The following is a 47444-nucleotide window of genomic DNA, read 5'->3' on the forward strand; positions in this document are numbered from 1 at the left end:
GGCGCGCCGAACCGAAGCAACCCCTCGCGCTGATCCTCGTGCCCACCCGGGAGCTGGCGCAACAGGTCACCCAGGCGCTGGCACCGTACGCCGAGGCACTGCGGCTGCGGATGGCCGCGGTCGTCGGCGGCATGTCGATCGGCCGGCAGGTCGCCGCGCTGCGCGAGGGAGCCGAGGTGGTCGTCGCCACCCCCGGACGCCTGCACGACCTGATCGAGCGCAAGGCCTGCCGCCTGGAACGGGTCAGGATCACCGTGCTGGACGAGGCCGACCAGATGTGCGACCTGGGATTCCTGCCGCAGGTTGTCGACGTGCTCGACCGGGTACATCCCGACGGTCAGCGGATGCTGTTCTCGGCCACTCTCGATCGTGACGTCGATCAGCTGGTCCACCGTTACCTGCACGACCCCGTGGTCCACTCGGTCGACCCGTCCGCGGGAACGGTCACGACGATGGAGCATCACGTTCTGGTCGTCCACGGCCCTGACCGCTACGCCGTCACCACGGAGATCGCCGCCCGCGACGGCCGCGTACTGCTGTTCCTGGACACGAAACACGCCGTCGACCAGCTCACCCGGCATCTGCGGGCCAGCGGGGTGCACGCCGGGGCCCTGCACAGCGGCAAGTCCCAGCCGCAGCGCACACGGACCCTGGCGCAGTTCAAGAACGGCCAGATCAGCGTTCTGGTGGCCACCAACGTCGCGGCCCGTGGCCTGCATGTCGACGACCTCGATCTCGTGGTCAACGTCGACCCGCCCACCGACCCCAAGGACTATGTGCACCGGGCGGGCCGCACCGCCCGCGCCGGTGAGTCCGGCAGCGTGGTCACGCTCGTGCTGTCGGGCCAGCGCCGCGAGACGAGCCGCATCATGGCCGAGGCCGGCATCGAGCCGACCGTCACCAAGGTGCGCTCGGGCGAGGCGGAACTGAGCCGGATCACCGGAGCGAAGGCCCCCTCCGGCGTCCCGCTCGACGGCGGGCCCGCCGTCGAGCGGCCCAAGAACACCAACGCCCCCTTCCGCGGCCTCGGCACCAGCAAGGACCCCTCCCGCGGAGCCGGCGGCAAGTCCCGGAAGGCCGGCGAGGCCCGCAAGCTCGCCGAGGCCCGCAAGGCCGCCCTCGTGCGTCGCAACGGCTGAGAACCACTGCCCCGGCACCAGCCGAAACGCAGCAGGATGATGTTGCCGGCGCCCCGCACCGCGCCCGGCATGACAAGCTGTGCTTGCTCACCCCCCCGAACCCAGGAGGTCACCATGACCGCAGAACCCGTATCCCCGGAAGGTTCGGAGCCGGCCGCCCCCGAGACATCCCCTCTGGCGCCGGACAGCGACGGCACCTACGACCTCAAGCGCAAGTTCCGCGAAGCCCTGGCCCGCAAGCGCGGTGCGCAGGCGGACGCGGCCGATGTCGCCGCCAACTCCGATGCGTCGAAGGTGCGCGCGGCGCACGGCCCGGCTGCGAGCCAGCGCTCGTTCAGGCGCAAGAGCGGCGGCTGAGCCGATCAGTCCGGAGGCCCGCCGCCTGACCGGCACCCTGCGCGCTGCCCACTCGAGCGCCCGGTGCCGTGGCCCGCAACGCACGCATGCCCATGTGCGCGTTGCGGGAGCGGCGTAGCCGGGCTCGGCGCCCGGATCAGTGGTTGAACCTCAGACGCGGGGCCGCGTTGTGCGCCAGCGTGTGGGCCTGTTCGGGCCACCAGGTACCCGCGGGCGGGTCGACGACGCCGTACTCGGGGTCGATCGTCCCGCCGGTGTTGCGCGTGCAACTGCCGTCGGACTCACCGGGGATCTTGATCCACAGGTACGCGTCGACGAGGGGGACTCCGGTGTCGGCGGTGGGGCGCGGGCCGAGACCACGGCCGGGCGCGTTGCACCAGATCTCCGGATCCCCGCTGTACTTGCCCGGTTCCGGGGTCCAGGCGCCCAGCCCGTTACGGCTGGTGTCGATCACGAAATGCCGCAGATCGCCGGCCGGCGGGGTCCCCACGTTCCGGTCGTACCAGGCGTCGGTCCACCGCCAGGTGCTGGGGTCGGTGGAGGAGACCGCGTTGCCGGGGGCGCCGTCGTTGGGCGCGGCGGACGAGTAGTACTGGTCGGCGCACCGCTCGGCGTGGCCGCGCGCCTCCGTGGGTCCCGAGGTGGCGAACCACATGCACTGGGCGATCCAGGCGCCGTACCTGGCGTTGTGGTCGGTGGGATGGGTGTTGGACACGTTCAGCGCGAAACCGTCGCTGTACCCGACCCCGGCGTCCAGCAGCCGCTGCGCGATGTCGCCGACGGGGCGCCACTGGACGTTGCCCGCGTCGAGATAGACCGCGGTGCGCGGCCGGGCCTTCAGGGTTCTGACGGCGTAGGCCAGGTCGGCGATCCGGGCGGCTGTGAGTTCGCCGGTCGGATCCGCGGTGGGCCCGCAGTCTTTGGGGAGAAGGGCCGCGCCGTCCGGTTCGACCACGACGACCGACTTGCTGTCGCCCAGGCCGGCGGCGAACGCGTCGATCCACTGCCGGTAGGCGGCGGAGGAAGCGGCTCCGCCACTGGAGTACTGCGTGCAGTCCCGGCCCGGAACGTTGTAGGCGACCAGGACGGGCGTCCGGTCGACGGCCCGGGCCCGATGGACGAGCCTGCTCACTTGGGTGCGCACCTCGTCCGGCGTGCCCTTGGTGAACCACTCGGCCTGTGGCCAGCTCGCGAGCCTGGCCATGTTCGTGGCGTTCTCGATGTCGCCGTTCCCGAAGTCCACGAGCGCCTGCTGTGCCGCCTTGCTGTGCGGGTCCACGTAGAACTTCGTGGCCGGAGTGATCACGTCCTGTGTGGGGGTGGCCTGCGCCTGTGTCGCGGTGAGAGCGGCGCAGGCGGTGAGGCCCGCGACGACGGCGGCCGCACGGCGCCGTAGGCTGCGTGGATTCATGAGTGCTTCCTGGTCGATGGGATGGTCGAGGGGAGCGGTGGGATGGTTGAGGGAGCGCCGCCACCCCTTGAGGGCTGCCGATCGCCCGGGCAGGCGGCGGAAGGCCCGGATCAGTAGCCGTAGATCATCTTGTAGGCGACCTCGGGGAGGAACTGTCCGGCCGTGGAGCCGGCTCCGACCCCGCAGTTGCCGTCCGACTCGCCCGGAGTCTTGATCCACAGCAGCATCTCGGCGCCCGAGCCCGTCCGGGTGGGGGTGCCGATGCGGCGGCCCGCGGGGTTGCACCACTGTCCGTCGGAGCCGTTCCCGTTGCGGCTGGTGTCGACGACGAACGGCTTGGTGTAGCCGTAGCGGGCGCTGAGTTCGCTGTTGACGGCGTTGCCGTATGCGGTGTTCTCGGCGGTGCTGAAGTAGTTGGAGACGTTGAGCGAGAAGCCGTGGGCCTGACGGAGGCCGGCTTCGTGGAGGCGCCGGGCCATGGTCGCCGCGTCGACCCAGTGCGGGTTGCCGGCGTCCAGGTAGACCCAGGTGTTGGGGGCCTGGCGGTTGAACTCGGTGACGGCGCCGGTGATCATGCCCTCGCGTTCGTCGATCTGCGCCTGCGTCATGCAGCCGTAGTCCGCGAGGGAGTCCGGCTCGAGGACGACGACGGCCGGGCGGCCCGCGATCCCGCCGGCGAACTGGGCGATCCAACTGGCGTAGGCGGACGGCGAGGACGCTCCGCCCGCGGAGTGCCCGCCGCAGTAGTCGCGGTGGTAGATGTTGTAGGCGACGAGGACGGGCAGCTTGTCCCGGGTGTCCGCCGCCCCCACGTACGCACCCGTGGCGGTGCCGATGGTGCCGCTCCAGGAGCCGAACCAGCGGGCCATCGGGGTGTTGGCGATGGAGGCGTTGATCGCGGCGGCCCGGCCGTCGGCGGCGTTGGCGGCCACCCACCTCTTCGCGCTGGAGTCGGGGTCCACGTAGAAGCCGCTGGTCATGGTGGTCGGGTCGGCCGCGTGGGCGGACGGGGCGACGGCGAGCGCCAGCGGCAGAGCGCAGAGCGCTGCCACCAGTGCGCGGAGTCTCGGGCGCATGACGGTACCTCGGTTTCCGGCAGGGGTACGGGATGCTGGGAGCGCTCCCACTGGAAGCGGTCCCAATCGTGTGGCGAGCCGCTTCAACTGTCAATACTCGGCGCGGCAGTTGACTTTCGGCGGGGATCAAGAGGTAGCAGTGCACAAAACTGGAAGCGCTCCCAGTCCTACTTGTCACCGAGGGGGCTCCCTACCTGTGGGAAGCTCATGATTCATGACAGAAGATGCGCCGCGTCGGCAGCCGACGCTCGACGAGGTCGCCGAACGCGCCGGTGTCTCCCGCTCGGTGGCCTCCCGCGCCCTCAACAACGCTCCGCATGTCAGCCGCGCCAAGCGTGAGGCGGTCGAACGGGCGGTCCGGCACCTCGGTTACGTACCCAATCCGACGGCCCGAGCCCTGGCTACCCGTCAGACGGGAGCGGCCGCCCTGGTCGTCTCCGGAGAGGACCCGTCGATCTTCGCCGATCCCTTCTTCGCCCGGGTGATCGTGGGAGCGTCGGCCGCCCTGGAGGAGGCCGACCTGCATCTGATGCTCTGTCTGGCAGCCACCGAGCGGGCTCGCAAGCGGGTCGCGGAACTCCTTCGGTCCAAGGGCGTGGACGGCGCCATGCTGATGGCGCTGCGCGAGGACGATCCGCTGGCCCGGATGATCGACGACGCGCAGGTACCCGTCGTGTTCGGTGGACGCCCGGTGGGTTCGGCACCCCGGTGGTACGTGGACGTCGACAACGTCGGTGGGGCGCGCGAGGCGACCGAGTACCTGCTCTCGCTCGGCCGTAGGCGCGTGGCCGCGATCTGCGGTCGGCTGGACACCGGGGCCGGGCGCGCCCGGTACCGCGGCTACCGGGACGCCATGCTGGGCGCCGGTCTCGATCCGTTTCCACCGCGGGAAGGGGACTTCACCGAGGCCGGCGGAGCCGCCGCCATGGCCGGCCTGCTGGCGGAACACCCCGGAGTGGACGGGGTGTTCGCTGCCAACGACAACATGGCGGCGGGAGCGATGCGCACCTTGCGGGAGGCCGGCCGACGGATCCCCGCCGACGTCGCCGTGGTCGGCTTCGACGACCTGGCCGTCGCGCGGATCGCCGATCCGCCGCTCACCACCGTCCACCAGCCCATAGAGGATTTGGGGCGGGAGATGGCACGCATGCTCGTCGCACTCGTCAACGGGCAGGACCCCACCCCGCTGATCCTCCCCACCCGCCTGGTCAGCCGCGCCAGCGCCTGACGGCCGCGACCCGGACCCGGCTGTCTGCGCGAAGGCCGGCGCAGGTCCGTTCAGTTCCCGTGCATCCTGAAAAGGCTCTCCGAACAGGCACCTGGTCGGTGACGTCACAACAACCTGGTTCACGCGGAAGCCCAGGCGAGTGCCCTCTTCAAGAGTGCAGGTCAGGGTCCCGATCACCGCGTCCGGGTCAGCAAATGGTCAGCATCAGGCCGGACGGTGTCCGGCTTGCTGACCTACACCCGCGACAGGGACTGCGGACGACGTCCACCGAGTGCAGGAGCAGATCCACTCCGACACGCTCAAGCCGGCGAACTGGAAGCACCGCACGGCAGGGGAGTTCCGCGAGGTCCCTCTGCCCGTCTCGGTGCGGGAAGCGATGGAGCGCTACGAGGAGAAGCACGGCACCACGCACGAGGGCTATCTCCTGAGCGGTCCGAGCGGCTACTGCGCGGAACCGATGGACCGCCGCCGTGTGCGGAGACTCTTGCGGATCTCCCTGCCAAGGACGGGGTCGGCATGTACAGCTTCCGGCACTACTTCGCCTCCCACGCGCTCTGGAAGGGCATCCCGATCTACGACATGGCCGAATGGGTCGTATTGCACTATCGGCCCTGCTTCCCGGGCAGCACCAAGGCCGCCCGCATGCTCGACGCCGGTCCGGGGGAAGCGGCTTGATGCGACCTCGGCGGACAGCAGTTCCTCGTCTGCCGGTAGCACCCGCGCGCCACGGCATCCGAGCTGCACGGATGAGGCGGGCGGAAGCGGCCGGCGGCTTTGCGGCCCGTGGATGGCCCGGATCTCGGCAGTCGGCACCTGAGCGGCGGCGACCGCTGCATCGGCGCTCCTGCGCTCGGTGAGATCTGCCGTGGGTAGGGTGACTGGTGTGGACATGCTGCACCTGCGCTACTTCGTCGCCGTGGCCGAGGAACTCAACTTCTCGCAGGCGGCGCGCAGACTGCACATGGCGGCTTCTCCGCTCAGCCAGCGCATCAAGGACCTCGAACGCGAACTCGGCCATGACCTCTTCGAGCGCACCACCCACCGCGTCGATCTGACCCCGGCAGGTGCCGCACTGCTGCCGATGGCGCGCGACGTCCTGGAGCGCGTCAACTCGATCCCGTGGCGGCTGAGCGAGGCGGTGCGTCCGCGGCTGGACAGACTGTTCATAGGGATGCCGGCCGGAGTGCACCCGCTGCTGCGGGAGCGAGTCCGGCTGCTCGAGGGCGAGTGCCGTGAGGTGTGCGAACTCAAGCGCTGGCCCGGCACGTCGGCGGACCTGGCGGACGCGGTGCGCGACGGCAGGCTGGCAATGGCGCTGGCCCGGCTGCCGGTCTCCGACCCGGCTTTGGAGATCATCGAGGTGATGCGCGAGGTGCTGGGTGCAGCGGTGCCGGCCGACCGGTTCGCGGGGCGGGCGTCCGTAACGCTGGAGGAGCTGGCCGACCTGTCGTATGTGGCCACACCGAACGACGCCACACCGGCCTATTTCGAGGAAATCGATGCCCGCCTCAATTCGGTCGGTGTAAAAAAGAGGATCCGCATAAAAATGGCGGACTATTCCGGAAGTTCGGAACTGATCTCCTCCGGCATCGCGTTTTCGATGACCATGCTCTCGCCGGAGAGCCCCATGCACCTGTACCGCTTGGAAAACGTGGCCGTGCTGCCGGTCGAGGGCTTCCAACCCACTTTGGTCACCGGCCTGTTGTTCCATGCCGATAGGGTGAACACCGGCGGGGACCTGAGTGAGGTCGCTGTCCTGGCCCGCCGGATCTTCCATGAAGTCATCACCGTCTGACCGATTTCCGTAGACCATTTTTGGTGGACTGTGGAATCGGTGTGACCGCAGCGGTCATGCCCTTGTTCGCCAGTTGATCATTCCCTTCCGGTTCGTTCATGCATAACGTCGTCGGTGGAAACATTCGGCATGAAATTACTGTGTGAACGGGAGTAATGATGGACATCACGGCCGCCGACACCACAGGTCCGCTGGACGGCGTGCGGGTGATCGATCTGTCCACGGTGGTGATGGGGCCCTACGCGGCGCAGATCCTGGGCGACCTCGGTGCCGACGTCATCAAGATCGAGTCCCCGTCCGACACGGTTCGGGTGGGTCCGTACCGGACCACGCCCGGCATGACGCCGCTCAACCTCAACGTCAACCGCAACAAGCGCAGCGTGACGCTGAATCTCAAGGACGACGCCGACCGCGCGCGGGCACTCGAACTGATCGACAGCGCCGATGTGCTGGTCACCAACATGCGCCCGGGCGCGCTCGCCCGCCTCGGCCTCGGCCACGCCGACGTCGCCGCCCGCAACCCCCGCCTGATCTACGCCCACGCCCAGGGGTTCCGCAGCGACTCCGACCGGGCCGGCAACGCGGCCTACGACGAGACCGTACAGGCCGCCTCCGGCCTGGTGGACGTGACCAACCGGGCGCTGGGCACACCGGCGTACCTGCCGACGATCATCGGCGACAAGGTATGCGCGCTGACTATCGTCTACTCGGTGCTCGCCGCGCTGGTCCACCGTGACCGCACCGGCGCCGGCCAGTACGTCGAGATCCCGATGACCGACACGCTCATCGCGTTCAACCTCGTCGAGCACCTGGCGGGCCATGTCTTCGAACCGTCGGAGGGTCCGACCGGGTTCCCACTGTCGATGAAGAGGGGCCACCGCGCGGTGCCCACCAAGGACGGCCTCGCCTGCGTCATGCCGTACAACCCGCAGAACTTCCGGGACTTCTTCCTCGCCGCCGACCGTGCCGATCTCGCCGCGGACCGGCGTGTCAACGGCGAGTCCATCGCCGATGACGACGTCGACGCCCTGATGGAGCTGGTGGAGGAGTGCTCGCCGAGCCTGACCACTGCGGAGTGGGAGCGGGTCTGCGCCGAGCACAGCATCCCGATGGCCCCCGTGCTCGAACTCGACCGGGCCGCCGACGACCCCTACGTGCGCGGCGGCCGGCTGCTCGACGTGGTGGACCACCCCAGCGAGGGCGCCATCCGCTCGGTCGGCATCCCGGTGCGGTTCTCCGCCACTCCGGGTTCGGTCCGCCGTCTCGCCCCGCTGCCCGGCCAGCACACCGAAGAGGTCCTCAAGGAACTCGCAGCCGGCCGCTGACCGGCCGTCAAGCAAGGACACACACCATGCACAGCACCACCGAGGTGCGGACCGAGACCATCGGTTCCTCACTGCTCATCACCATAGACCGGCCCCGGGCGCGCAACGCGGTCAACGCGGCTGTCGCCGCCGGACTGTCCACGGCTCTCGACCAGTTGGAGGCGGACCCCGGCCTGCGGGCCGGCGTGCTCACCGGCGCCGGCGGCACGTTCAGCGCCGGAATGGACCTCAAGGCCGCTCTGGCCGGTGAATCGCCAGAGATCCCGGGGCGCGGCTTCGGCGGCCTGACCCAGGCCCGCACGACCAAGCCGCTGATCGCCGCCGTCGAGGGCTGGGCCATGGGAGGCGGCTTCGAACTCGCCCTGGCCTGTGATCTGATCGTCGCCGCGGACGATGCCCGGTTCGGCCTCCCCGAGGTCAGCCGTGGGCTGATCGCGGCAGGCGGCGGAGTGATCCGGCTGCCCAAGCGCATCCCGTACCACCTGGCCATGGAACTGCTGCTGACCGGCGAACCGGTCACCGGCGAACGGGCCGGCCGACTGGGCATCGCCAATCGTGTCGTGCCGGCCGGTGAAACCGTCGCGGCCGCCCTGCAGTTGGCCGAGCGGACAGCGCAGAACGCCCCGCTGGCACTGGCCGCCGTCAAGGAACTCGTCCGCGCGGCCGACGGCGCGCCGGAGGAGGAGGCGTTTGCCGTGCAGGCGCGGCAGATGGCCCGGCTCGCCGCCTCCGCGGACGTACGCGAGGGCATGACCGCCTTCACCGAGCGCCGCTCCCCGGTCTGGCAGGGCCGGTAGGCCCCGAGGGGGAACACACGATGCATCAGTACGACATACCCCGGCACATCGCGACGCCGCTCACCAACCCGGCCTATCCGCCGGTCGTGCCGCGCTTCACCGACCGCGAGTACCTCAACATCGTCTACCGCACCGACCACGAGGCACTGCGCGCCGTCGTGCCCGAACCGCTGGAGATCGACGAGCCGCTGGTGCGCTTCGAGGTGATGCGCATGGGCGACGTCAGCGGATACGGACCGTACACCGAGTCCGGCCAGGCGATTCCGGTCCGCTACGAAGGCGAGCGCGGCGAGTATCTGCACGCGATGTACCTGGACAACCTCCCGGCCATCACGTCCGGCCGCGAGGCCGGCGCCTACCCCAAGACCGCCGGATCGCCCGCCCTCTACGCCGACCACGGAGCGCTGGTCGGTGCGCTCGACGTGGGCACGCTGCGGGTGGCGACCGCCACGATGGGCTATAAGCACTGCGAGCTGTCGGTCGAGGAGGCCGTGGCCCAGGTCGGGGTGCCGACCTACATGCTGAAGCTGGTCCCCGGGTTCGACGGGGCGCCGCAGGTGGCGCAGTTGGTGCGCACGGAGATCACCGACATCACGGTGAAGGGCGCCTGGACCGGTCCGGCCCGGCTGCAGCTCTTCGAGCACGTGCTGGCGCCCCTGGCCGATCTGCCGGTGCGCGAGATCGTCTCGGCCAGCCACATCCTGACCGACCTGACCCTGGCGCCGGTCAAGCCCGTGCACGACTACCTGGCCCATCCCGCCCGTCCCGTGCGGTGAACACGGCCACGCACGCAGAAGGAGGACATGTGATGACCAAGCCATTCACCACCGCCGCGGTGGTCGGCGCCGGCACGATCGGCCTGTCCTGGGCCGCGCTCTTCGCCGGTCACGGCCTGCAGGTACGCGTCACCGACCCGCGGCCGGATCTGGCCGAGGCTGTCGCCGAGGCGCTCGACCGGGCGGCCGGGCAGCTGGCCGCGCAGGGCCTGGACCCGCACGGCCTCGCCGAGCGGGTGCACATCGCCGACGATCTCGCCGACGCGGTGCGCGACGCCGACATCGTTCAGGAGAACGGACCGGAGAACGCCGACTTCAAGCGGGAGTTGTTCACCACCCTGGTCGGCGCGGCCCCCGCACACGCGCTGCTGCTCAGCTCCTCCTCGGCCATCCCCGCCACGGCGTTCACCGACACCATCGAGGAGGCCGGCCGGATCCTGATCGGCCACCCCTTCAACCCGCCGCACCTGGTGCCTCTGGTGGAGGTGGTACCTGGGGAGCGCACCTCGCAGGAGAGCGTGGCGCGGGCCGTGGACTTCTACCGCTCCGTCGGCCGGGTCCCGGTCGTGGAACGCAAGGAGATCCTCGGCTTCGTCGGCAACCGCCTGCAGAACGCCCTCAGCCGGGAGGCGATCTACCTGGTCGAGCAGGGCGTCGTCAGCCCGGCAGAGCTGGACACCGTGATGGTGAACTCGCTCGGCCTGCGCTGGGCGACGGTCGGACCGTTCCTCGGCGCACACCTCGGTGGCGGCCCCGGCGGCTACCGGCACATGGCCGAGCACATCGGTGTGTCGATGCAGAAGATGTGGGACTCCCTCGGCAGCCCGGAGCAGAGCCCCGAACAGACCGAACGGCTCGTCGCGGCCGTCGAGGACGCCTATGGCTCCCGTTCCTACGCCGACCTCAGCCAGGAACGCGACGCCAAGCAGCTCGCCGTGCTGTCCGCCCGGGACAGCGCCACCAGCCTGGAGAAGGAGACCCGGTCATGACCGCACTGCTGCCCGAGAAGGAATCCGAAACGGCATCCGTCGACGAGCGGCCGGCCGCGGACTTCTACGACTTCGAGTCGCTGCTGCCGTCGCACGAGCGCGAACTGCTGCTACGGGCCCGGTCGTTCATGCGCACCGAGGTCAAGCCGCTGGTCAACGAGTACTGGGCGAAGGGGGAGTTCCCCCGGGAGCTCATCGGCAGGTTCCGCGAGCTGGGACTCGCCGGCGTCCCCTACGAAGGGTACGGCGACCCCCTGCCGGCTGGAAGCAACCTGCTGGTCGGCATGCTCTCCATGGAGTACACCCGCACCGACGCCTCCAGCGCCACCTTCTTCGGCGTGCACAGCGGCCTGGCGATGTACAGCATCTACCGGGGTGGCGACCAGGAACAGCGGGATCGCTGGCTGCCCTCGATGGCCGCGCTGGAGACCATCGGCGCCTTCGCGATGACCGAGCCGCTCGGCGGCTCCGACGTGGCCGGGGGCATGCGCACCACGGCCCGCCGGGACGGCGAGAACTGGGTGCTCAACGGTGCCAAACGGTGGATCGGCAACGCCACGTTCGCCGACCTGGTGGTGGTCTGGGCCCGCGACGAGGCGGACGACAAAGTCAAGGGCTTCGTAGTGGAGAAGGGCACCCCGGGCTTCTCCGCGGTGAAGATCGAGAACAAAATCGCGTTCAGGATCGTGGAGAACGCCGAGATCACCCTGACCGACGTCAAGGTGCCCGAGGCCAACCGGCTGCAGCGGATCGACTCCTTCCGTGATGTGGCGGAGATTCTCCGCGCCACCCGCAGCGGAGTCGCCTGGCAGGCCCTCGGCGTGATGATCGGCGCGTACGAGCTGGCTCTCCACCACGCCAAGGAACGCAGGCAGTTCGGCCGCCCGATCGCACGGTTCCAGATGGTGCAGGACCTGCTGGTCAAGAGCCTCGGCAACATCACCGCCTGCTGGGGCATGCTGGTCCGGCTCGCACGGCTGCAGGACGCCGGTGTTTTCCGCGACGAGCACTCCTCGCTGGCCAAGGCCTACGTCACCTCGCGGATGCGCGAGGTGGTCGCGTGGTGCCGGGAGATCTTCGGTGGCAACGGCATCGTGCTCGACTACGACATCGCCCGGTTCTTCGCCGACGCCGAGGCGATCTACTCGTTCGAGGGCACCCGCGAGATGAACACCCTCATCGTCGGAAAGTCGATCACCGGCGAGAGCGCCTTCGTCTGACCCGGGCTCTCCACGACCCCGCACCGGCCCCGAGTGAAGCGTGCCTCGGGGCCGGCGTGGATCGGTGCGGGCGTGCCGGCCTCTCTTCGTGCGCCGCGCACAAGTCCGGCCGCGAGCGTCGTCGCCCGCGCCCATGGGCCGCGAGCCCCGCCCATTCGTACCGTCTCTCCTCACGTACCGGACATCCGTCCCGCGTCGGGACGGGCGTTCCGTCCGCCCGACGTCCGTCGACGTACCACGAGGAGCCGACATGCACATCGCGGAACTGCCAGACCTGCGGGCCCGACGGGACGCCGACGGTCCCTGCACAGCCGACGAGACGTCGGTCCTGGACAACGCGGCGTTCGCCCGCCGGGTCCGCCGAGCCGCGGCGGCCCTGCGGGCGCGGGGGATCGGGCGCGGGGACGTGGTGGCACTGCTGCTGCCCAACACGGTGGACTTCGTCGTCGTGCTCTTCGCCGCCTGGCGGCTCGGCGCGGCGGTGACCCCGGTCAACCCGGCTCTCACCGACGACGAGGTGCGGTACCAGCTCGGCTACGCGGGCGCCGCGGTGGTCGTCACCGCGGAGCCGTCGACACTCGCCAGGACGCTCACGGTGGCCGAACTGGGCGCCACGGCCGAAGACACGGCCGCACCGCAGACGGATGCTGACGCGCTCGCCCTGCTGATCTACACCAGCGGCAGCACCGGGCGCCCCAAGGGCGTCATGCTCGACCACGCCAACCTCGCCGCCATGGCGGGCATGATGATCGAGTCCGCCCGGCTCTCCGAGGCCGACCACAGCCTGCTGATCCTGCCGCTCTTCCACGTCAACGGAATCCTGGCCGGTGTGCTGTCCCCGCTGCTGGCCGGCGGACGGGTCACCGTGGCCGGACGGTTCCGGGCCGAGACCTTCTTCGACCTCGTCGAAGCCGCGCGCCCGACCTGCTTCTCCGCGGTCCCGGCGATCTACTCGATGCTCGCCGAACTTCCGGACCACGTACGGCCGGACACCTCGTCGGTGCGGTTCGCCGCCTGCGGGGCGGCCCCGATGCCGCCCGCACTCATCGAGCGGTTCGAGCGCCGCTACGGCATCCCGATCCTGGAGGGCTACGGCCTCTCCGAGGGCACCTGCGCCTCCACCACCAACCCACTGGACGGCCCGCGCAGGCCCGGCACGGTCGGACGGCCGATGCCCGGCCAGCAGGTCGCCGTGATGGACCCGCAGGGCCGGATCGTCCCGGCGGGGGAGACCGGTGAAGTCGTCGTCCGCGGACCCAACGTGATGCGCGGCTACCTTGGCCGCCCGGAGGAGACCGCCCGCGCCGTGGTCGACGGCTGGCTGCACACGGGCGATGTCGGCCGCTTCGACGAGGACGGCTATCTCGTGCTGGTCGACCGCATCAAGGACATGATCATCCGAGGCGGCGAGAACATCTACCCCAAGGAGGTCGAGACCGTCCTCGGCGACCATCCCGACGTGCTCGAAGCCGCCGTGGTGGGCGCCGCCGACCCGCGGCTCGGCGAAGTGCCGGTGGCGTTCGTGGCGCTGCGTCCTGGCGCGGCAACCGACGCGGACGGCCTGCTCGACCACTGCCGTGCCCGGCTGGCCAGGTTCAAGGTGCCCACCGACATCGTCTTCGTCGACCGGCTGCCCAGGAATCCCGTCGGCAAGACGGACAAACCCGCACTGCGGGCCAGGACCACCGCTGTCACCGTGGCCGGCTGAACAGGGGCGGGAGAACAGTCATGGGATTCCTCGCACCGAACACGGCGGACGTCGACCTGCAGCAGTGGCGCAGCCGCCCCTACCAGCAACGCATCAGGCCGCTGGCCGAGCACTGGACCATGCACGGCTTCGGCACCCCCGGCATCGTGCACCTGCTGTACCTGCTCAAGATCACCGCGTACGCGCTCGGCGGCATCGCGGTCGTCTCCGCGACCCCCGGCGTGGGAGGCATCGCGGACTTCGGTACCTGGTGGGCGGAGCCGCTCGTCTATCAGAAACTCGTCGTCTGGACACTGCTGTGGGAGGTGCTGGGCCTCGGCTGCGGCTCCGGCCCACTCAGCTCACACTTCCTGCCGCCGGTAGGCGCGTTTCTGCACTGGCTGCGCCCCGGCACGGTACGGCTGCCCCCCTGGCCCGGCCGGATTCCGTTCACCGCGGGAACCCGGCGCACGGTGGCCGATGTGGCCCTGTACGCGGCGCTGCTCGGGGCGGCGGTGTGGCTGCTGTGCTCACCGGCCGAGTCAGGCGGCCCGGGCGCGTCCGACGTGTCGGCTCCGTGGCGCGTCGCCGTCCTCGCCGCGCTGCTCGCGCTGCTCGGGCTGCGCGACAAGACCGTCTTCCTGGCCGCCCGCGCGGAGCACTACGGTCTGACGCTCGTGGTCTTCCTCTTCCCGGTGAGCGACATGACCGCCGCGCTGAAACTGGTCATGCTCGCCCTGTGGTGGGGCGCGGCTTCCTCCAAGCTCAACCGCCACTTCCCGTTCGTGGTGGCGGTGATGATCAGCAACAGCCCGCTGCGGCCGGCCTGGTTCAAACGCCGGCTGTACCGCCACTACCCCGACGATCTCAGGCCGTCCGCTCTCGCCGCCGCGGCCGCGCACAGCGGCACGGTCGTCGAGTACGCCGTGCCGCTGGTCCTGGTCCTCTCCCACGGCGGGACCGTCACCACGGTCGCTCTGGCCGTGATGGTCGTCTTCCATCTGCACATCATGTCGACCTTTCCGATGGGCGTACCGCTGGAGTGGAACGTCTTCTTCATCTACTCGGCGCTCGTTCTCTTCGGCCACGACGCGGCGGTCGGCGCCTTCACCCTGCACTCGCCGCTGCTGGCCGCGGTGCTGGTGCTGAGCCTGGCCGTGGTCCCTCTGCTCGGGCACGTCCGTCCCGACCTGGTGTCGTTCCTGCCCTCGATGCGCTACTACGCCGGCAACTGGGCCACCAGCCTGTGGTGCTTCCGCAAGGGCACCGAACACCGGCTGGGCGAGCACATCGTGAAGGCATCCGGTCTGCCCGTGGAGCAGCTCACCCGCCTGTACGGAGCCGAAGCCGCCGAGCTGGTACTCCACCAGGGGCTTGCCTGGCGGGCGATGCACAGCCACGGCCGTGCGCTGGCCGGGCTGCTGCCGCGGGCCGTGGACGACGTGGAATCCTACGATGTGCGGGACGGCGAGACCGTGGCGGGAGCTGTCCTCGGCTGGAACTTCGGAGACGGCCATCTGCACAACGAGCAGCTGGTGGCCGCCGTACAGCAGCGGTGCGGTTTCGCGCCGGGCGACCTGCGCGTCGTCGTGCTGGAGTCCCAGCCGACCCACCGGCAGCGCCAGCACTACCGCATCGTGGACGCGGCGAGCGGCCTGGTCGAGGAGGGACATGTGAACGTGGGGGAGATGGTGATCAGGCAGCCCTGGCTCGACGACGAGACACCCGCGATTCCCGTCGAGCCCGTCGCGCACCCGCGACCGGCGACCGAGGTGGCGGCCGCACATGAGTGACGCCATCGTGGTGGGGGCCGGCCCGAACGGGCTGGCCGCCGCCGTCGCCCTCGCCCAACGGGGGCTGAGGGTGACCGTCCTGGAGGCCGCCGACGAGATCGGCGGCGGCACCCGGAGCAGCGAACTGACCCTCCCCGGACTCCTGCACGACCACTGCTCCGCGGTCCACCCGCTGGGCGTCGGCTCGCCGTTCCTGCGCACCCTCGGCCTGGAGCGGTACGGCGTCGACTGGGCGTGGCCCGAGGTCGATCTGGCCCACCCGCTGGACGGCGGGCGGGCCGGGGTGCTGCTCCGCTCCATGGAGCGGACCGTGCGCGGGCTCGGTGCCGACGGCCCGGCCTGGGAGCGGCTGTTCGCGCCGCTGACCGACGACTTCGACGCCCTGCTCGACGACGTCCTGCGGCCGGTGGTGCACCTGCCGGCACATCCTCTCCGCCTCGGCCGGTTCGGGGTGCGGGCGCTGCAGCCGGCCACGGCGGTGGCTCGGCGCTGGCGCGGCGAGGAGGCCCGGGCACTGTTCGCGGGGGCGGCGGCGCACGCATTCCATCCCCTGACACGCCCCCTGACGGCGTCGCTCGGGCTGATGTTCGTCGCCGCCGGGCACCGTTACGGCTGGCCCGTCGCCCGCGGTGGCTCCCGTGTGATCAGTGACGGGCTGGCCGCGCTGCTACGCGAGCTCGGCGGCACGGTCGAGACCGGCGTGACCGTGCGAGCGCTGACCGAACTCCCGCCCGCCCGGATCGTGATGCTCGACGTCGCCCCGCGCGCTGCCGTCGGCATCTGCGGTCCGGCACTGCCGGCGCGCGTCCGACGCGCCTATCTGCGCTGGCGCCACGGCCCGGCGGCGTTCAAGGTGGACCTGGCCGTCGCGGGCGGGGTGCCGTGGACCAACGAGTCCTGCCGCGAGGCCGGCACCGTGCACCTCGGCGGCACCCTTGAAGAGGTCGTCCACAGCGAGTCGGAGACCAGCCGGGGCCGCATGCCGGAGCGACCTTTCGTGCTGCTCTCCCAGCAGTACCTCGCCGACCCGGGCCGCTCGGCCGGGGACGTCCACCCCGTCTACGCGTACGCGCACGTACCGCACGGTTACACCGGGGACGCCACCGAGGCCGTGCTGGGCCAGATCGAGCGGTTCGCTCCCGGCTTCCGGGAACGCATCGTGGGCATCGCTGTTCGTTCGGCCGTGGAGCTGTCCCAGTACAACCCCAACTACGTGGGAGGCGACATCATCGGCGGGGCCAACACCGAGGTGCAGCTCGCGCTGCGCCCCCGGATGTCCCTCGACCCCTACAGCACCGGCATCCCCGGCGTGTATCTGTGCTCGGCGGCCACCCCACCCGGTGCGGGGGTGCACGGCATGTGCGGGGCGAACGCCGCCCGCTCCGCACTGCGGTACCTGGACCGGTGAACGGTCCCGTGCAGCGGCCGGAGGGGACACCGGACCCGGTCGTTCTCGTCGCCCAGGTGATACAGGCCAACCGGGACGACGTCATCGCCAGGCTGGTCGCCACCACCGAGGCGGAGATCGCCCAACTGGAACACGACGAACCGCTGCACAGGCTCCTGGAAGCCAGCATCACCGAGAACATCGTCACCGCCCTGCACGTCATCATCAACCGCATCGACCCGCAGACCGTGGACGCGCCGGCCTCGGCCGTCTCCTACGCCCGCAGGCTCGCCCAGCGCGACGTTCCGCTCTCCGCCCTGCTGCGCGCCTACCGGCTCGGCCATGCGCAGAGCCTGGACCTCGTCCTCGGCGAGGCGGTCCGGCTGGGGCTGCCGGATCCGGCCGGCACCGTCATCACCCTGGTCAGCCTCAGCGCCGCCTATGTGGACCGGGTCTGCGATCAGATCGGCCGTGTCTACGAGGAGGAGCGTGAACGCTGGGTGGGCACCCGTGGCATGCTGCGCCAGTACTGGGTCAGCCAGCTCCTCGACAACCCCCGCGTCGATCTGCGGCAGGCCGAGGCCGCCCTCGATTACCGGTTGTCCGGCAACCATATGGCCGTCGAGGGCTGGCTCCACGGACCCACGGCGACCGCCGACCCCACCGCCGTCTTCGACCGGCTGGCTTCGCTGCTGTCCACCGTCCTGCGTGCCCATGGCCGTCCCCTGCTGGTCCACACCGACGAGGCCGACGCCCGGATCTGGCTGGCCGTCAGGTCCGACTGCCCGGTGGACCCCGACACCATCGCCACCGAGCTGGCCGACGCCGCGCTACCGGTGCGGGTCGCCCTCGGCATCGTCCGCCCGGGCCTCGACGGCTTCCGCCGCAGCACCCGAGCCGCTGCCCGCGCCAAGGCCCTCGCCCTCTCCGCGGGGGCCGGCACCCCCGAAGTGGTGGCCTTCACCCGCGTCGCGCCCGTCGCTCTCCTGGTCGAGGAGCCCCGCGAACTGGCCGACTTCGTCTTCGACACCCTCGGTGAGCTCGCCGTGGACGACCGCCGCCGCGAGCTCCTTCGTGAGACGCTGCGCGTCTTCCTCGCCACCAATCGCAGCTACGCCGCCACCGCGGACCAGCTGATGGTGCACCGGAACACTGTCCACTACCGCGTCCAGCGCGCCGTCGACCACTATCAACTCGACCTCGACGCCAACGCCTTCGACCTCCACTTCGCTCTCATGATCTGCCGCTGGCACGGGTCGAAGGTCCTGCGCCGCGAGTGAAGACGACGGGCACGCGCCGCGACCACGGCGATCCCCCCCCGGGGCACCTGGCCGACGGCCATGTCTCCCCTCACTCCCGGCCTGGGCCATCCGGGCGGTGAGCAGCGTTCATCGGGGCTGGCATCACGTCATACGTCAGCGGCCCAGGCCGATGCCGACATCCTGAACCAGGCGGTCTCGCTGTCTGAATGGCGCCGCACCCGAGTCGGCACGTTCCCGTCGATGAGGTGGTCGCGCCGAGAGCAGTGAACGACCGTACCCGCTACGCCTGTTGGAGCGTGGCCGTCCGCGCATGGCTCAACACGACGTCAGGCCCTCGTCCTGCTGATCCGGATCGTCATCGGCGCGGCGACCGTGCACGGCGCCCACGTGGCACCCATGGAGGGTGCGACCGTGCATGGCGCGCACGTGGCACGCATGGAGGGTTTCGTTACGCGGTTGCCTCGTGGGTCGTCCGTGCGATCCCGTGAGCCGTCACAGACGCCATGCTCACGCCATGACTGACATTCCCCGCCACACCACCGCGGAACCGCAGCGCGACCTCCAGCCGTCGGACGTTCCCGCAGGTGCCACCCGCAGGTCCGTCATAGCGGCCTTGGGCGGCGCCACCCTCGGCGTGGCCGCGCTGGGTCTCGCCGCCACGCAGGCGACCGCCGACACCGAGCACCAGGCCGCGGCCCGGCCGGCTGCAGCCTGCGTCCTCACGCCCGAGCAGACCGAGGGGCCATACTACCTGGACCTGGAGACGGTCCGCAAGGACATCACAGAGGGGAAGGCGGGTGTTCCGCTGACCCTCCGCGTGACGGTGGTCGACGCAGTGACCTGCGCCCCGCTGCCCCGGACGGCGGTCGACATCTGGCACTGCGACGCCCTCGGGGTCTACTCCGGCTATGCCGCCGGCGGTTCCACCCCGGACACCACCTTCCTGCGCGGCGTGCAGCTCACCGACTCCGCCGGTGTCGCGGAGTTCACCACCATCTACCCCGGCTGGTACGCCGGCCGGGCCCTCCACATCCACGTCAAGACGCATGCGGGAGGCACCGTGTCCAACGGGACGTACCACGGTGGCCACGTGTCCCATACGGGCCAGCTCTACTTCCCGGAGGCGTACAACACCAGGATCGCTGTCCTGTCCCCGTACCGGAACAACACGGTCACCCGCACGCTCAACGCGCGGGACGGCATCTACCGCAACGGCGGGTCCTCGACCCTGCTGACCCTCACCCAGGCAGGCAGCGACCTCGGCAAGGGAGTGACCGGAACCGTCGTGCTCGGCATCGACCCCGCCGCCACACCCTGACGCACTTGGACGCCTGCGATGGCCGGCCCTGCCACCGTGTCGGCCATCGCACGCGCGACTCCGGCCGCACTGCTCCTGCCGGAGCCGACCGGCTCAGACTTCGTAGAGACACATGGCTGAAGGCGATGGTTTCGTTCCTGGGCGGTGCGGCCAGGAGTCGGGCATGAGCCGGAGTCGAACGTGTGAAGTGTGCGGTGCGACGTTGACCGTGAGGCCGCACGGGGGTCGGCCGGCTCGATACTGCTCCAGCGCCTGTCGGCAGCGGGCGCTGCGGCGACGGGCGGCTTCGGGCGTCACGCCTGCGGTCTCGACGGCCGGTGGAAACGTCCTGCCGTCGGCGCTCGACTCCTTCGTCGGCCGGCAGAGCGAGCTGTCGGCCCTGCGTACCCTCTTGAGGAGCTCGCGCCTCCTCACGCTGACCGGTGCGGGCGGTGTGGGCAAGACCCGGCTGGCGCTGGAGTTCGCCAAGGGATTACCGAGGCGCTTCGCACGGGTCGACCTCGTGGAACTCGCCTCACTCCAGGACGGCGCGCTGGCGACGCAGTCCGTGGCCGCCGTGCTGGGGGTGGGCGAACGAGCGGGCCGGACCGGCGTCGACGTGCTGGTCCGGGCGATCGGTGACGCCTCCCGGGTGCTGATTCTGGACAACTGCGAGCATCTGGCCGAGCCGTGCGCCCGGCTGGCGGCGAGCCTGCTGAGCCGCTGCCCCCGTCTGCGGATCCTGGCCACCAGCCGGGAGGCCCTGAGGGTGCCCGGAGAGACCGTGTTCCGGCTCGGCGAGCTGTCCCTGCCGCCGGCCGACGCCGGAGACGATGCGACGGCCCTCATGCAGTCCGATGCCGTACGGCTCTTCGTCGACCGGGCCGCGAGCAACTCCCCAGGGTTCGCGCTCCATCGCGGCAACGGCCATCTGGTGGCCGAGATCTGCCGGCGCCTGGACGGTCTGGCGCTCGCAGTCGAACTCGCGGCCCGCCACGTCCGTGCGCTCGCGCTGAGCGACATCCTGGCAGGGCTGGACGACCAGTTCTGCCAGTTGGACCTTCTGACCGGGGGAAGCAGAACCGGACCCGCACGCCACAGCGGGTTCGCCGCAGCTGTCGACTGGAGCCATCGGCTGCTGGATCCGGCCGAGCAGGCGGTCTTCCGGCGCCTCTCGGTCCTGGTCGGCGGGTTCGACGCGACCGCTGCGCAATCAGTCTGCGCCGGTGACGGCATTGGCCGGCGGCAGGTATTCCGCATCCTGTGCGCCCTGGAAGCGAAGTCGCTCGTCGTACGTCTGCCGGGAGAGACGGCGCCCACACGCTTCAGGCAGTTGAGTGCCATCCGTGCCTGCGCCCTGGACCGTCTGCGTGCATCCGGCGAGCTTTACGCCACCCTGCGCCGGGCGCTCGCGTGGCTGACCGAGCTGGCCGGGCGAGGCCGCAGGGAGGTGTTCGCCGACCAGGCCGGCAGCCCGCTCGCGGCGGAACGGGACAATCTCGTGTCGGTACTGGCCTGCAGCGCCGGCCACGGCGATGCCGTGCAGGCGCGGCTGACACTGGAGCTGGCACGTGTGCACTACCAGCAGGAGCAGCCGTCGGCCGCCCGCGCGCTGCTCAGCGGACCACTGCAGGGAGCCGGAGGCCGGGCGCTGGGTGGGCAGGTGCCGGCGCTCGCCGCACGCGTGGCCTGCCAGCTGGCCCATCTGGACGAGGCGCTGTGCCTGGGGGAGCAGGCGGTGCAGAGCGAACGGATGCGCGGTGACGCCGCCGGACTGGCCAACGCCCTGGACGCACGGGCGGCGGCGCGCCTGTGCCGCGGTGAGTTCGCCGAGGCCGTCGCGGATCTGAGGGAGTGCCTGGAGGCCGTCGCTTCCTCCGGCAGGCCGCAGGACATTGCTTGGTGCACCCATCACCTGGCCTGGGCGCTGCTTCAGTCCGGCGACGAGTTGGAGGCCGACGAACTGATGACAAGGTGTCTGCCCATGCTGAGGCAGCAAGCGCCGTGGCCTCGGATCGCGGCCGCGCTGCACACCGCGGGAGCCGTACGGCTGGCCTTGGGGCGTCTGCGCAGCGCGGAGACCTTGTTCTCCGAGGTGCTGCGGATCGCTCCTGGGGCCAGCTTCCATGCCCTGTACCCCGTGGAGGGCCTGGCCCTCGTGGCTGCGGAGAGCGGCGACATGCAGCGTGCGCTGAGGCTGTACGAGGCGAGCGTGCAGGCGCGGCGCCACCTGGACACCGAGCCCGAGGCTCCCTGGCGGCACAGGATGGAACAGGCGGCGGCGCGTGCCCGGACACGGCTGTCAGCTGCGGCGCGGGAGGCTGCCGTCGCCGGTGCCCGTGGGCTGCGCGGAGAGCGGCTGGTCGCGTACGCGCTCGGCGCAGGGAGCGGTGAGGACCGATCGAGGCGCGATGTCCGCGCCACCGACGAGCGGCTCCGGCTCACCGCAAGGGAGTCCACGGTGGCCGAACTCGTCGCCGAAGGGCTGACCAACCGGCAGATCGCGGACAGGCTCGGACTCTCGGGCCACACGGTCGCCACGCACCTGGACAAGATCCGCGACAAGCTGGGCCTGCGCTCTCGCACGCAGATCGCACTGTGGGCAGCCGCACGGACCGAGGGTGGGTGCACAGCCGGGCGGTGAGCACCTGGAACAGGAAAAGCTCGGCCGACGGAAGGCCGGACCACAAGCGTTCTTCCACCTTCGAGCAGTCCCCCTGCCTGCATCTGAACCACGGGACTGTCTTTCAACTGTCGGCACGGTGAAACGGGGCAGGCCGACCCGGCTGCAGGCCACCGAGCTCGGTGCCCGCGCCCCCGCCCCCGGCGAGTTCACCGGGTACTGCCTGCAGCCGGCCGAGATCCGCATCCAGTGACCGGCCGGACGCGCCCTCACCGAGTTGTCGCGGCTGAGCGGAGCGCGGTCCGGTCATGTCGGGCCTGCCTGCCGTGACACAGATCTCGATGCGGTTCTGCCGCACGTGTCCATACCCTGGTCGGGATGTCGTGTCCGAGTCAGGTGGAAGGCCCGTTACCGGCGCAGCGTCAGCGATGTCAGCAAGCGGCCGGCGTGAATCCGTCAACGACCGGTGGGCCTCAGCTGGAGAGCGAGCCACTGTAGGCTGGAAGAAAGCCCTTGACCTGCGGAAAGCAGGCAGGGAGCTCAATTCAGGGAGTTCTGAATGCTTCGTACCATGTTCAAGTCCAAGATCTAGCGTTTGGGTGTTTGTGCAGGTCAGCGGCATGATGGAGGCCCGCTAGTCAGCAAGAAGTCAGCATGCGTTCCCAGCCGCGTCTCCGCTTGCTGACCTGTCCGCCCGCACAGATGCGGTGCGTGATCACTGAGTTGCGCTCGGAAGGTTCGATGCGTGGCCCGACAGCTCGCCTGCGGCATGGGCTCCTTCGTCAAGGAATGCGACTGTGCCAAGCAGATTCGCTCCTCGCACCCGTACCCGATCCGGCTCAGGGACGCAGTCTGCAAGCAGCGCGAGGAAGCTGGCTACGGAACGCAGGATTACGCGATCGAGCGCCTTACGCAGATCTACGCGGAGAAGAAGAAATACGGCGCCATCCGTTGCCGAGGCCCGCCGCGAAGTCGGGCAGTGGACCGTCTCGGAATACGCTAAGACGGTGTCCTATGTGGTGATCGCTCGTTGGGCTGTCTATGGGGCGGGGTACCTGGAGTTGGATTGTTTCGGACGGGCTGTGGGAGATCGCGAAGCCGTTGATCCCACCGTCGAAGATGCGGCCACAGGGCGGCGGAACGCAGGACACTCCTGATGAGACGCTATTCGCGGCGATCAACTACTTGCTGGTCAGCGGTTGTGCCTGGCGGGCTCTGCCGCCGTGTTTCGGATATCGAAGTTGACCGACGGCTGGGACAACTGCGAGTCCTACACCGTGGAGAACAAGTCCGGCGCCTGGCGTCCCACCGGCGGCCCCGGCTGCACCGCCGAGAACGGCGCCGTCGACCCGAACTGGAGCAAGGTGCGTCCCTTCGTGCTGTCCTCCGGGGCGTAGTTCCGGCCCGCGACGCCCGAGATCCTCGGCACGTACGAGGCACTGATGGCGAGCCCGGCGTACCAGGACCAGGTGGCCGAAGTACGCTTGCTCGGGGCGGCGAACTCGACCGCGCGCACCACCGACCAGACCGCCGCGGCCTGGTTCTGGGCCAACGACGCCGACGGTACCTACAAGCCGCCGGGGCAGATGCTCGACCTCACCCGCATCCTCGCCAATCAGTGGAACCTCAACGTCTACGACACCGCGCGGGCCTTCGCCCTCGTGTCGCTCGCCATGGCGGACGGCGCGATCGCTGAGTGGGACGTCAAGTACCAGACGCCGGTCGACCTGTGGCGCCCTGTCTGGGCCATACAGGTGGGCCTCGGCGACACTACTTGGCAGCCGCTCGGCCCCGCACCGTGCTTCCCCGCCCTGGGCGTCCGGCCACGCGGCCTTCGCCGGGGCGTGGCAGACGGTGATGACCGACGTCTTCAACACCGACCAGATCTCGCTCACCGCCACCACCGACGACCCCAGGTCGCCCGTGCGCAACCGCCCCTCAACCGGTTCAGCGACGCCGCCGAGGAGGACGCGCTGAGCCGCCTCTACCTCTGCGTGCCCTACCGCTGGGACGCGGTCGACGGCCTCCGGCTGGGCCGGAACATCGGCTCGTACGTCGTCGGCCACGAACTGCGCCGACTGTGACGGCCCTCGCCTCGCCACGGCACGGCTGAGCCGAGCGCACCCCGGGACCGGAGGGCAGGACGCCCCCGGTCCGCCGCCCCAGGGGGAACCCTCACTGCGCAGGTCTCCGACGGCGCCTGGGCGCCGTGGCGCAGGCAGCCCGACCCCTACTGGCCGCCGGGGCCGTTCACCAGCGAGATCACCTGTCCGTAGGGGATCGCTAGGGGTTAGCCCGCGCCCCGCGGCGTCCTTAGCGTGCAGCCCTGACCAGGGCGATCGCCCAATCGACGACGAAGTTACGGGGTTGTATGGACAGCGTCAGCGTCAGTGTGCTGATCAGCGGGGCCGGGCCGACCGGACTGACCCTCGGGCTCGAACTGGCCCGCCGGGGCGTGCCCGTGCGGATCATCGACAAGGAGCAGAGCTTCACCACCGCCTCGCGTGGCAAGGCCGGCATCCAGCCGCGCACCCTGGAGGTGTTCTACGACCTCGGGGTCATCGACAAGGTCCTGGCGTCCGGTACGCAGCGGCTGCCGTTCCGGCGCTACCGCCGGGACCGGCTCATCAACGAGACCATCCCCTACCTGGACAACGCGCCCACCCAGGGGGAGCCGTTCCGCCGGCTGCACTTCATGCCGCAGTCGCGGGTCGAGGAGATCCTCCGGGAACGGCTCGCCGAGTACGGCGTCTCGGTGGAACTGGGCACCGAGCTGGTGGAGTTCGACCAGCCGGGCCCGGACCGGGTGACCGCCACCCTGGCGACCGCGCAGGGCACCGAGCAGGTGTCGGCCGCCTATCTGGTCGGGTGCGACGGGGGCCGCAGCATGGTCCGCAAGAAACTCGGCATCTCCTTCGAGGGGTTCACCGAGGAGGAGAAGCAGCTGATCGTCGGGGACGTCGAGATCGACGGGCTGGCGCCCGACGCCTGGTACCAGTGGCTAGACCTCGACCTCGGTGTGGTCATGCTGTGCCCGCTCAGCGGCACCCGTTCCTGGCAGGTCCAGGCCACGCCCCCTGCCGACGCGGACGGCCGGCCCATGGAGCCGTCGGTGGAGGCCCTCCAGCGGGCCGTCGACCGGGCCACGGGCATGCCGATCCGGGTCCATGACGCGACCTGGCTGTCGACCTCGCGGATCAACGTGCGGATGGCCGACCGGCTGCGGGTGGACCAGGTGTTCCTGGCCGGGGACGCCGCGCACGTCCACCCCGTGCTCGGGGCGCTGGGCGCCAACACCGGCGTCCAGGACGCCTACAACCTCGGCTGGAAGCTCGCGCTGGTCCTCGCCGGGGCGGCGCCGGAGCTGCTCGACACCTACCAGGAAGAGCGGCTGCCCGTGGCGCGCTGGACGCTGGACACCAGCGTCGCCAGCACCAGAGCCGTGTTCGAGGAGATGACCGGCGGCACGGGCGGCGCCGAGGCCGGCCTGACCCAGGAGACGCTGCAGCTCGGCATTGAGTACCGGGCCAGTTCGCTCAGCCGCGCCATGCTCTCCGACACCGACGGCGTCCAGGCCGGCGACCGGGCCCCGGACTCGGTGTGCCTGGACATGACCGGCCAGCTCGTCCGGCTGTTCGACGTGTTCCGCGGCCCGCACTTCACGCTGCTCGGCTTCGGCGCCGGCTGCGAGGCGGCCCTGCGCGAGGTCGCGGCAGCCGGCCCGGAGGACCTTCGGACCTGCCTGCTCGGCGAACGGCCGACGGCCTACGGCCTTGGCGCCGACACGCTGGTCCTGGTCCGCCCGGACGGCTACATCGGGCTCACCGCGCCGGCGGGGGACGGCGCGGCGGTGCTCGGCTACCTCGGTTCGCTGCTTGGCGGCGCGGTGTCCGCCGCCACCGCCTGATCAGGCCCCACGGAAAGGAGAGTGCAGATGGTCTACCGCCCCGACTACTTCCGGCCGCCGGACCTGGAGACCCAGTGGGACCTCATCGAGGAGTACCCGCTGGGCCTGATGGCGCTGTCGGTGGAGGGCCGGCCCGCCGCCGTCCACATCCCGTTCGTCCTCGACCGGCACGCCTGGCCCTACGGCAAGCTGCGCGGGCACCTCTCGCGAGGCAACCCGATCTGTGAGGCGCTGGCCGGCAATGTCGAGGTGGTGGTGGCGTTCCTGGGACCCAGCGCCTACATCTCGCCCGACCACTACGCCACCCAGCCGCACTTCCCCACCTGGGCGTATGCGGCCGTGCATGTCACGGGCCGGCCGCGGCTGCTGGACGAGGTGCGCACCATGCGTCAGCTGGACGATCTGATCGAGGATCAGGAGAGCCGACTCGCGCCGAAGCAGCCCTGGTCGCTGCCGCGCCGGGCGAGCGCGCTGTTCGACGAGTATCTGCGGCTCATCCAAGGGTTCGAGATCCCGATCGGGCGCATCGACGGCGTGTACAAGCTCGGCCAGAACAAGTCCCCGGCCGACATGGCCTCCCAGGCGCGGGCCTTCCGGGAGCGCGGCACGGACAGCATGGACCGGCTCGCCGACTACATCGAGCGGCACAACAACCTGACCCGGCTGGAGCCCGGCCACGGCACGGCCGAGTCGGCGGACGCGGCCGACTGATCCGGCGTACGACGGAAGAACGACGACGGCGCCGCCTCTTCGGAGGCGGCGCCGTCGTCGTTCTCACTTCTGGGTGGCTGCCCCCGCCAGGCCCTGGCGCAGCAGTTCGTACGCGTGGTCGGCGTCGGCCACCGCCTCGGGGTACACCTCGTCCGCGGACCGGCCGGCGACGATGCACTGCCAGTTCACCGATGCCAGGATGCGCTCGGTGGCGATGACCTGGCCGGCCAGCAAGGCGGCCGTGATCTCGCGGTCCGAGTCGAGCGCGTCGACCAGGGCCTGCGCGAGCGCCTCCTCGGCCTGGGCCAGGTACTGGCTGACGCGCGCCACCAGGCTCGGCGTGGAATACACCAGGTGGTGGAAGGCGAGGACGTCCTCGTCGTCGTTGAGCCCCGTGATGGGGTCCCGAGCCGCCAGTCCGTCCAGGAAGTGCCGGTGCAGGGCATCGATCGCGGACACGCCGGGCGGCCGCTCCGCGACAACGGTACTGCTCACCGTCTGGTGGTCGGCGAAGCGGTGGACGACCAGGTCTTCCTTGGTGGGGAAGTACTTGAACAGCGTGGGTTTGGAAACCTCGGCGACAGCCGCGATGTCGACGACCGAGACCTGGTCGAACCCGTGCTCAAGGAAGAGCGAGATCGCCGTGTCGGAGATCGTCTCTCGCGTTCGCTGTTTCTTGCGCTCCCGCAAGCCCATCGGCGCATTCACCAGGCCATCCTAGCACTTCCCTTACCCAGGCAATCAGATAACCGAGTTCTAGAATTGACTTGGTTAAGAAATCTGCTCTAGTGTCCGCCGGTGGAAGACGGACGGGCCCACTGGAGCGCTGCCCCGCGGTGAGGGAAGGAATTCAGACATGGCACAGGCAACAGGCGCCTCCACCGAGAGGTCGGTGCGCTACCGGTGGTGGGGGCTGGGGGTGATCGCCCTGGCTCAGCTGATGGTCATGCTGGACATGACCATCGTGAACATCGCTCTCCCGTGGGCCCAGCAGGACACCGGGATGTCGGACGCGAGCCGGCAGTGGGTGGTGACCGCCTACACCCTCGCCTTCGGTGCCCTGCTGCTGCTCGGTGGACGCGTCGGCGACCTCGTGGGTCGCAGGCGCGCCTTCGTGGCCGGCGCCATCGGTTTCGCCGTCGCCTCGGTGGCGGGCGGCGCCGCGCCGAACGCCGGGGTGCTGGTCGGCGCCCGGGCGGCGCAGGGCGTGTTCGCGGCGCTGCTAGTGCCCTCGACCCTGGCAATGCTCGCCACCACCTTCACCGAACCGCGCGAACGCGCCAAGGCGTTCGGTGTATTCAGCTCGGTCGCCAGCGCCGGCGGCGCCATCGGACTGCTGGGCGGCGGTGTGATCACCGAGTACCTCGACTGGCGCTGGTGCTTCTACGTCAACGTGCCGATCGGCGCGGCCGTGGTCGCCGGGGCGTTGCTGCTGCTGCCGGCCCTGCCCGCCAACCGCCAGCGCGTGGACGTGCCCGGCGCGGTGCTCTCCGCCTGCGGGATGCTCGCCCTCGTCTACGCCTTCGACCAGGCGGCGACCCACAGCTGGACCTCGCTCCGCGTCCTCGGCTGCCTCGGGGCCGCCCTGGTGCTGCTCGCTGCGTTCGGCCTCACCCAGGCCAAGGGGCCGGCCCCGCTGCTCCCGCTGCGGCTGGTCGCCGACCGCAACCGGGCGGGAGCGAGCCTGACGATCGCCCTGGCGATGGTGAGCCTGTTCGGTCTGTTCCTGATCCTCACCTACCAGTTGCAGGTGGTGATGGACTTCTCGCCGCTGCGCACGGGTCTGGCGATCCTGCCGGCGACCGTGGCGACGGTGCTCACCTCGACCCAGATCGCCGCCCGGCTGGTGCCCCGCGTCCCGCTGCGCCTGCTCGTGGTGCCGGGCCTGCTCATCGCGATGCTGGGCCTGCTCAACCTCGGCCGGCTCACCCCCGACAGCTCCTACGCCTCGACCCTGATGCCTACCCAGATCCTGCTCGGCATCGGTGTCGGACTGGTGATCTCGCCGTGCATCAGCGCCGCCACCTACCGCGTGCCGCCGCAGGAGGTGGGCGTGGTGTCGGCCTTCGTGAGCACCTCCCAGCAGCTGGGCGGCTCCATCGGCACGGCCCTGCTCAACGCCATCGCCACCAGCGTGACCGCCGACCGGATCGCGTCCGGCGGCCGCGGTGAGCGGGCCGTCACCGAGGCGACCGTCCACGGCTACGCCGTCGCGAGCCTGTGGGCTGCGGGCATCACCGCCCTCGCCGCCGTACTCGCGGGCCTGCTGATCACCATCGACCTGCGCAAGCCCGCACAGGCTCCCCCGGAGCAGGCGCGTGCCACGGAAGGCGACCTGGCGCCCAGCAACTGACCGCGCCACCGGACCAGCAGCCGCCGGGTACCTCCCCCGGCCCGGTGGCTGCTCCGGCCGCCCGCCGGGACTTGCCCAACGGACCGGCGGGCGGCCCCTATCAGGCCCCTAGACCCCCTCTTCTCACCGTGGATCGGCTTCGGCCCGCCTGGGGCGTACATAGGCTCAGCGCGACCCACGAACGGCCCGGAGCCGTCATTTTCGAGGATGTGCCCATGCTTCAGGATTCAGCCCCTCTGGAACTCGACGACGCGTTCATGCAGGACCCCCACTCCGTGTACGCACGGCTCAGCGCCGAAGGTTCGGCGCACCGCGTGATGATGCCTCCCGGGGTCCCCGTGTGCGGCGGACTGCCGGTCTGGCTGATCACCGGATACGAGGAGGTGCGCTCGGCCCTCGCGGACCCCCGACTGAGCACCGACCTCAACAGGACGGACCGGCTGTTCGCGCAGAACGAGCCCGACCGCAACAAGCGCGGCGCGTTCTCCTCCGCCCTCGCCACCCACATGCTGCACTCCGACCCACCGGACCACACCCGGCTGCGCAAGTTGGTGAACAAAGCGTTCACCAGCCGCGCCATCGAGAAGCTCCGGCCCGAGATCGAGCAGATCACCGGTGAACTGCTCACCGCCCTCCCGAACGAGGACCCCGTGGACCTGCTGGACGCGTTCGCGTTCCCGCTGCCGATCCGCGTGATCTGCCTGCTGCTCGGCGTGCCGCTGGAGGAGCAGGAGAATTTCAAGTCCTGGTCCAAGGCGCTCGTCTCCGGCGACTCGCCGGCCGCGACCGCCGCCGCCTCGACCGCGATGATCGAGTACCTCGGCGACCTCATCGAGCGCAAGCGCCGTACGCCCGCCGACGACGTCCTCGCCGCGCTGGTCTCGGCCCGTGACGTCGACGACCGGCTCACCGAGACCGAACTGGTCTCGATGGCCTTCCTGTTGTTCATCGGCGGTCACGAGACCACCGTCAACACCCTCGGCAACGGCACGCTGCACCTGATGCGGAACCCGGACCAGTGGGAGACACTGCGTCAGGACCGCTCCCTGCTGCCCGGCGCCGTGGAGGAGTTCCTGCGGCTGGAGAGCCCGCTGAAGCACGCCACCTTCCGGTGCGCCACCCAGGACCTGCGCATCGGCGACACCGAGATCCCGGCCGGTGACTTCGTGCTGCTGGCACTGGCCTCGGCCAACCGGGATCCGGAGCGCTTCGGCGATCCGCACACGCTGGACATCCGCAGGCCCACCGGTGGCCATGTCGCCTTCGGGCATGGCATCCACTACTGCCTCGGGGCACCCCTGGCGCGGATGGAGGCGCAGATCGCGTTCGGTGCGCTGCTCGACACCTTCCCCGCCATGCGGCTCGCGGTCGACCCCGAGGACGTGCAGTGGCGCACCAGCACGCTCATCCGCGGGCTACACTCACTGCCGGTGCGGCTGAACCGCCCATAGTGTCCAGGCCCTGCGGCAGTTCGTCACGGCGGGAGAGGTTGAGCTTGCGCAGGATCCGCGTCATGTGCTGCTCGACCGTACTGACCGTGATGAACAGCCGCCGGGCAATCTCCCGGTTGGTGTGCCCCTCTGCCGCGAGCGCGGCGACCCGCAGCTCTGCCTCCGACAGCACGTCGTGCACCTGCTCCGAGGCCTCGTGCGCGGCGGCGCACACCCGGCTGTCGGCCGACCGCTCGGCGTCCGGCAGCAGATTCTGGCTGAGCGGCTCGGCATGGCACTTCTTCGCCATCCGGTAGGCACGCCGTACGATCACCCGTGCCCGGTTGGACTGCCCCAGCAGGTGGTAGACATGGCCGAGATCGCCCAGCGCGTGCGCCAGCAGCAGGTCGCAGCCGGAGTCCTGGAGCTCGTCCACGGCCTCCCGCAGCGACCGCAGCCGCTGCCGGGGCTCCATCGTCGAAGCCAGCAGACGCAGCGCGTTGCCGTGCAGCCGGGGGCGGCCCTTGTGCCGGGTCAGTTCCTCCCGCAGATACGTCGCGGCCAGGTCCGGCTCGCCCAGGAGCAGCCGGGCCTCGGCCACCCCCGTGCGCCACGCGATCAGCGTGGTGTCGGCCACCCCCCAGCTCTCCAGGGCCTTGCCACATGCCAGGAAGTCGCCGAGAGCGGCCTGAAGACGCCCGGTGGCCAGGTGGAACTGCCCTCGGGCATACAGGTAGTGCTGGCCGAAGAGGGTCTGGAAGAGCGCCTCGGGCACCGGCTGGCCGAGCCGGGCCCGCGCCTCGTCGTAGCGGCCCATCGCGGTCAGCGCGGACACCGAACTCGCCAACGGCAGCCCGATGCTCAGCCCCCAGCTCCGTGACGACATCCGCGACAGGGCCAGGTCACTGTGCCGCTCGGCCTCCAGCAGCCGGCCCTGTCGGATGAGGTTCGCCGCCTGCAGCGAGGACAGCAGCGCGTCCCAGGTGGGGATGTTCCGCTCACGGGCCGCCTCCAGCAGGGTGGTGCACCACGCGTCGACCTGCTCGGTGCGGTCGGCGTAGAACAGCGTCATCAGCGCCAGCGGGATGGTTTCGAGCGTCGGCGTCAGACTGGACATCTCCAGCACATGCGCAGCGCCGACCACCGCCGACCCGGGTTCGCCGCCCCGCAGGACGACGGACAGGGCGGTGGCCGCCTGCAGCCGCGGTTGGGCGGCGATCGCCGCGGGGGCGATCTCGTCGGCGACGTCGGGGGACACATCGCCGAACATCCGCCGGTGGAACGGCGGGCACAGCACGGACAGCCACCGCTGCAGTGCCCGTACTTCGGCCACACCCTCCTCGACCGGGTCGTCGGCCAGCTGATCGTCGACCAGCTCCAGCACGTCCGCGGCCTCGTCCACATAGCCGTGCCAGACCAGGTTCTTGATCAGGGACATCGCGCCCGACGCGGCCGTCAGGTGCCCGGCCTGAAGTGCCTCCTTCAGTTCCGGGAGCCGGCGCATCGCCTTGGCCGGGTCGACCTGCCAGGCAGACAGTGTGCGCTGGAACAGGATGGATGCCCGCAGGGGTCCGTCCGGGCAGATGGCGTGGGCCATGTCGAACAGCCGCATCGCCTTGGGGAACTCGTCCCGGGCGAGCGCGTCGGCCGCGGCTTCCCTGAGCAGTGGGATCGCCCAGGATTCCGCGACACCTCCCGCCGCCACTATGTGTTCGGCGACCGCGGCCGGATGTGCGCCGTTGTCGTGCAGCAGGACGGCGGCGCGCCCGTGCAGCCGCGTCCGCTCCTCGGCGGAGACCTCGCCGCCCAGCACGGTGTGCATCCTCGGGTGGCGGAAACCCGGGCCCACCAGCAGGCCGGCCTGGGCCAGTTCCTGAAGGTGCCGGGTGGGCGGGTCGGTGCTGTTGCGGTCGAGGAGCACCGTCAGCGCGTCCGGACCCAGCACCGCCAGGTGCCGGGCGAGATCGGCCGCGGGCGCGCTGACCCGGTGGACGCAGTCGACCACCGCGGCGTCGAACACCTCCCCGGCGACCGGACGTAACGTGGCCGTGGCCATGCCCTGCAGGGCGTTGTGCGTGTCCTCGATCAGTGCCCGCGTCAGCAGCGGGCTGCCCCCGCTCGCCGCGTGGAATTCGGCGGCGTCGGCCTCGTCGGCGGGCACGCCCAGCCGGTCGGTGAGCAGCAGCCGAATGTCGCCGGCGGTCAGCGGGCCGACCCGCAGCTGATGGAAACCGGGCTGCCGGCCGAACTCGGCCCGCGCGGCGGCGTACGGCGGCAGGGCCTGCGGCCGGTCGGTGAACACCGCCAGGACCCGGGAGGCGACCATACGGCGGGCGAGATGGCCGAGGCAGCCCAGCGACTCCGGGTCGGCTTCGTGGATGTCGTCGACGGCGAGGACGAGGGGATGGTCGTCGGCCAATTTCATGACGGACGCGCAAAATTCGTCCATCGCCTTATCGCGTTCACCTTCCGGCGCCCGGGTGATCGCCGCAAGACTGCGGCCGACGGCTGCGAGTATGTCACTCGTACGCTGTGAAGCGTCTTTCCATCTTCCTGTGCACCACAGGAGTTGATGGGCCACACCCCATGCGTTGGCGCGTTCCCTCGGGGAGCAGGCCGCTCTCAGGACGAGGGAACCGGATTTCGCCGCGCGCTGGGTGAATTCGTGCAGGAGAGCGGTCTTGCCGACCCCCGCAGGGCCACTGACCAGGGCGATCGGACCCGCTCCGCGGTCGCGTGCGGTCAGCAGGCCATGCAATTGGGTGAGTTGTATGTCCCGTCCGACGATGGACATCCGCAGGATGCTCCCTATGGTGCCGAGGTTTCCTATGTCTTCAGCCATCCTGCAACTTCAGACAGTCCAGGGGACCTTCAGTGATCATCGTCACAGGTATTTGGCGCAAGTGTGACCGTCGGGAACGGCAATTCGGCCAACTTCGAAAGCCAGGGCAATTCTCCGCCTGGGATTCTTCAAGGAGACGTAAAGAAAGTGCGGCCCGGGGGAGTCCCCGGGCCGCATGTCTCGGACAGGTCCGCGACCGTCAGGCGACGAGCGCCTCCGGCAGCGGCCGGGCGTGCAGGACGTCGAGCCGGGACACCGCACGCGTCACCACGACGTAGAGCCGGTGCAGTCCGCGCGGCTCGGACTCCACGATCGCAGCCGGCTCCACCACGACGACATGGTCGTACTCCAGACCCTTGACGACCGTCGCGGGCAGTACGGTCACCCGGGCGGGGGTGCCGACCTCCTCGGCCGTCGCCGTCTCGATGCCTGCCCTGCGCAGGGCCGCCGACGTGGCGGCCACCGCGTCGTCGGCGGCGATGACGGCGACCGAGCCCTCCCGGCCGAGGGCGGCGCGGACCGCGGACACGGTGGCGGACGCCACGTCGTCGACCGCGCTGACCGTCAACTCGCCGTCATGGCGCAGCGAGCGGGCCGGCGGCACGTCCACGCCGAGGGCGCCCACCAGCCGGTTGGCCAGTTCCATGACCGCGGCCGGCACACGGAAGCCGGTGGTCAGCGGGACGACCGTGGCCAGCGCCTTGCCCAGGTGCGTCAGCTGCTCCTGCCAGGTCCGCGCGGACCAGGGCGCCGTCGCCTGGGCCAGGTCGCCCAGCACTGTGATGGAGCCGAACGCGCTGCGCCGGGCGATCGCCCGGCACTGCATCGGCGACAGGTCCTGGGCCTCGTCCACGACCACATGGCCGTAGCCCTCGGGGCGTTCGATGAGCCCCGCGACCTCGTCGAGCAGCAGCATGTCCTCCACCGACCAGGTGGCGCTCTTCTCCGACCGCGGCGGCTTGGCCCACAGCAGGGCCCGCTGCTCGGCGGCGTCGAACACCCCGTCCGCGGCGGCCTCCATCACCGCGGGATCGCTCAGCAGCGTGGCCACGACCTCCCCGGGCCGCGCCACCGGCCACGCCGCCTCCAGCAGCGCGGCGACCGGCTTCGAGCGGCCGATCTTCCGCGCCCATGTCACGCTCTTCGGGCCGGCCCGCCGCTCGGCCTGCTGCTGGATCAGTGTCACCACCCGCGAACGCACGTGTTCGCGGCCGATCCCGTACGGCACGCCCATACCCCGCACCTCATCGATGACCTGGACCAGGTCGTACGAGTCCACCCGCCAGCGGTACGAGCCGTCGGTGACCGCGATGGAGTCCTCCGGGTGCCGCACCCGGGCGTACAGCGCACGCTCAAGGACGGTGGCCATACGGTCGCTGTGCTTCAGGACGCCGGCATCCTCGGAGTCCACCCGCCGCACGGGGTGCCGGGCGACGACGTCCTCCACCGTCAGCTGGGCGATGTCGATCTCGCCGAGCGACGGCAGCACCTCCGAGATGTAGCGCAGAAAGGTGCGGTTTGGGCCGATGATCAGCAGACCGCTGCGCTGCAGGCGCTCGGGGAACGTATAGAGGAGATACGCGGCGCGGTGCAGGCCGACGGCGGTCTTGCCGCTGCCCGGCGCGCCTTGCACACAGACCGACTCGTTCAGCTCGCTGCGGACCAGGTTGTCCTGTTCGGGCTGGATGGTGGCGACGATGTCGCGCATCGGACCGAGACGGGGCCGCTCGATCTCGGCGGCGACGATCGCGCTCGCCGCGTCCTCGCCGTCCTCGCCCCGGGCGTGGGCGAGGTGCTCGTCCTCCAGCCCGGTGAGGTCCTCGGGAGCGCCGTGGCTCCACGGCGCCCACCCGAAGCGCCGCCGCACCGCGACTCCGCGCGGCTCCAGGGCGCTCGCCTGGTAGTAGGTGCGGGAGACCGGCGCGCGCCAGTCGATCACCAGGGGCGGTGCGGCCGGGTGCTCCGAGACCCGCCTGCGGCCGATGTAGTAACGCTGCCGCCGGTGGTTCCCGGCCTCCTCGGAGTCCTCGAAGTCGAGCCGGCCGAAGAACAGGGGGCTGTCGGGCTCCTCCGCCATCTGCCGTGCGCGGGTGCGCAGGTAGCGGCCGAGCGCCTCGGCGCTCGCGCCGTCACCCGACACGTCCTCGCCCGCGACGACCTGGTACTGGGCATCGTCCACCTGGCGGGTCATCGCCTCGCGGCACACCGCGACATACGCACGCTCCAGGGCCAGCTCGTCGTCGAGTCCGCCGGCCTCCTGGGTGCCGTACGTGTCCTGGACGTGTGACGTCATCGATCGACCTTTCCGAAGTGACGGCCTTGCGCGCCGCCCGGCGACCGGACGGCGAATTCCGGGTCACAGCATAACTGAACCGGGTTAATAGACTGGCTGAGTTGTGTTATTGACCGCCGGATCCCGCCGACGGCACGGCAGCGCTGAGAGCGGTTGGTTGCCGCTGCCCGCGACCAGCGTTCCCAGTAGTCGGTTGCTGCCGGGCGCGGCCAGCGCTCGGCGCAGCTGCTCACCGCTGCGCCGCGGTGAGCGTTCCTGACGGCCGGGCCGCCGGCCGAGTTGAGTGTTCCGAGCGGTGGCTGACCGCCGGCCGGGCGCAGCTGTCCCAACGGTCGGCTCGCGTCGGGCGTGCACTGCGCTTCGAGCGGCTGCCGAACGCCGGCCGCGGTCAGTGCTCCCAGGGTCGGTTGCCGCTGCCCGCGGGTCGGCGCTTCAGCGGGCGGTTACCCCCGGGCCGCGATCAGGGCGCCGAGTACCGCCGCGTTTACCAGATGGCCGGGGGCGTACAGCTCCTTGCCGATCCAGAGCGGGGGCCGGCGGTCCGCGTTCAAGCCGTGCCCCAGGAGGTAGGAACAGCCCCTGCGCACGGCCTGGGCCGCCTGCTCCGACCGGGCGTTGCCGTCGGAGGTCAGCGCCAGCAGGGTGCGTACCGCGTAGGCGGTCTCCTCCGCTGCGCCCTGCCAGCGGCCCCACGAGCCGTCCTCGTGCTGCCGGTGCAGGAGCCAGTCGACGGACCTGTCGAGGGCTTCGGCCGAGGCCGGGCCGGCGTAGCGGTGCAGGGCCAGGGCGCAGCGCATCGTTGCGAAGAAGGGCGAGGCGTGCCACTTGTCGTACCAGCTGCCGTCGGGCTGCTGGCGGCCCCGCAGCCATGACGCGATCCGGTTCACGGCGTCCCGGTAGCGGCCCCCATCGGCGGGACCGTCGGCCAGATGACAGCCCAGCGCCTCCAGGATGTGCGCGTTGGTGGTCGTGGACGGCTCGTGCTCCGGGATGGTGGACATGAAGTGGCTGCCCGCGTCGTACTGCCACAGATACTCCGGTTCCTGCGGCGCCCCCAGGCAGGCCAGGGCCGTCAGGACGATCGCGCTGGTCTCCGCCTCGTACGCGAAACCAGGCGCGGTCGGCGCCCCCGACCGGCCGACGTCGACGGGCAGTTCCTTCAGCAGCGGGGCGAGCACGTCCCGCGGCACCCCGGCGGTCGCCAGGTTCCCGGCGATCCACGCCCGCTCGTAGAACACGATCGAAGTCATCGCAGGAACCGGTCCGGCGCCCCGCTCCTGTGCCTGCCGCAGGAAGCGCACCGAGGGGTGCGCCGGATCGGCCGGCTCGCGCGGGCCGAGCCAGGCGGCGGTGGCGGCAGCGGAACAGCCGACGACCCCGTCGACCGGCTCCATCTCGGCGGCGCCGACTGCCGCCGGGCCCACGATCTCCAGATAGTGACCGGCGAGCGGATTGCGCCAGGCACCCCCGCGCAGCCCCCGCAACGCCTCGTCGGACAACCCGTGCGGCAGCGCCAGCGGTTGCACCGGGCCGTCCCCGAGGACGGCGCGCCGGGCGTTGATCCCTTCCACCAGAGCCGGGATGACCATGAAGAACACGACCGTCGACGGCACCGGCTCCTCGGCGCTCCGCGCCACAAGCGCGGCAGCCGCCGCGAGCCCCCGCCGCGCGGCTTCAGCAAGCGCGGCACGTGACAGCGGCCACTCGCCGCCCTCGCGGTCCTCCCGGCCCAGCACAACCAGCAGCGCCTCCGTCGCGCTCAGCGTCGGCACGAGCGCGTACCCGCCGGGGCCGCCCCAACTGCCGTCGGGCTGCTGCTCGTCGAGGAGGTATCGGACCCGAGCGGCGTCCCCGTCCAGCCAGGAGGCCAGCGACACCAGCCGGGCCGTCTCGTACACCGAGGGCCCCAGCGCGCCGGTCGGGTCCTCCAGCACGCTCTCGACCAACTCGGCGACGAGCCCGTCGAGGTCCACGTCAGTGAGCGCTCTCACGCGGGCAGCTCCTCGGAGACGGTGATGCTGTCGACGAGCAGCGACGACGGCAGCGTCGCCGGGTCGGGGTCGCCCGGCAGGACCGGGCCGCCGGGGCTGCCGATGATGATCGCCAGACAGAAGTAGACGGGCTGGTCGAACAGCCAGCCCTTCGGTGTGGTGTCCTGCGGTGTCAGCCGCAGGTACTCGCAGCCGTCCAGGTACCAGGTGATCGAGTCGGGCCCGCGCCGCCAGACCGCCGAGTAGGTGTGGAAGTCCGCGCTGAGCGGGCTGCCGTCCTCGGTGGTCGTACGGGCACCCATGCCCAGGGACGGGATCTTGTGGCACTCGGGGGAGTGGACGGCACCCCACACGGAGTCCGGCTCGGAGCCGAGCGCCTCCAGGACGTCGATCTCCCCGGCCCGGTACCAGGCCTGCACCGGGTCCTCATCGCCCCGGTGCCGCAACTGCGTGCCCCAGGCCCACAGCGCGCAGTCGAGGCCGGGGCCCGCGGCGGTCTTCACCCGGGCGTCCAGCCGCAGCGCGCCGCCGGGCCGCGGCACGAAGTCCTCGCGCCGGGTCTCCAGCCACGCCGCCCGGTACTCCCCGTCCTCATGCGTGGCGGTGATCCGCAGATGTCCGGCCCCGTCGAGGCCGACGTTCGTGGGGTCGTCCGTGTGGAACTCGATGCCGGCGCCGAACGGCTGCCCGGTGACCACCTGCCACAGGGCGGGGTCGGGCGGGGACCCGGCCGGCCCCTCGAACGTGTCCTGCCACAGGACCCGCCACGAGGGCGGCACGGACGCGGCGGTCGCGGCGGTCGGGGCGGTGGCGTGGTTCTGGTTCACGGTCTCCATGTCTTTCTCAGGCTCCGTCTTCCTCGGGTTCCCGGGCCGACAGTGCGGCGGCGTCCGGATCGAGATGCTCGGCCATGGCGAGCGGCGTGGGATGGGCGAACAGGTCGGCCAGGCGCACCGGCAGGCCCAGCGTCTTTTCGATGCGCTGCACGAGCTGCGCGCCGAGCAGCGAATGCCCGCCGCTGTCGAAGAAGTTGGCGTGCGGGCCGAGGTCGGTCCGGCCGAGCGTGCTCTGCCACAGGGCGAGCAGCCGCCCGGCCGTGCCGGACTGTGTCTCGGGCGAGGCCTCCGCCGACCGTGCGGCCGCGCTGCGCTCGGAGCGGCGCTGCTCGGCGAGGCGGGTCAGCGCGAGATGGTCCCGTTTCTCGTTGGCGGTGGTCGGCAGCGACTCCAGCACGGCGATCTCCTGGGGTACGGCGGCGGAGGGCAGCAGGGACCGGGCATGGGCCGTCAGCCCGGCGGTGTCCACCTCGGCCACGCCGTCCGCCGGTTCCACGAACGCGACCAGGGCGGCGTCCGGCCCGCCGCGCCCCACCACGACGACGGCGACGTCCCGTACGTCCGGACGGTCGAGCAGCACCGCCTCCACCTCGCCCAGTTCGATCCGGTGCCCGCGCAGCTTGATCTGCCGGTCGGTCCGGCCCAGCAGCTCGACACTGCCGTCGGGCCGCAGCCGGGCTAGGTCGCCGGTGCAGTAGTGGCGCCCGTGCGTGGGATGGTCGCGGAAGCGGTCCGCCGTCAGCTCGGGGCGGTTGTGGTAGCCCAGCGCGACACCCGCCCCGGCGATGCACAGCTCGCCCTGCACCCCGACCGGCAGTTCCCGGCCGTCCGGGTCGACGACGAACACCTGGGTGTTGGCGATCGGGCGGCCCACGTCCACGCGGACCACCTCGTCCGGCACCGGCCCCGAGGTGGACCAGATGGTCGTCTCCGAGGGGCCGTACACATTGAGCAGTGAGCCGCCCGAGGCGGCCAGGGTGCGCGCCAGCGCCGGAGGCAGCGGCTCCCCGCCGCAGACCAGGCGTCGGCCCGCGAGCTGCCCGTCCGCCGCGTCGGCGACGACGCGCCAGGTCGTCGGGGTGGCCTGCACGATGCCGACGTCGTGCGCGACCACCTCGGCCAGCAGGGCGCGGCCGTCGGTGCGGGCCTCGTCGGAGGCCACGACCAGCCGCCCGCCGCACACCAGTGGCAGGAAAAGCTCCAAGGCGGAGATGTCGAAGGCGAACGTCGTCAGCCACAGCACGGCGTCGTCCGCGGTGACCTTCAGCTCCTCGGTGAAGTGCTGGACCACGTTGGCGAGGGCGCGGTGGCCGACCAGGGTGCCCTTCGGCTTCCCCGTCGAACCGGAGGTGTAGATCAGATAGGCGCACGAGTGCGGATCGGAGCCGCTCACAGCGGAGTCCGGCAGCGGGCCGGAGCCGTCCCGGGCGATCGGCTCCAGCGGAAGCACGCGCGCCCCGGCCCCCTCGGGCAGCTCCACCCCCGGCGCCGTCAGCACCGCCTGCGCGCCGGAGTCGTCCAGCACATACGCCAGGCGCTGGACGGGGTGCTCCGGATCGACGGGCAGATACACCGCGCCGGCCAGCCACACACCGAGGGCCGCGGCCGCGAGTTCCGGGCTCCGGGGCGCGGCGAGCGCGACGATGTCACCGGCCCCGACACCAGCCTCCGCCAGGACGTCCCGGGTGTGCTCGGCGGCCCGCCACAGCTCGCCATAGGTCGTGCTGCGACCGCCCGCCACGACGGCCGGAGCGGCCGGCGTCAGCGCCACCCGTTCGCGCACCGCCGCGAGCACGCTGGGCGGCTCCACCGGGCGCGCGGTGTCGTTGCTCGCGGCCAGCACCGCGAGGTCGGAGGGGCCGGCCAGCGGCAGGTCACCCATCGGCCGGTCGGGCCCGTCGGCGGCCGCGAGCAGCAGCGCCTCGAAGCGTTCGAGCAGCCCCTGTACGTCCGCCCGCTCCAGCACCTGTGTGTAGTACGCGGCCCGGATGGTCACCTTGTCCGCCGAGGACAGAAAGAAGAACTCCAGGTCGAACTTGCTGAACCCGTTCTCCACCGGGAGCCTCCGGGCCGTGGTGCCCCCGAGGGGGAAGCTCGTACGGCCGTCGTCCGGAACGTAGTTGAACAGATGCCGGAAGACGGTGTTGCGCCAGGAGGCGCCGCCGTCCCTGCGCAGTTCCGGCAGCAGCACGTCGACCGGCACATCGGCGTGGGCGACGGCCCCGAGGAACGCGTCGCGGGCGGTCCGCACCAGGTCGCGGAAGCCGCCGCCGAGGTCGACGGGGATGCGCAGCGGCAAGGTGTTGACGTGGTAGCCCACGGCCCTGGACGCCTCCCGCGCCCGGACGTTGACCGGCGTGCCCACCACCAGGTCGGGGCCCGCGCCGTGCCGGGCCAGCAGCAGACCGTACGCGGCCAGCAGCACCACCGCCTCCGGCGCGCGCAGCTCCTTCTGCAGTCGGCGCAGCACCTCCGTCGCCCGCGGGGACAGGCCGGCCGTGATCTGGTCACCGGTGAGGGTCGGCTCCGGAAGGTCCTTGCTGCCGCACCACAGGGCGAGGCCCGCGGCGTCGGCCCCGGCCAGCTGTCCTCGCCAGTACTCCACGGCCGCCGGCCGGGGAGCGGGCTCCCGGTACGGCGGATGTGCGGCCAGCAGTTCGGCAGGCGGCTCGGCACCGGCGGCCTGCGCCGTATACCCAGCGGTGAACTCCTCCAGCAGGACCGCGCCGGAGACCGTGTCGAAGACCAGGTGGTGGACGGCGAGACAGAACGCGTCGCCGTCCGCGCACCTCACCCGCGCGGCCCGCACCAGAGGCCGACCGTCGATGTCGAAGGGACGCGCGATGAACTCCCCGACGACAGCCGCGACCTCGCCCGGCTCGGCCGCCAGCTGCTCGACCTCGACCCGCAGGTCACCTGGGTCGAGCACCTCCTTGATGAGGCCCGCCTCCTCCTGCCGGAACACCGTGCGCAGCGCCTCGTGCCGGCGCAGCAGCAGATCGACCGTGCCCTGGAGCGCCGGGCCGAGCAGTGGTGCGTCGGCCTGGAGGGCGACGGAGAGGTTGTTGACCCCCTTGACGGGCACCAGCTCGTCCAGGAGCCAGAGGGCGTGCTCCTTGCTGTCGGCCGGGGTCGACCGGACTTCCGTTGCTTCTGGCATTCCAACCGTTCCGTGGTCTCGCGGGAATTCGCGGTGGGGCGTATGTACGCGAGTGCTGCGTACGTGATTTGGGCGTACGGGTTGTGCGTACGGAATGCGCGCGCACGGGACGCGCGCGCACGGGACGCCCGCATACGGGATGTGCGCGTGCGCGACTGCTCAGCCGCGCGAGCCCGGGTCGAGCAGCTCGGTCACCGTGCGGGTGACACCGGGGTCGCGCAGCAGATCGACGTGCGGGACGTCGACGCGCAGCTCCCGGCCTACGGCGATGTCCTGGCCCGCCGCGCGGGAGCCGTTCAGACCACTCGTGGGCGACGAGGACGTGACGACGACGGCCTCCCGCCACGCCGGCAGCGGGTCGATCTCCGCCGCCGCGATCAGATAGCCGACGAACGACGCGAAGACCGCGGTGATCTCCTGCGTCCGCTTGTCGTCCAGCTCCAGCCGGTCGAAGGCGGGCTTGGCGGTACGCCGGTACACGTCGAGGAGTTCGGCGCCCAGCGCGGCCATCGGGGTGTGCTGCTCGTGGGCCCGCCGCGCCTCGGCCGCCGCCTGCCCGCTCTCCTCGGGTCTGAGCAGGGCGGACATGGAGTCGAGCACCTTGTGGAACTGGGAGTACAGGGTCAGCGGGCCGGACTGCTCGGGGTCGAACAGCAGCAGCGCGGGCGCCTGTTCCTGCCGGGCGGCGAGGCGCTGCGCAATCGCCGCCGCGTAGACGCCGCCGACACAGAAGCCGAACACCGCCCGGACCGGGCGGCCGTCGGCCGCCACCTCCGCCAACCACCGCTCGACGGGGTCCGCGTCGTCGTCGCCGGTCCCCGCCTCCTGGGGAATCGTCTCCCAGATCGAGCAGGGCAGACCGCCCAGCCCCTGGGCCAGATCGGTGAAGCGGCCCTCGGCCCGGCCGGTGGCGTCGAAGTCCACGGCGAGCACGAGTTCGTGCGCGTCCGCGTTGCCGAGAACCCGCCACGTCTGCGGATCGGTCATGGTTCGGGATCCCCCATACTGTGTGGAAAACACTGTGTTCGGTTCGGTGGAGAACGGTGGATGCGCGTCCGTGGAGAACGATGAGTTCGCGTCCGTGGAATACGGAGAACGCGCGGTCACGCTAACTTCGCCTTCTGACTCGGATAACCCCTAGCCGACCCCTGCGACCCCCAGCCGCGCGGCCAGCACCTCGGCGACCGCGTCGGTCTGCTCCGAGACGTAGAAGTGACCGCCGCCGAAGACCCGCAGGTCGAACGGGCCGGTGGTGTGCTCCTGCCAGGCCCGGGCCTCCTCCACGGTGGTCTTCGGGTCGTTGTCGCCGGTCAGCGCGACGACGGGGCAGCCGACGGACGCGCCCGGCGCGCTGCGGTACCGCTCGATCGCCTTGTAGTCGGCCCGCAGGGACGGCAGGAACATCCGGACGATGTCCTCGTCGTCCAGCGCCGCCTGCGCGGTGCCGTCCAGGGCGCGGATCTCCCGCAGCAGCGCGTCGTCGCCCTTGCGGTGCAGGTCCTCGCTGCGGTGCCGGGACGGGGCGCGGCGCCCCGAAACGAACAGGGACACGGGCGCGACGCCCGCCCGCTGCTCCAGCCGCGCGGCCACCTCGAAGGCGACGGACGCGCCCATGCTGTGCCCGAACAGGGCGAGCGGACGGTCGGTGCCGACAGACTCGACGACCGCGTCGAAGGCGGCATCGGCCAGCTCGTGCAAGTCCTCGAAGGCGCGCTCACGGTGGCGGTCTTGACGGCCGGGATACTGCACGGCCACCACGTCCAGCCGCCCCGCGAGCGCCCGGGACAGTGCGTGGAAGGACGTGGCCGAGCCACCGGCGTGCGGAAAGCACACCAGGGTGACACCGGTGGCGGGCGCCGGCTGATAGCGGCGGATCCAGGGGCTCTCGATGGGTGCGGTACGAGTGGGGGTCATGACGCGGTCCTCTTCATCTCCTCGTGCAGGTGCGCGGCGAGCTCCGCCGGCGTGGGGTGGTCGTAGATCAGCGTGGGCGGCAGGTCGAGGCCGGTGACCTTGGTGAGCCGGCCGCTCAGCTCGACGGCCGTCAGCGAGGCGAACCCGGCGTCCAGGAAGTCCTGTTCGGTCGGCAGCGCCTGCGCGTCGGCGTGCCCGAGCACCGCGGACGCGGCCGACCGCACCGCCTCCAGCAGCAGCGCGGGCCGCTCGCCCTCGGACGCCTCGGCCAGGGCCCGCGCCAGGTCCCCGTCGTCCTCGGCGGGCCGAGCGTCCTCCGGCGCCTCCGGTGCGGCCGTGGCGCGGCTGTGGTCCCACGCCGACAGCAGCGACAGCACCGCGTTCAGTGAGTCGGCCTCACGGGCGAAGTCGACGTCGAGCAGCGCGGCCAGAGCACCGACGTCCCGGCTGTCGACAGCCCGCCAGAACCGCCGCTCCGGGTCGCTGCTACCGGCCGGCACCTGCTGCGGCCCCGACCGCAGCCAGTACGCCGTGTGCTGGAAGGCGTACGTCGGCAGCTCGACCGTACGGGCGCCGGTCGGGGCGAACATCGCTGCCCAGTCCGGGGACACCCCGTGGACGTGCAGTTCGGCGACGCCCGTGGCCAGCGCCCGGGCGTGGGCGCGGTCCCGCCGCTGGACGGGCACCACCAGCGTCTGACCGCCGAGGCACTCCCGGGCCATCGCGGCCAGCACCGCGTCCGGGCCGACCTCGACGTACGCTGTCACGCCCTCCTTGTCCAGATGTGTCAGCTGATCGGCGAAACGCACCGCCTCGCGCGCGTGCCGCACCCAGTAGGCGGGATCCTGAAGCAGGCCGTCCGGCGCGGTCTTCCCGGTGACGTCGGAGACGACGGGGATACGCGGCGCCCGGTACGACACCTCGTGCGCGACTTCCGCGAACTCGTCGAGCACCGGATCCAGCAGCGGCGAGTGGAAGGCGTGACTGACCCGCAGCCGCCGGGTCCTGCGGCCCAGAGCCGCGAAGTGCGCGACGATCTCCTCGACCGCGCCCTCGCGGCCCGACACGACCACGGCCGAGGGCCCATTGACCGCGGCCACCCCCACCTCGTGCGTCCGCCCGGCCAGCAGCGACAGCACCTCGCCCTCCGCCGCCTGCAGCGAGGCCATGGCCCCGCCGGCGGGCAGCGACTGCATCAGCCGGCCGCGGGCCGCCACGAGCCGCGCCGCGTCGGGCAGGTCGAAGACCCCGGCGACATGGGCCGCCGCCAGCTCACCGATCGAGTGCCCCGCCAGCAGCTCCGGCCGAAGCCCCCACGCCTCCAGCAGCCGGAACAGCGCCACCTCGACGGCGAACAGCGCGGGCTGGGTGTACTCGGTGCGTTCCAGCAGCTCCGCCTCCGGGGTGCCGGACTCCGCGAACACCACATCCGCCAGGGGCCGTTCCAGCAACGGACGGAACTGCGCGCAGGCCTCGTCGAACGCCGCCGCGAACACCTCGGACACGGCATACAGCTCCCGGCACATCCCGGGCCGCTGGGTGCCCTGCCCGGAGAACAGGAAGGCGACCTTGTGGCCGCCCGCGGCGGCCCCCGTCACCACGGCCGGGGAACCCTCGCCACGGGCCAGCGCGTCCAGGGCCGCGAGCCGCTCCGCCGAGCCGTCGCCGAGGACAGCGCCCCGGTACGCGAACGCGGACCTGGTCGTGGCCAGCGACAGCCCGACCTGCGCGGCAGTCAGCTCCGGCCGCTCCTGTACGAAGTCCCGCAGCCGGGTGGCCTGAGCACGCAGGGCCTCCGGACTCCTGCCGGACAGCACCCACGGCAGGACGACGACCCCGCCCGGCTCGTGCTCCTCGGTCCCGGCCTCGTCCGGCGCGGCCTGCTCCAGGACGACATGGGCGTTGGTCCCGCTGATCCCGAAGGAGGAGACGGCCGCCCGTCGGGCACGGCCGGTCTCTGGCCACTCGGTGGTCTCCGCCAGCAGCGAGACGGCTCCGGAGTCCCAGTCGACGTGGGTGGAGGGTGTGTCGACGTGGAGGGTCCGGGGCAGCAGGCCGTGGCGCATGGCCATGACCATCTTGATGACGCCGCCGACGCCGGCGGCGGCCTGGGTGTGGCCGATGTTGGACTTCAACGAACCGAGCCACAAGGGCTGTTCGTCGCTGTGCTCTTGTCCGTACGTGGCCAGCAGCGCCTGCGCCTCGATGGGGTCGCCGAGGCTCGTGCCCGTGCCGTGGGCCTCGACCGCGTCGACGTCCGCGCCGGTCAGCCCCGCACTGGACAGGGCCTGGCGGATCACACGCTGCTGCGCGGGACCGTTCGGGGCGGTGAGACCGTTGCTCGCGCCGTCCTGGTTCACCGCGCTGCCGCGGACCACCGCCAGCACCGGGTGGTTCTTGCGCCGCGCGTCCGACAGCCGCTCCAGTAGTACGACGCCCGCACCCTCGCCCCAGCCCGTGCCGTCCGCGGAGTCCGCGAACGCCTTGCACCGCCCGTCGCGGGCCAGCCCGCGCTGCCGGCTGAACCCTGTGAAGGTGCCGGGCGTGGTCATCACGGTCACGCCCCCCGCCAGCGCCAGCGAGCACTCACCGTTGCGCAGCGACTGAGCGGCCAGATGCAGGGCCACCAGCGAGGAGGAACAGGCCGTGTCGACCGTGATGGCCGGGCCTTCCAGACCCAGGTGGTACGCCACCCGGCCAGAGACGATGCTGCCGGAACTGCCGTTGCCGAGGAACGCCTCCAGCCCCTCCGGCACCTCGGTGACCTGCGTACCGTAGTCGTGATACATGACACCGGCGAAGACGCCCGTACGGCTGCCGCGCAGGGTCCTCGGGTCGATGCCGGCCCGTTCCACGGCCTCCCAGGAAGTCTCCAGGAGCAGCCGCTGCTGCGGGTCCATGGCGAGCGCCTCACGGGGCGAGATCCCGAAGAACCCGGCGTCGAACTCGGCGGCGTCGTATAGGAATCCGCCTTCCACCGCGTACGTCGTGCCGGGGTGGTCCGGATCCGGGTGGTACAGCGCCTCCGTGTCCCAGCCGCGGTCGGCCGGGAACCCGGAGATCGCGTCGCCGCCGGAGTGCACCAGCCGCCACAGGTCCTCCGGAGTGCGCACCCCTCCCGGATAGCGGCAGGCCATGGCCACGACGGCCACCGCGTCCTCGTCGGGGTCCACGTCGCTGCGCTGAGCCGGGCCGGCCGCGGTGCCGGGCTCGTCACCGAGGGCCTCGGTGACGATGTACCGGGCCAGTTCGACCGGGCTCGGGTGGTCGAAGACCAGGGTGGCGGGCAGCCGCAGCCCGGTGGCCGCGGCCAGCCGGTTGCGCAACTCGATGCCCGTCAGCGAGTCGAACCCCAGGTCCTTGAAGCTGAGCTCGGTCTCCACGCCCCCGGCGCCCGCGTAGCCCAGGATCTCGGCGACGTGCTCCCGCACCAGGCCGAGCACCGACGCCATCCGCTCGGCCGGCTCCAAATCGACCAGCCGGGCGGTCAGGGACCGGCCCTGCGGTTCGGCTCCCTCCCGAGCGGCGGCCCGGCGCACCGGGCGGCGCACCAGCCCGCGCAACAACGCCGGCACGGGCTCCTCTGCGCCGAGGGAACGCCGCAGCGCCGCCACGTCGAGCCGGATGGGCAGCAGGTGCGCCTCGCCGGCCGCGCACGCGGCGTCGAACAGTGCCAGCCCCTGGGCCGCGGAGAGCCCGCTTACTCCGTGGCGGGTCATGCGGTGGAGGTCGGTGTGGGTGAGATTGCCGGTCATGGTGGAGCGGTCTTCCCACAGGCCCCAGCCGAGGGAGAGGGCGGGTTGGCCGTGGGTGCGGCGGTGGTGGGCGAGGGTGTCGAGGAAGGT

35 protein-coding genes (1 of these 35 only partly in view) are annotated in these 47444 nt (G+C 71.3%); 24 read left to right on the forward strand and 11 right to left on the reverse strand.

Annotation, left to right across the window (positions count from 1 at the left end; genetic code table 11):
* Both ACF1GV_RS11965 and ACF1GV_RS11970 read left to right on the forward strand, forming a co-directional pair.
* Positions 1–1139, forward strand: the 3' portion of a protein-coding gene (locus tag ACF1GV_RS11965; protein WP_391678590.1) for a DEAD/DEAH box helicase. 277 nt of this gene lie to the left of the window's left edge; only the last 1139 of its 1416 coding nucleotides appear in the window; its start codon lies beyond the left edge, outside the window; it ends in the stop codon at positions 1137–1139.
* A 114-nt stretch (positions 1140–1253) separates the two neighbouring features.
* Positions 1254–1496 (forward strand): DUF5302 domain-containing protein, encoded by a 243-nt coding sequence (locus tag ACF1GV_RS11970; protein ID WP_391678589.1) that lies wholly within the window; start codon positions 1254–1256, stop codon positions 1494–1496.
* Positions 1497–1632: 136 nt separating this feature from the next.
* On the opposite strand, the gene ACF1GV_RS11975 is transcribed toward ACF1GV_RS11970, so the two are convergent.
* Together ACF1GV_RS11975 and ACF1GV_RS11980 are read right to left on the reverse strand one after the other, a co-directional pair.
* Positions 1633–2907: a glycoside hydrolase family 6 protein gene (locus tag ACF1GV_RS11975; protein ID WP_391678587.1), complete on the reverse strand. Its 1275-nt coding sequence runs from the start codon at positions 2905–2907 to the stop codon at positions 1633–1635.
* 110 nt (positions 2908–3017) lie between these two features.
* On the reverse strand, positions 3018–3983 hold the full coding sequence (locus ACF1GV_RS11980) for a glycoside hydrolase family 6 protein (protein WP_391678585.1): 966 nt from the start codon (positions 3981–3983) through the stop codon (positions 3018–3020).
* A 214-nt stretch (positions 3984–4197) separates the two neighbouring features.
* On the opposite strand from ACF1GV_RS11980, the gene ACF1GV_RS11985 reads away from it, so the two are divergent.
* From ACF1GV_RS11985 to ACF1GV_RS12080, 20 genes are all read left to right on the forward strand, one after another.
* On the forward strand, positions 4198–5211 hold the full coding sequence (locus ACF1GV_RS11985; protein WP_391678584.1) for a LacI family DNA-binding transcriptional regulator: 1014 nt from the start codon (positions 4198–4200) through the stop codon (positions 5209–5211).
* A gap of 516 nt (positions 5212–5727) precedes the next feature.
* Complete coding sequence (locus tag ACF1GV_RS11990; RefSeq protein WP_391678582.1) at positions 5728–5886, forward strand: hypothetical protein; 159 nt, start codon at positions 5728–5730, stop codon at positions 5884–5886.
* Between the two features lie 214 nt (positions 5887–6100).
* Positions 6101–7006, forward strand: a complete 906-nt coding sequence (locus ACF1GV_RS11995) for a LysR family transcriptional regulator (RefSeq protein WP_391679590.1) — start codon at positions 6101–6103, stop codon at positions 7004–7006.
* 155 nt (positions 7007–7161) lie between these two features.
* Positions 7162–8331, forward strand: a complete 1170-nt coding sequence (locus ACF1GV_RS12000; protein WP_391678580.1) for a CaiB/BaiF CoA transferase family protein — start codon at positions 7162–7164, stop codon at positions 8329–8331.
* Positions 8332–8357: 26 nt separating this feature from the next.
* Entirely contained in the window at positions 8358–9128 is a 771-nt protein-coding gene (locus tag ACF1GV_RS12005; protein WP_391678579.1) for a crotonase/enoyl-CoA hydratase family protein, read from the forward strand.
* A 20-nt stretch (positions 9129–9148) separates the two neighbouring features.
* Positions 9149–9904 (forward strand): acetoacetate decarboxylase, encoded by a 756-nt coding sequence (locus ACF1GV_RS12010; RefSeq protein ID WP_391678577.1) that lies wholly within the window; start codon positions 9149–9151, stop codon positions 9902–9904.
* Positions 9901–10893 carry a 3-hydroxyacyl-CoA dehydrogenase NAD-binding domain-containing protein gene (locus ACF1GV_RS12015; protein WP_391678575.1) on the forward strand — a complete coding sequence of 331 codons (993 nt, stop codon included), beginning with the start codon at positions 9901–9903 and terminating at the stop codon, positions 10891–10893. Before ACF1GV_RS12010 ends, ACF1GV_RS12015 begins: the two co-directional genes overlap by 4 nt.
* The gene (locus ACF1GV_RS12020) at positions 10890–12113 is read left to right on the forward strand and encodes an acyl-CoA dehydrogenase family protein (protein WP_391678574.1); all 1224 of its coding nucleotides are present in this window, start codon (positions 10890–10892) and stop codon (positions 12111–12113) included. The genes ACF1GV_RS12015 and ACF1GV_RS12020 overlap by 4 nt, the downstream gene beginning before the upstream one ends.
* 250 nt (positions 12114–12363) lie before the next feature.
* A complete protein-coding gene (locus tag ACF1GV_RS12025) occupies positions 12364–13821 on the forward strand; it encodes a class I adenylate-forming enzyme family protein (protein ID WP_391678572.1) in 1458 nt (485 codons plus the stop codon).
* 20 nt (positions 13822–13841) lie between these two features.
* Positions 13842–15593, forward strand: coding sequence for a DUF3556 domain-containing protein (locus ACF1GV_RS12030; RefSeq protein ID WP_391678569.1), 1752 nt, complete (start codon positions 13842–13844; stop codon positions 15591–15593).
* Positions 15586–17001 carry a phytoene desaturase family protein gene (locus ACF1GV_RS12035; protein ID WP_391678566.1) on the forward strand — a complete coding sequence of 472 codons (1416 nt, stop codon included), beginning with the start codon at positions 15586–15588 and terminating at the stop codon, positions 16999–17001. The genes ACF1GV_RS12030 and ACF1GV_RS12035 overlap by 8 nt, the downstream gene beginning before the upstream one ends.
* Complete coding sequence (locus tag ACF1GV_RS12040) at positions 16998–18260, forward strand: PucR family transcriptional regulator (RefSeq protein ID WP_391678564.1); 1263 nt, start codon at positions 16998–17000, stop codon at positions 18258–18260. The genes ACF1GV_RS12035 and ACF1GV_RS12040 overlap by 4 nt, the downstream gene beginning before the upstream one ends.
* Before the next feature lie 496 nt (positions 18261–18756).
* A complete protein-coding gene (locus ACF1GV_RS12045) occupies positions 18757–19560 on the forward strand; it encodes an intradiol ring-cleavage dioxygenase (protein WP_391678562.1) in 804 nt (267 codons plus the stop codon).
* A gap of 391 nt (positions 19561–19951) precedes the next feature.
* Positions 19952–22183 carry an ATP-binding protein gene (locus tag ACF1GV_RS12050; RefSeq protein WP_391678561.1) on the forward strand — a complete coding sequence of 744 codons (2232 nt, stop codon included), beginning with the start codon at positions 19952–19954 and terminating at the stop codon, positions 22181–22183.
* Positions 22184–22907: 724 nt separating this feature from the next.
* Positions 22908–23165: a hypothetical protein gene (locus ACF1GV_RS12055; RefSeq protein ID WP_391678559.1), complete on the forward strand. Its 258-nt coding sequence runs from the start codon at positions 22908–22910 to the stop codon at positions 23163–23165.
* 38 nt (positions 23166–23203) lie between these two features.
* A complete protein-coding gene (locus tag ACF1GV_RS12060) occupies positions 23204–23407 on the forward strand; it encodes a transposase (RefSeq protein WP_391678558.1) in 204 nt (67 codons plus the stop codon).
* Positions 23404–23559, forward strand: a complete 156-nt coding sequence (locus ACF1GV_RS12065) for a hypothetical protein (RefSeq protein ID WP_391678556.1) — start codon at positions 23404–23406, stop codon at positions 23557–23559. Before ACF1GV_RS12060 ends, ACF1GV_RS12065 begins: the two co-directional genes overlap by 4 nt.
* A gap of 45 nt (positions 23560–23604) precedes the next feature.
* Positions 23605–24246 (forward strand): vanadium-dependent haloperoxidase, encoded by a 642-nt coding sequence (locus ACF1GV_RS12070; protein ID WP_391678555.1) that lies wholly within the window; start codon positions 23605–23607, stop codon positions 24244–24246.
* A 287-nt stretch (positions 24247–24533) separates the two neighbouring features.
* Entirely contained in the window at positions 24534–26069 is a 1536-nt protein-coding gene (locus tag ACF1GV_RS12075; RefSeq protein WP_391678552.1) for an FAD-dependent monooxygenase, read from the forward strand.
* Positions 26070–26096: 27 nt separating this feature from the next.
* Positions 26097–26780: an FMN-binding negative transcriptional regulator gene (locus ACF1GV_RS12080; protein WP_391678550.1), complete on the forward strand. Its 684-nt coding sequence runs from the start codon at positions 26097–26099 to the stop codon at positions 26778–26780.
* 63 nt (positions 26781–26843) lie between these two features.
* On the opposite strand, the gene ACF1GV_RS12085 is transcribed toward ACF1GV_RS12080, so the two are convergent.
* Positions 26844–27488 carry a TetR family transcriptional regulator gene (locus ACF1GV_RS12085; RefSeq protein ID WP_391678547.1) on the reverse strand — a complete coding sequence of 215 codons (645 nt, stop codon included), beginning with the start codon at positions 27486–27488 and terminating at the stop codon, positions 26844–26846.
* A 148-nt stretch (positions 27489–27636) separates the two neighbouring features.
* Between ACF1GV_RS12085 and ACF1GV_RS12090 the strand changes: the two genes are divergently transcribed.
* On the forward strand, positions 27637–29133 hold the full coding sequence (locus ACF1GV_RS12090; protein WP_391678544.1) for an MFS transporter: 1497 nt from the start codon (positions 27637–27639) through the stop codon (positions 29131–29133).
* A gap of 215 nt (positions 29134–29348) precedes the next feature.
* A complete protein-coding gene (locus tag ACF1GV_RS12095) occupies positions 29349–30584 on the forward strand; it encodes a cytochrome P450 (RefSeq protein WP_391678542.1) in 1236 nt (411 codons plus the stop codon).
* On the opposite strand, the gene ACF1GV_RS12100 is transcribed toward ACF1GV_RS12095, so the two are convergent.
* From ACF1GV_RS12100 to ACF1GV_RS12135, 8 genes are all read right to left on the reverse strand, one after another.
* A complete protein-coding gene (locus ACF1GV_RS12100; RefSeq protein WP_391679585.1) occupies positions 30538–33405 on the reverse strand; it encodes an ATP-binding protein in 2868 nt (955 codons plus the stop codon). The two genes, ACF1GV_RS12095 and ACF1GV_RS12100, sit on opposite strands and share 47 nt — an antisense overlap.
* A gap of 199 nt (positions 33406–33604) precedes the next feature.
* Positions 33605–35698 carry a HelD family protein gene (locus ACF1GV_RS12105; RefSeq protein WP_391678540.1) on the reverse strand — a complete coding sequence of 698 codons (2094 nt, stop codon included), beginning with the start codon at positions 35696–35698 and terminating at the stop codon, positions 33605–33607.
* A 443-nt stretch (positions 35699–36141) separates the two neighbouring features.
* Positions 36142–37689: a prenyltransferase/squalene oxidase repeat-containing protein gene (locus ACF1GV_RS12110; RefSeq protein WP_391678539.1), complete on the reverse strand. Its 1548-nt coding sequence runs from the start codon at positions 37687–37689 to the stop codon at positions 36142–36144.
* Positions 37686–38525, reverse strand: a complete 840-nt coding sequence (locus ACF1GV_RS12115; RefSeq protein WP_391678536.1) for a family 16 glycosylhydrolase — start codon at positions 38523–38525, stop codon at positions 37686–37688. The genes ACF1GV_RS12110 and ACF1GV_RS12115 overlap by 4 nt, the downstream gene beginning before the upstream one ends.
* A gap of 7 nt (positions 38526–38532) precedes the next feature.
* Positions 38533–41685, reverse strand: a complete 3153-nt coding sequence (locus ACF1GV_RS12120; protein WP_391678534.1) for an amino acid adenylation domain-containing protein — start codon at positions 41683–41685, stop codon at positions 38533–38535.
* Positions 41686–41844: 159 nt separating this feature from the next.
* On the reverse strand, positions 41845–42672 hold the full coding sequence (locus ACF1GV_RS12125; protein ID WP_391678532.1) for a hypothetical protein: 828 nt from the start codon (positions 42670–42672) through the stop codon (positions 41845–41847).
* A 150-nt stretch (positions 42673–42822) separates the two neighbouring features.
* A complete protein-coding gene (locus tag ACF1GV_RS12130; RefSeq protein WP_391678530.1) occupies positions 42823–43599 on the reverse strand; it encodes a thioesterase II family protein in 777 nt (258 codons plus the stop codon).
* The coding region (locus ACF1GV_RS12135; RefSeq protein WP_391678527.1) for a beta-ketoacyl synthase N-terminal-like domain-containing protein at positions 43596–47444 on the reverse strand (3849 nt) is incomplete at its 5' end. The genes ACF1GV_RS12130 and ACF1GV_RS12135, both read right to left, overlap by 4 nt.

The organism is Streptomyces sp. NPDC014006 (assembly GCF_043088925.1).
GTDB lineage: Bacteria > Actinomycetota > Actinomycetes > Streptomycetales > Streptomycetaceae > Streptomyces.

Coding starts and splice junctions, on each gene's coding strand:
- ACF1GV_RS11970 (WP_391678589.1), top strand. CDS start 1,254: ATGACCGCAGAACCCGTATCCCCGGAAGGTTCGGAGCCGGCCGCCCCC.
- ACF1GV_RS11975 (WP_391678587.1), bottom strand. CDS start 2,907: ATGAATCCACGCAGCCTACGGCGCCGTGCGGCCGCCGTCGTCGCGGGC.
- ACF1GV_RS11980 (WP_391678585.1), bottom strand. CDS start 3,983: ATGCGCCCGAGACTCCGCGCACTGGTGGCAGCGCTCTGCGCTCTGCCG.
- ACF1GV_RS11985 (WP_391678584.1), top strand. CDS start 4,198: ATGACAGAAGATGCGCCGCGTCGGCAGCCGACGCTCGACGAGGTCGCC.
- ACF1GV_RS11990 (WP_391678582.1), top strand. CDS start 5,728: ATGTACAGCTTCCGGCACTACTTCGCCTCCCACGCGCTCTGGAAGGGC.
- ACF1GV_RS11995 (WP_391679590.1), top strand. CDS start 6,101: ATGCTGCACCTGCGCTACTTCGTCGCCGTGGCCGAGGAACTCAACTTC.
- ACF1GV_RS12000 (WP_391678580.1), top strand. CDS start 7,162: ATGATGGACATCACGGCCGCCGACACCACAGGTCCGCTGGACGGCGTG.
- ACF1GV_RS12005 (WP_391678579.1), top strand. CDS start 8,358: ATGCACAGCACCACCGAGGTGCGGACCGAGACCATCGGTTCCTCACTG.
- ACF1GV_RS12010 (WP_391678577.1), top strand. CDS start 9,149: ATGCATCAGTACGACATACCCCGGCACATCGCGACGCCGCTCACCAAC.
- ACF1GV_RS12020 (WP_391678574.1), top strand. CDS start 10,890: ATGACCGCACTGCTGCCCGAGAAGGAATCCGAAACGGCATCCGTCGAC.
- ACF1GV_RS12025 (WP_391678572.1), top strand. CDS start 12,364: ATGCACATCGCGGAACTGCCAGACCTGCGGGCCCGACGGGACGCCGAC.
- ACF1GV_RS12030 (WP_391678569.1), top strand. CDS start 13,842: ATGGGATTCCTCGCACCGAACACGGCGGACGTCGACCTGCAGCAGTGG.
- ACF1GV_RS12035 (WP_391678566.1), top strand. CDS start 15,586: ATGAGTGACGCCATCGTGGTGGGGGCCGGCCCGAACGGGCTGGCCGCC.
- ACF1GV_RS12045 (WP_391678562.1), top strand. CDS start 18,757: ATGACTGACATTCCCCGCCACACCACCGCGGAACCGCAGCGCGACCTC.
- ACF1GV_RS12060 (WP_391678558.1), top strand. CDS start 23,204: ATGGGGCGGGGTACCTGGAGTTGGATTGTTTCGGACGGGCTGTGGGAG.
- ACF1GV_RS12070 (WP_391678555.1), top strand. CDS start 23,605: ATGGCGAGCCCGGCGTACCAGGACCAGGTGGCCGAAGTACGCTTGCTC.
- ACF1GV_RS12075 (WP_391678552.1), top strand. CDS start 24,534: ATGGACAGCGTCAGCGTCAGTGTGCTGATCAGCGGGGCCGGGCCGACC.
- ACF1GV_RS12080 (WP_391678550.1), top strand. CDS start 26,097: ATGGTCTACCGCCCCGACTACTTCCGGCCGCCGGACCTGGAGACCCAG.
- ACF1GV_RS12090 (WP_391678544.1), top strand. CDS start 27,637: ATGGCACAGGCAACAGGCGCCTCCACCGAGAGGTCGGTGCGCTACCGG.
- ACF1GV_RS12095 (WP_391678542.1), top strand. CDS start 29,349: ATGCTTCAGGATTCAGCCCCTCTGGAACTCGACGACGCGTTCATGCAG.
- ACF1GV_RS12100 (WP_391679585.1), bottom strand. CDS start 33,405: ATGGCTGAAGACATAGGAAACCTCGGCACCATAGGGAGCATCCTGCGG.
- ACF1GV_RS12105 (WP_391678540.1), bottom strand. CDS start 35,698: ATGACGTCACACGTCCAGGACACGTACGGCACCCAGGAGGCCGGCGGA.
- ACF1GV_RS12115 (WP_391678536.1), bottom strand. CDS start 38,525: ATGGAGACCGTGAACCAGAACCACGCCACCGCCCCGACCGCCGCGACC.
- ACF1GV_RS12120 (WP_391678534.1), bottom strand. CDS start 41,685: ATGCCAGAAGCAACGGAAGTCCGGTCGACCCCGGCCGACAGCAAGGAG.
- ACF1GV_RS12125 (WP_391678532.1), bottom strand. CDS start 42,672: ATGACCGATCCGCAGACGTGGCGGGTTCTCGGCAACGCGGACGCGCAC.
- ACF1GV_RS12130 (WP_391678530.1), bottom strand. CDS start 43,599: ATGACCCCCACTCGTACCGCACCCATCGAGAGCCCCTGGATCCGCCGC.